Origin of the sequence: Mesorhizobium sp. M0571 (genome assembly GCF_040320985.1) — a bacterium.
Lineage (GTDB): Bacteria > Pseudomonadota > Alphaproteobacteria > Rhizobiales > Rhizobiaceae > Mesorhizobium.
Window position 1 is genome coordinate 1 of sequence record NZ_JAMYQT010000023.1, and the last position, 57,671, is coordinate 57,671.

At 60.3% G+C, this 57,671-nt stretch carries 47 protein-coding genes and 2 pseudogenes (1 of these 49 running past the window's edge); 24 read left to right on the forward strand and 25 right to left on the reverse strand.

Annotated features, from left to right (window positions below):
* A partial coding sequence (locus tag NKI85_RS24230) for a GAF domain-containing sensor histidine kinase (RefSeq protein ID WP_352778350.1) occupies nt 1-2,119 on the forward strand: 2,119 nt, incomplete at its 5' end.
* Here the strand turns inward: NKI85_RS24230 and NKI85_RS24235 are convergent.
* Nucleotides 2,077-2,592: a hypothetical protein gene (locus NKI85_RS24235; protein WP_352778353.1), complete on the reverse strand. Its 516-nt coding sequence runs from the start codon at nt 2,590-2,592 to the stop codon at nt 2,077-2,079. The genes NKI85_RS24230 and NKI85_RS24235 overlap by 43 nt on opposite strands.
* A gap of 304 nt (nt 2,593-2,896) precedes the next feature.
* On the opposite strand from NKI85_RS24235, the gene mprF reads away from it, so the two are divergent.
* From mprF to NKI85_RS24275, 8 genes are all read left to right on the forward strand, one after another.
* Entirely contained in the window at nt 2,897-5,512 is a 2,616-nt protein-coding gene (mprF, locus tag NKI85_RS24240; RefSeq protein ID WP_352778355.1) for a bifunctional lysylphosphatidylglycerol flippase/synthetase MprF, read from the forward strand.
* 23 nt (nt 5,513-5,535) lie between these two features.
* Nucleotides 5,536-6,864 (forward strand): virulence factor family protein, encoded by a 1,329-nt coding sequence (locus NKI85_RS24245; protein ID WP_352778357.1) that lies wholly within the window; start codon nt 5,536-5,538, stop codon nt 6,862-6,864.
* A gap of 337 nt (nt 6,865-7,201) precedes the next feature.
* A complete protein-coding gene (locus tag NKI85_RS24250) occupies nt 7,202-7,615 on the forward strand; it encodes an NAD(P)-binding domain-containing protein (protein ID WP_352778359.1) in 414 nt (137 codons plus the stop codon).
* Nucleotides 7,616-7,898: 283 nt separating this feature from the next.
* The gene (locus tag NKI85_RS24255) at nt 7,899-9,425 is read left to right on the forward strand and encodes a DegQ family serine endoprotease (RefSeq protein WP_352778361.1); all 1,527 of its coding nucleotides are present in this window, start codon (nt 7,899-7,901) and stop codon (nt 9,423-9,425) included.
* Nucleotides 9,426-9,576: 151 nt separating this feature from the next.
* Nucleotides 9,577-10,503, forward strand: coding sequence for a quinone oxidoreductase family protein (locus NKI85_RS24260; protein WP_352778363.1), 927 nt, complete (start codon nt 9,577-9,579; stop codon nt 10,501-10,503).
* A 5-nt stretch (nt 10,504-10,508) separates the two neighbouring features.
* Nucleotides 10,509-10,742, forward strand: a complete 234-nt coding sequence (locus tag NKI85_RS24265; protein ID WP_352778365.1) for a DUF1427 family protein — start codon at nt 10,509-10,511, stop codon at nt 10,740-10,742.
* Nucleotides 10,743-10,910: 168 nt separating this feature from the next.
* Entirely contained in the window at nt 10,911-11,438 is a 528-nt protein-coding gene (locus NKI85_RS24270) for a Dps family protein (RefSeq protein WP_352526935.1), read from the forward strand.
* 211 nt (nt 11,439-11,649) lie between these two features.
* Entirely contained in the window at nt 11,650-11,874 is a 225-nt protein-coding gene (locus NKI85_RS24275; RefSeq protein ID WP_352778366.1) for a hypothetical protein, read from the forward strand.
* Between the two features lie 551 nt (nt 11,875-12,425).
* On the opposite strand, the gene NKI85_RS24280 is transcribed toward NKI85_RS24275, so the two are convergent.
* Together NKI85_RS24280 and NKI85_RS24285 are read right to left on the reverse strand one after the other, a co-directional pair.
* A complete protein-coding gene (locus tag NKI85_RS24280; RefSeq protein WP_352526933.1) occupies nt 12,426-13,484 on the reverse strand; it encodes a helix-turn-helix transcriptional regulator in 1,059 nt (352 codons plus the stop codon).
* Between the two features lie 211 nt (nt 13,485-13,695).
* Complete coding sequence (locus tag NKI85_RS24285) at nt 13,696-14,574, reverse strand: NAD(P)-dependent oxidoreductase (protein WP_352526932.1); 879 nt, start codon at nt 14,572-14,574, stop codon at nt 13,696-13,698.
* Between the two features lie 264 nt (nt 14,575-14,838).
* On the opposite strand from NKI85_RS24285, the gene NKI85_RS24290 reads away from it, so the two are divergent.
* The gene (locus tag NKI85_RS24290) at nt 14,839-15,642 is read left to right on the forward strand and encodes a YoaK family protein (RefSeq protein ID WP_352778369.1); all 804 of its coding nucleotides are present in this window, start codon (nt 14,839-14,841) and stop codon (nt 15,640-15,642) included.
* Nucleotides 15,643-15,898: 256 nt separating this feature from the next.
* Here the strand turns inward: NKI85_RS24290 and NKI85_RS24295 are convergent.
* Both NKI85_RS24295 and NKI85_RS24300 read right to left on the reverse strand, forming a co-directional pair.
* Nucleotides 15,899-16,111, reverse strand: a pseudogene (locus NKI85_RS24295) (response regulator transcription factor); the annotation flags it as partial.
* A gap of 161 nt (nt 16,112-16,272) precedes the next feature.
* Nucleotides 16,273-16,935 carry a response regulator transcription factor gene (locus NKI85_RS24300; protein WP_502896206.1) on the reverse strand — a complete coding sequence of 221 codons (663 nt, stop codon included), beginning with the start codon at nt 16,933-16,935 and terminating at the stop codon, nt 16,273-16,275.
* Between the two features lie 1,772 nt (nt 16,936-18,707).
* Here NKI85_RS24300 and NKI85_RS24305 point away from each other — a divergent pair.
* From NKI85_RS24305 to NKI85_RS24325, 5 genes are all read left to right on the forward strand, one after another.
* On the forward strand, nt 18,708-19,529 hold the full coding sequence (locus NKI85_RS24305; RefSeq protein ID WP_352778371.1) for an alpha/beta fold hydrolase: 822 nt from the start codon (nt 18,708-18,710) through the stop codon (nt 19,527-19,529).
* A 253-nt stretch (nt 19,530-19,782) separates the two neighbouring features.
* Entirely contained in the window at nt 19,783-20,436 is a 654-nt protein-coding gene (locus NKI85_RS24310; protein WP_352778373.1) for a DUF1345 domain-containing protein, read from the forward strand.
* A gap of 340 nt (nt 20,437-20,776) precedes the next feature.
* Nucleotides 20,777-21,742, forward strand: coding sequence for a helix-turn-helix domain-containing protein (locus NKI85_RS24315; RefSeq protein ID WP_352778375.1), 966 nt, complete (start codon nt 20,777-20,779; stop codon nt 21,740-21,742).
* 80 nt (nt 21,743-21,822) lie between these two features.
* Complete coding sequence (locus NKI85_RS24320; protein WP_352778377.1) at nt 21,823-23,061, forward strand: cupin domain-containing protein; 1,239 nt, start codon at nt 21,823-21,825, stop codon at nt 23,059-23,061.
* Between the two features lie 108 nt (nt 23,062-23,169).
* Nucleotides 23,170-24,015 (forward strand): formate/nitrite transporter family protein, encoded by an 846-nt coding sequence (locus NKI85_RS24325; protein WP_352778379.1) that lies wholly within the window; start codon nt 23,170-23,172, stop codon nt 24,013-24,015.
* 413 nt (nt 24,016-24,428) lie between these two features.
* Here NKI85_RS24325 and NKI85_RS24330 read toward each other — a convergent pair whose 3' ends face one another.
* The 7 genes from NKI85_RS24330 to NKI85_RS24360 all read right to left on the reverse strand — a co-directional run bounded on the left by NKI85_RS24330 (nt 24,429) and on the right by NKI85_RS24360 (nt 33,389).
* Nucleotides 24,429-24,641: a hypothetical protein gene (locus tag NKI85_RS24330; protein ID WP_352778381.1), complete on the reverse strand. Its 213-nt coding sequence runs from the start codon at nt 24,639-24,641 to the stop codon at nt 24,429-24,431.
* Nucleotides 24,625-25,320 (reverse strand): hypothetical protein, encoded by a 696-nt coding sequence (locus NKI85_RS24335; protein ID WP_352778383.1) that lies wholly within the window; start codon nt 25,318-25,320, stop codon nt 24,625-24,627. The genes NKI85_RS24330 and NKI85_RS24335 overlap by 17 nt, the downstream gene beginning before the upstream one ends.
* 190 nt (nt 25,321-25,510) lie before the next feature.
* Complete coding sequence (locus NKI85_RS24340; protein WP_352778385.1) at nt 25,511-25,870, reverse strand: hypothetical protein; 360 nt, start codon at nt 25,868-25,870, stop codon at nt 25,511-25,513.
* Between the two features lie 439 nt (nt 25,871-26,309).
* Nucleotides 26,310-28,274 (reverse strand): FUSC family protein, encoded by a 1,965-nt coding sequence (locus NKI85_RS24345; RefSeq protein ID WP_352778387.1) that lies wholly within the window; start codon nt 28,272-28,274, stop codon nt 26,310-26,312.
* A gap of 339 nt (nt 28,275-28,613) precedes the next feature.
* On the reverse strand, nt 28,614-29,633 hold the full coding sequence (gene cydB, locus NKI85_RS24350) for a cytochrome d ubiquinol oxidase subunit II (protein ID WP_352778389.1): 1,020 nt from the start codon (nt 29,631-29,633) through the stop codon (nt 28,614-28,616).
* Between the two features lie 4 nt (nt 29,634-29,637).
* Nucleotides 29,638-31,059: a cytochrome ubiquinol oxidase subunit I gene (locus NKI85_RS24355; RefSeq protein ID WP_352778391.1), complete on the reverse strand. Its 1,422-nt coding sequence runs from the start codon at nt 31,057-31,059 to the stop codon at nt 29,638-29,640.
* Between the two features lie 5 nt (nt 31,060-31,064).
* Entirely contained in the window at nt 31,065-33,389 is a 2,325-nt protein-coding gene (locus NKI85_RS24360; protein ID WP_352778393.1) for an FdhF/YdeP family oxidoreductase, read from the reverse strand.
* 1,018 nt (nt 33,390-34,407) lie between these two features.
* Here NKI85_RS24360 and NKI85_RS24365 point away from each other — a divergent pair.
* Nucleotides 34,408-35,397, forward strand: a complete 990-nt coding sequence (locus NKI85_RS24365; RefSeq protein ID WP_352778395.1) for an aldo/keto reductase — start codon at nt 34,408-34,410, stop codon at nt 35,395-35,397.
* A gap of 8 nt (nt 35,398-35,405) precedes the next feature.
* Entirely contained in the window at nt 35,406-36,002 is a 597-nt protein-coding gene (locus NKI85_RS24370) for an NADPH-dependent FMN reductase (RefSeq protein ID WP_352526915.1), read from the forward strand.
* Between the two features lie 202 nt (nt 36,003-36,204).
* On the opposite strand, the gene NKI85_RS24375 is transcribed toward NKI85_RS24370, so the two are convergent.
* From NKI85_RS24375 to NKI85_RS24410, 8 genes are all read right to left on the reverse strand, one after another.
* Nucleotides 36,205-37,665 (reverse strand): MHYT domain-containing protein, encoded by a 1,461-nt coding sequence (locus NKI85_RS24375; protein ID WP_352778397.1) that lies wholly within the window; start codon nt 37,663-37,665, stop codon nt 36,205-36,207.
* Nucleotides 37,666-37,865: 200 nt separating this feature from the next.
* Nucleotides 37,866-39,035, reverse strand: a complete 1,170-nt coding sequence (pqqE, locus tag NKI85_RS24380) for a pyrroloquinoline quinone biosynthesis protein PqqE (RefSeq protein ID WP_352778399.1) — start codon at nt 39,033-39,035, stop codon at nt 37,866-37,868.
* Nucleotides 39,032-39,328 (reverse strand): pyrroloquinoline quinone biosynthesis peptide chaperone PqqD, encoded by a 297-nt coding sequence (gene pqqD / locus NKI85_RS24385; protein ID WP_352778402.1) that lies wholly within the window; start codon nt 39,326-39,328, stop codon nt 39,032-39,034. Before pqqD ends, pqqE begins: the two co-directional genes overlap by 4 nt.
* Nucleotides 39,328-39,816: a thiaminase II/PqqC family protein gene (locus NKI85_RS24390; RefSeq protein WP_352778404.1), complete on the reverse strand. Its 489-nt coding sequence runs from the start codon at nt 39,814-39,816 to the stop codon at nt 39,328-39,330. The genes pqqD and NKI85_RS24390 overlap by 1 nt, the downstream gene beginning before the upstream one ends.
* Nucleotides 39,813-40,751 carry a pyrroloquinoline quinone biosynthesis protein PqqB gene (gene pqqB / locus NKI85_RS24395; protein WP_352778449.1) on the reverse strand — a complete coding sequence of 313 codons (939 nt, stop codon included), beginning with the start codon at nt 40,749-40,751 and terminating at the stop codon, nt 39,813-39,815. The genes NKI85_RS24390 and pqqB overlap by 4 nt, the downstream gene beginning before the upstream one ends.
* A 97-nt stretch (nt 40,752-40,848) precedes the next feature.
* Nucleotides 40,849-41,253: a hypothetical protein gene (locus tag NKI85_RS24400; RefSeq protein WP_352778406.1), complete on the reverse strand. Its 405-nt coding sequence runs from the start codon at nt 41,251-41,253 to the stop codon at nt 40,849-40,851.
* On the reverse strand, nt 41,208-42,536 hold the full coding sequence (locus NKI85_RS24405; RefSeq protein WP_352778452.1) for a PQQ-dependent sugar dehydrogenase: 1,329 nt from the start codon (nt 42,534-42,536) through the stop codon (nt 41,208-41,210). Before NKI85_RS24405 ends, NKI85_RS24400 begins: the two co-directional genes overlap by 46 nt.
* 26 nt (nt 42,537-42,562) lie before the next feature.
* A complete protein-coding gene (locus tag NKI85_RS24410) occupies nt 42,563-43,015 on the reverse strand; it encodes a DUF2231 domain-containing protein (protein WP_352778408.1) in 453 nt (150 codons plus the stop codon).
* Between the two features lie 329 nt (nt 43,016-43,344).
* On the opposite strand from NKI85_RS24410, the gene soxC reads away from it, so the two are divergent.
* Nucleotides 43,345-44,634: a sulfite dehydrogenase gene (gene soxC, locus NKI85_RS24415; RefSeq protein ID WP_352778410.1), complete on the forward strand. Its 1,290-nt coding sequence runs from the start codon at nt 43,345-43,347 to the stop codon at nt 44,632-44,634.
* Nucleotides 44,621-45,160, forward strand: a complete 540-nt coding sequence (locus NKI85_RS24420; protein WP_352526907.1) for a c-type cytochrome — start codon at nt 44,621-44,623, stop codon at nt 45,158-45,160. Before soxC ends, NKI85_RS24420 begins: the two co-directional genes overlap by 14 nt.
* 24 nt (nt 45,161-45,184) lie before the next feature.
* Here the strand turns inward: NKI85_RS24420 and NKI85_RS24425 are convergent, their stop codons facing one another.
* On the reverse strand, nt 45,185-45,592 hold the full coding sequence (locus NKI85_RS24425) for a cupin domain-containing protein (protein ID WP_352526906.1): 408 nt from the start codon (nt 45,590-45,592) through the stop codon (nt 45,185-45,187).
* Nucleotides 45,593-46,123: 531 nt separating this feature from the next.
* Between NKI85_RS24425 and NKI85_RS24430 the strand changes: the two genes are divergently transcribed.
* Genes NKI85_RS24430 through NKI85_RS24440 form a run of 3 tightly spaced genes read left to right on the forward strand, consistent with a single transcriptional unit; the run spans nt 46,124 to nt 49,806 of the window.
* The gene (locus NKI85_RS24430) at nt 46,124-46,696 is read left to right on the forward strand and encodes a 2Fe-2S iron-sulfur cluster-binding protein (protein WP_352526905.1); all 573 of its coding nucleotides are present in this window, start codon (nt 46,124-46,126) and stop codon (nt 46,694-46,696) included.
* Nucleotides 46,693-47,676 (forward strand): FAD binding domain-containing protein, encoded by a 984-nt coding sequence (locus tag NKI85_RS24435; RefSeq protein WP_352778413.1) that lies wholly within the window; start codon nt 46,693-46,695, stop codon nt 47,674-47,676. Before NKI85_RS24430 ends, NKI85_RS24435 begins: the two co-directional genes overlap by 4 nt.
* A 12-nt stretch (nt 47,677-47,688) precedes the next feature.
* Nucleotides 47,689-49,806: a xanthine dehydrogenase family protein molybdopterin-binding subunit gene (locus tag NKI85_RS24440; RefSeq protein ID WP_352778415.1), complete on the forward strand. Its 2,118-nt coding sequence runs from the start codon at nt 47,689-47,691 to the stop codon at nt 49,804-49,806.
* Between the two features lie 267 nt (nt 49,807-50,073).
* On the opposite strand, the gene NKI85_RS24445 is transcribed toward NKI85_RS24440, so the two are convergent.
* From NKI85_RS24445 to NKI85_RS24460, 4 genes are all read right to left on the reverse strand, one after another.
* Nucleotides 50,074-50,601, reverse strand: a complete 528-nt coding sequence (locus NKI85_RS24445; RefSeq protein ID WP_352778417.1) for a BA14K family protein — start codon at nt 50,599-50,601, stop codon at nt 50,074-50,076.
* A 296-nt stretch (nt 50,602-50,897) separates the two neighbouring features.
* Nucleotides 50,898-51,431 carry a c-type cytochrome gene (locus NKI85_RS24450; protein WP_352778419.1) on the reverse strand — a complete coding sequence of 178 codons (534 nt, stop codon included), beginning with the start codon at nt 51,429-51,431 and terminating at the stop codon, nt 50,898-50,900.
* 75 nt (nt 51,432-51,506) lie between these two features.
* Nucleotides 51,507-54,614 (reverse strand): efflux RND transporter permease subunit, encoded by a 3,108-nt coding sequence (locus tag NKI85_RS24455; RefSeq protein WP_352526900.1) that lies wholly within the window; start codon nt 54,612-54,614, stop codon nt 51,507-51,509.
* Entirely contained in the window at nt 54,611-55,783 is a 1,173-nt protein-coding gene (locus NKI85_RS24460) for an efflux RND transporter periplasmic adaptor subunit (protein ID WP_352778421.1), read from the reverse strand. The genes NKI85_RS24455 and NKI85_RS24460 overlap by 4 nt, the downstream gene beginning before the upstream one ends.
* On the opposite strand from NKI85_RS24460, the gene NKI85_RS24465 reads away from it, so the two are divergent.
* Nucleotides 55,776-56,618 carry a hypothetical protein gene (locus tag NKI85_RS24465; RefSeq protein WP_352526898.1) on the forward strand — a complete coding sequence of 281 codons (843 nt, stop codon included), beginning with the start codon at nt 55,776-55,778 and terminating at the stop codon, nt 56,616-56,618. The genes NKI85_RS24460 and NKI85_RS24465 overlap by 8 nt on opposite strands.
* 588 nt (nt 56,619-57,206) lie before the next feature.
* A pseudogene (locus NKI85_RS24470) lies at nt 57,207-57,671 on the forward strand (HlyD family secretion protein); its annotated part runs 546 nt beyond the window's last position; the annotation flags it as partial.

Sequence of the window (57,671 nt, forward strand, 5' to 3'; positions counted from 1 at the left end):
CGAGGAGCGGCAACAGCATCTGGAGGCGTTGGTAGCTCACGACAAGCAGATTGCGCTTTGGGCGAAGAACTGTTCGGAAACCTTCGCAAACCGCGCGGCACTGGTAGGCGCAGAGATTGCGCGCCTGGAAGGGCGAGACGCCGATGCGATGCGCTTGTACGAGCAGGCGATTCAATCGGCTCGGGAGAACGGTTTCGTGCAGAACGAGGGGCTGGCCCACGAGCTCGCCGCGCGGTTTTGCGCGGCGCGCGGCTTGGAGACGATAGCCCACGCCTATCTGCGGAACGCAAGGTACTGCTATCTCCGCTGGGGTGCCGAGGGCAAGGTACAGCGGCTCGAGCGATTGCACCCGCACCTCCGCGAGGAATCGGCTCGGCAGCCTCCCACCGCCACCTTTGGCGCCCCCATCGAGCAGCTGGACGTCGGTACGGTCGTCAAGGCCTCGCAAGCGGTGTCCGGCGAGATCGTCCTGGGCAAGCTCATTGAAACCCTGATGACGATTGCGCTCGAGCATGCAGGCGCCGAGCGTGGCCTGCTCATTCTACTGAGGGGCGGCGAGCCGCAGATCGTGGCGGAGGCTATCACCAGCCACGGCAGAATCGAGGTCTCTGTTCGAGAGATGGCCGTAAATCCGTTGGCACTCCCCCGATCCGCGCTTCACTACGTGATCCGGACACGGGAGAGCGTGGTCCTTGATGACGCTTCGGTCAGCAACTTGTATTCGGACGACGAGTACGTCCGGCAAAAGCACCCCAGGTCCGTCCTCTGCCTGCCCGTCGTCAAACAAACGAAGCTTGTCGGCGTACTCTATCTTGAGAACAACCTGACGCCGTACGCCTTCACGTCGAGCCGGGTGGCGGTGCTGGAATTGCTGGCCTCGCAGGCCGCGATTTCGTTGGTAAATGCCCGCCTCTATTTTGAAGTGCAACGGGAAAACACCGAACGCGAGCGCGCCGAAGATGCCCTGCGGCGGAGCCAGGCCTATCTGACCGAAGCGCAGAGATTGAGCCGCACCGGCAGCTTCGGCTGGAGCATCGCCACCGGCAAGATCATCTGGTCGGATGAGACATTCAGGATCTTTGGATATGACAAGGCTCCTTCGGCCACCATCGACATGGTCGTTCAGCGTACCCATCCGAACGATCGTGCTTCCGTGCAACAGACCGTCGACCGGGCGGCCAGAGACGGGAAGGATTTCGATCATGAATATCGATTGCTGATGCCGGATGGCTCATTGAGGTATGTCCACGCCGTGGCTCACGCGGTAAAGGACGCATGGGGCAACATCGAGTTTGTTGGCGCGGTGACGGACGTCACTGCAACCAAACAGGCCGAGGAGGCGCTGCGGCAATCGCAGATGGAGTTGGCGCATGTCACGCGCGTGACAACCTTGGGCGAGCTGACCGCCTCGATCGCCCATGAAGTCAACCAGCCGCTCGCCGCCATCGTCACCAATGGCGAGGTGTGCCTGCAATGGCTCGACCGTGAGGTACCGGACCTGGCCGAGGTGCGCGAGGCTCTTGGTGACATGATCAACAATGGCAAGCGGGCAGGCGAAATCATCCAGCGACTTCGCGCGCTTTCCAGGAAGACCGAAACCCAGAAGGTAGCGCTGAACATCAACGATGCGATCAGCGAGGTGATCCCGCTGGTGCAGCAGGAGGTGATCAGCCATCGGGCGTCGCTGCACCTGGACCTGGCGCCGACGCTGCCGGCCGTGCTCGGTGACCGCGTGCAACTGCAGCAGGTGATCATCAATTTGATCGTCAACGGCATGGAGGCCATGGCGTCCGTCACCGACCGGCCACGCGAGCTGGTGGTCCGGTCGCAACTGGACAATAGCGGCCAGGTGCTTGTCGCGGTCGAAGACTCGGGCGTTGGCATCGAGCCCGAGAACGTGAACAAGCTCTTCAACGCCTTCTTCACGACCAAGCCCAGCGGAATGGGCATGGGGCTGTCGATCTGCCGCTCAATCATCGAGGACAACGGCGGCACGTTGTGGACGTCGCGCAATGAGGGGCCGGGCGCTACGTTTCAGTTTGCCTTGCAATCGCATCACGAGGGTCTGCCCGTGACTCAGCCGACGCAGATGGCGAGGGCGCCGGCGGCGAGGAACTGATTGTCGTCATCGTCCAATGAGACTTTATTCTGCGGGAAGCTTTCCCTTACGATCGACCTGCGCACGGAGACTTTCGACTCTGCAGCACTTTCTAGCTCTTTGGCGAAGGTCAAAGGTCCCATATCGTGGACCTTGTTGGTGCGACGAAGCTGAAGCTCCGCGGGCAAACAATCCGCACCAATTCCGGTTGCCCGGACATTTTCGTGATTGGCCATGGCGACCGCAAATCGGAGCGGGGTAGGGCATCGGCGCACAAACAGAATCCTGATCCATGCATCCCGCGCTCGGCCGACCGTCGGACATATTCGAACCCCTGCTGATAATCGCAAGAAGAAACCAGCCGCCGCAACCGAGACAAAGCCTTTCGACAAACCGGCATTTATAAGCGCCAAATGTCCCTTGATGGCGGGCCTGATCGGTCGACTTTTTGAGCGCACTCTTGGCTGGCGCGACGCTTGGGGCATCAGCGGCATGCGCGCTAGCCTGCCGTTCCTGATCCCTGCATGCCGAGAAGCGAGGTAAGGAAATGAGACTCGGATTCACCGAACTAAGACGCATTGGCCTCGGTAGGGCAGCGAACCTGTTGAAAGGCCCTCATGACGTGACGCCCCACAACCGGACGCGCTCGAAAGCGGGAATGCTCGTCGCGTTCAGCCGTGGCGCGCCCAACGGATGTATGCAAGACATCGCATGTTCCGCTCGATGAACGCTCAAGAAGCATTCTTGGCACCGAGCGAAGTAGACAAGTCCGCGTCGCTTCGAGCCGCGGATGCCGAGTTGAAAGAACTTCGGTCGATCGGCATCGACGTGGAAAGCGCCAACGAAGGCGTTAGCGAAGTCGAAGAAGGCGGTTTCTGGAGGCGCAACCGTCCGCGCTTCCTCGCCCTGGCTGTGGTTGCCGTGGTGGCACTTGCGGTGCTGGCACTCAATCGCATTCTGGTCGACGTCAACTACGACGACCTCATCGTTGCGATACAAGACACTTCATGGCTGAATATCGGCCTCTCGTTGCTCTTCACCACATTCAGCTTTGCTGCCCTCTCGATCTATGACCGGCAAGCGCTCGCCCTCGTGGCGCATAAGGTGCCGTTCAACTATGTGGCCCTGACCAGCTTCTGCGCATATGCAGTAGGTAACGTAGCCGGTTTCGGTCCCTTGACCGGCGGAACGATCCGTTACCGCTTCTATTCGCCTCTCGGTGTGTCGCCGGAGGACGTTTCGCGCATCGTCGGATATGTCACGGCGGCATTTGGCTTCGGTCTCCTGTTCGTAACCGGGCTTGGCCTCCTGATGGCAGACGCAAAGCTTGCTGCGCTGGTCGGCCTGCCGGCGATTGCGGTGCGCGTGGCCGCTATCGCGATCCTGCTTTTCGTCAGCGCGGTGTTCATCGCAGCGACGGTCGGTCCGAAGCAGGTGACAGTTTTCGGGCGCACTGTCGCTCTTCCAGGTCCGAAAGCGCTGGCTCTGCAACTCGCCGCGACAGTTTCGGATCTGATTGCTTCGGCGCTTGTCTTGTGGGTCTTGCTTCCTGCTGGTGCGATCGACTTCCCCTCGATGCTGTCCATTTACTCCGTGGCAATCGCGCTCGGCATACTGAGCCACGTACCTGGCGGTGCCGGTGTTTTCGAGGCAGTCATCCTCGGCGCGCTCGGCACTACGGTGTCGCTCGATGGAGTGGTGGGAGCGTTGGTTCTCTACCGCGTGATCTACTATGTGATGCCGTTGGCGGTGGCGGTGATCGTCCTCGCGGTCACGGAGGTCAGGCGCGCAGCAGTGGCGAATTCGGCTCTCGCGCGGGGGACGGTAGCACTGGTGCCGCTCGTTCTGTCGGCCTTTGCCGTGGTGCTCGGTGCGATGCTCGTCTTCTCGGGTGCCACGCCCGCTTCCGGCCAGAAGCTGGATTGGCTGCAATCCGCATTTCCGCTTCCGGTCGTCGAGGCAGGTCACTTCATTGCCAGCATTCTCGGCCTCCTCATGATCCTGGCCGGTCGTGGGCTCGTGCATCGGCTCGACGGCGCGTGGTGGCTGACGGTCGTGCTTGCGGCGAGCTCGATCGTGCTCGCCTTCGTCAAGGGCTTTGAGGTCGGCGAGGCAGTGCTGCTTGCCATCCTTTTCGTAACGCTCTTGTTGACCCGCAACATCTTCAGCCGGCCCGCCTCGCTCATCGAGGATAGGCTGTCTCCCGGATGGTGGCTTTGCGTCGGCACCATCCTCGCGCTCGCCCTGGCGATATTGTTCTTCGTGTACAAGGACGTCGGCTATTCGCATGAGCTATGGTGGCAGTTCGAATTCACCGCAACCGCACCACGAAGCCTCCGGGCTCTGCTCGGCGTCGGCCTGAGCGCCGGGTGCGCAGCTGTCTGGCTGCTGACCCGCGCGCCGGCGGGCCGAAGCGCTCGACCGACTGCGGACGAGCTACGTGCTGCCATCTCGATCATCGACAACCAGCCCCTGGCAGATGCCAATCTCGTGCGGACCAGCGACAAGAGCCTGCTTTTTTCCGGCAATGATGACGCCTTCCTGATGTACCGCAAACGAGGGCGTTCGTGGGTTGCCTTGTACGGTCCAATCGGCAATCCCGCCGCTCATTCGGAATTGGTCTGGCGTTTCGTCGAGCTGGCGAGGCGGCATGGGGGGCGCGCAGTGTTCTACGAAGTGCCGGGGGAGAGCCTTTCCATATACGCCGATGCCGGCCTTTCGGCGTTCAAGCTCGGAGAGGAGGCGCGGGTCGGGCTGGAGTCCTTCGATCTCAAGGGTTCCCGGCGCGCCTCGATCCGGACGGCGCTTAACAAGGCCGAACGTGACGGCATCGTGTTCGAGCTCTTGCCCGTCGACCGTATCGGCGAATCGATGGACGAGCTTGAGCGCGTCTCCGCAGCGTGGCTCGCCGAGCACGCGGTGCGCGAGAAGGCCTTTTCACTGGGCGCTTTCGAGCGCGGATACATCGCCACTCAGCCAGTCGCCGTATTGAAGCGGCAGGGCCGCATCCTCGCCTTCGCCAATGTCATGACGACGGCTGAGAAGCAGGAAGCGACGGTCGATCTCATGCGCTTCGATCCGGAAGCGCCGAACGGCAGCATGGAAGTCCTCTTCGCGCGCCTGCTCATGCATTTCAAGCAAGAGGGGTACAAATGGTTTTCGCTGGGCATGGCGCCCCTTGCCGGGCTCTCCGGGAATCCGGCCGCACCGATCTGGCACCGCGTCGGCAGAGCCGCCTATGACCACGGAGAAGCGTTCTATAACTTTCGGGGTCTGCGTGCCTTCAAGAACAAATTCGATCCGATCTGGACGGCCCGCTACATGGCGGTGGCCAGCGGCTTGAGTCCATTGCTCGCGATCGCCGACGTCACGGTCCTGATCGGCGGCGGAATTCGCGGAGTGATTTCCAAGTGAGGCCCCTGTGGTTTCGCCTCGGCTTGGCAGCGACCATCGGCGCGACCGCCTTCACCGTGTACTGGATGCGCCCCGAGCCGCTGCCCGATACCGATACCTTGGCGATCGCCGACCTTGTGAAGCCGCAACAGGCTGCCAAAGGCATAGTGTTCCTCTTCTCAGGCGTGGACGGGTACACCGTGGGTGATGCTCAGACCGCTCGCGAGTTCGCGGCGGCCGGCGCGCTGGTGGTCGGCATCGATCTGCGCAAGAGCTTTGCCAAAGTGCAATCGGAGTCCGATTGCGTCTATTTCGTTTCCGATATCGAAGAGCTAAGTCAGTTGATCCAACGCTCTGCTGGCGCGCAGACCTATCTCAATCCCATCATTGCGGGGACCGGCGCCGGCGGTTCGATGGTGATGGCAATCATGGGGCAGTCGCCGGACGCGACGATCGGACGTGCAGTCGCCGTCGATCCAAAGGCGGATTTGCCGCTTCCGCAGGAGCTCTGCAGCGATGCTCCTCACCTTCGGGCCGCGAACGGGCAGGGCTGGATCTACGGCCTGCAGGAAGGCACGCTGCCCGCACCGATCACCGTCGTCCAGACGCCGAAGGCAGATCCGGCAGGGCAGGCCCACGTCTCCGATTTGATCGCCCAAGGATTTCCGATCGATCATGTCACAGCAGCGGGGGAGACGATGGCGTTGACTGCTGCTGTAGAACACGCTCTCACGCAATCGGCTGCGCCGGCCGGCGATGCGTTGGCAGATCTACCGATGGCCGTGCTTCCTGCAGTGGCCAGTCACGACACCATGGCGATCGTGTTGTCGGGTGACGGAGGTTGGCGCGACATTGATAGCGAAGTGGGAGTAGCGCTCTCGCAAGCGGGCGTGCCAACCGTCGGGATCGATTCGCTGCGCTATTTCTGGACGCGCAAGCCGCCCGAGACGATCGCCGCGGACCTGACCAGAATCATTGAGCACTTCACCAAGACCTGGAAGGTCCAGCGTGTAGCATTGATCGGCTATTCGTTCGGGGCTGACGCGCTCCCTGCGGCTTACAACCAATTGCCTCCGGCAGAAAGGAATCGCGTCTCCCTGATTTCTTTGCTGGCGCTGAGTTCTTCGGCGGAGTTCGAGTTTGACGTCAGCGGCTGGCTCGGAATGGACGGAGACACTTCGCACCCGACACTTCCCGACATTGCGAAAATTCCCGCGTCGATCCTTCAATGCGTTTACGGTGCGGACGACGACGAAAGCGTCTGCGCCAAACTCGCCGGCAGCGGCGCCGACGTCGTCATGATGGACGGCGGACATCACTTTGATGATGACTATGCGGCGCTGGCCAACCGCATAATCGCACGGATACGCTGACCGAATCCCGGCTCGCCAGTCAGCGGCCGTCGCTGACGGGGCACCGCGACTGGGCGGGCAGCATCGGGTGACGCTGAAATGCGTGGATCCCCCAGCGCACCAGGCCGGCCGATTTCATCCCAGTCCGCTGAACATCAGTCGCGACCGCCAGTCTGGCACCACGTCCACCGATGGGTACGCTCTGCGAACCCAAGGGGTGATAACCGCAAGGACGGACCAGCCGCCGCAAAGGCGGCAAAGCCTTTGCACAAACCTGCGGGTATTTTGCTGCTGAGCATGATGGAAGGCGGCCTGGGGAGCAAGCAAATGAACGTCGGATTGGGCGGTTGGCGCGGCGATGGCTGCGAACCTGTTGAAAGCTGGCCACGATGTGACCGTCTACAACCGGACCCATTCCAAGGTCGAAGCCACGGTTTGTTGGCCGTCGCAGTTTGCGGCGGAAAATAACAAGGAGACTGCAATGGATTGCAATCTAGAATTGTTGTGGATTCCATCCACCAGCGCCGGCGTTATCATATCGATCTGTCTCGCCGGTACTGTCGCGACTGCCACTGCCCAGGGCACCGTGGCGACCATCGTGGCCGACCAGGTGCGAAGCCAAGGCTTCGCTTGCAAAAATCCAAGCTCAGCGGAGCGCATTGAAGCTGAGTCCACCCCCAATCAGACCGTCTACCTGCTCCAGTGTGAGGGCATAACCTACCACGTGCTTTTGATTCCAGATCAAGCAGCTGACGTGGCCAAAGTTGACTGAAGCCCTGTGCGGGACGAAAGGGAACGGCCTCCAGCGAGGATGCACTTCCACAATCGATGATCAAATTTTCTTGAAAAACGCTGCATCGGCCCGCAAGTTAACCTACGTAGTCTTGCAACGAAAAGTATAATTCAGAACTAACCAGCAATAGCTTAACTGAATCGGCTTGATCGAAAGCTCGCCAGCGAGGCTAGCGCGTCCGATCGGCCATACGCCGGATAGACGGTTCCGCACGAAGAACACGCCACGGCGCCTGGATCAAGGCCTCGCACGGATCGCGACCATGTCAATTTCTAACGTCCTTCGCAGGCACCGCGCCGTGCTGCTTTTCTCCGCTGTGGTAGTAGCGCCGTTCGCCGTTGGGGTCGCTCTGAACGCGAGCTTCGCCGATACGGAAACGGGCTCCTCCCAGGTCGCCTCCGCCACTCCTGCTTCAACCACCTCCTATGCTCCGATCGTTGCGGCCGATAAGCCGGCGGTAGTGACCATCACCTCGATCATGAAAGCTTCACCGGCGCCCGATGACCAAACCGAGTCTTCCGACGGCGGCTCGCCGTCCGACGAGCAGTTGCCTCAATTCTTCGACGATCGGGGTATCCCGGCGCCCAAGGCGCCGCCGCAAGGAGCGACGCAATTGGCAGAGGCCCTCGGCTCCGGCTTCATTATCAGTTCAGATGGCACCATCGTCACCAACAACCATGTCATCGACGGAGCTTCCGACATCAAGGTGACGCTTGACGATGGAACGGAGCTCCCGGCAACCCTTGTCGGCCGAGATGCAAAGTCGGACCTCGCGGTCCTGAAGGTAAAGGCTGGGAAGCCCCTTCCCACTATTGCCTGGGGTGATTCCGACAGGCTTAGGGCAGGCGACCCGATTCTGGCGATCGGCAATCCGTTCGGCATCGGAACGACAGTCACTGCGGGAATCGTTTCCGCCCGCGGGCGCGATCTTCACAGTGGTCCGTACGACGATTTCCTGCAGATCGACGCACCGATCAACCACGGTAATTCGGGTGGGCCCCTTGTCGACACCAACGGCACTGTCGTGGGTATCAACACCGCGATCTATTCGCCCAATGGCGGCAGCGTTGGCGTCGGATTTGCGATCCCTTCCCATGAGGCTGAACAGATCGTCGCCAAGCTGGTGAAAAGCGGTTCGATCGAACATGGGTTGCTCGGCATCGTGATGCAGCCGGTCACACCGGACCTCGCAAACGCCCTCGGCCTGCCAACGCCCGAAGGTGCATTGGTCGCTCATGTCGGCGATGGATCGCCTGCCGCCCATGCAGGCATCGAGACCGGCGACGTCATCACCGGATTTTCCGGCCAAACCATCAAGGAGCCCAAGACCCTGTCTCGAGCTGTGGCGGATCTCGTACCGGGAAAGAGGGAGGCGCTGTCCGTTTGGCGCAATGGGAAGACAGTTGCGCTGTCGGTGGTCATTGGCGGCAACGACGACAGTGTCAAGCCGATATCCGCAACCAACTCTTCGCAGCCGGTGCATTCCAGTTTTCCAACACTCGGTCTAGCGCTTGGTGACCTCAATCAAACCGTTCGCCAAGCCTTGAATGTGTCTTCGCGCGTGCGTGGTGCCGTGGTGGAGGGGATCGATCCCGACCAGCCGGCAGCCACCACCGGCATTGCATTGGGCGACGTCATCGTCGCGGTCAATCACATGCCGGTGAAGACTGCGAAGGAGACAAGTCAGGCCATTAGTGCCGCGGCAAAATCCAGCAAGAAGTCGGTGCTGCTGCTGATTGAGCGCGGCGAACAGCAGACATTCATCGCATTGCCGTTCGGCAAGGGCTAGTTCGCCGTGATGGTGGCATGCTCGTCGGGACGGGGGCAAAATCCTACAAGCTCACCTGATCCCGGCAACCGCCCCGGCGCGCAGGCATTCGAACAAGGTCACCGTCGTGAAAGCAATCACATTCTCCCGCTTCGGCGCACCCGATGCGCTGGTGGTCGCAGACATTCCTGACCCTAAGCCCGGCCATGGCGAGGCGCTGGTTCGGGTCGAAGCCGCTTCGGTCAATCCGAGCGACGTGAAGAACGTGGCGGGTGCGATGTCGCAAACCACCCTGCCGCGCGTTCCGGGACGGGATTTCGCGGGCGTCGTGGAGGTCGGACCGGATGAATGGATCGGCATGGACGTGTGGGGCAGCGGCAATGCCGGATTCGCCCGCGACGGAAGCCATGCGCAATACATCATCGTTCCTGTCGCCAGCCTGCGCCGCAAGCCGGAAAGATTGAGTTTCGACGAGGCTGCATCGGTCGGCGTGAACTACCTTGCAGCGCATCGCGGCTTGGTGGATGCGGGCGCGCTGCGCAGCGGCGAGACACTCGCGATCATTGGGGCGGGTGGTGGGGTCGGGAGTGCCGTGGCCCAAATCGCGCGGCGCATGGGGGCAAGCAAGATCGTTGGCGTGGATCGGTCCGCCCCCGACCTAGCCTCGGCAATCGCAAGGGCAACGGACGCATTCATTGCCGGGGCATCGGACACTGCAGCCGCCGTGCGTGATGCGCTCGGCGGCAGAGGCGCAGACTTGGTGTTCGATGCCGTGGGGGGCGTCATGTTTGGCACATCGTTGGCCTGCCTCGCGCCGCAGGGACGCCTTATCGAGATAAGCGCGACCGGTCAGCGGGAGGTGACATTCGACGTCGCGGGCTTCTATCACAATGAGAGCCGGATTTTCGGCGTGGATACCTTGAAGCTGGACCTGACCGCTGCCGGCGCCATCCTGGAGGGGCTGCGGCCTGGCTTCGAAGATGGTGACTACCGGCCGCCCTTCATTGCCGGAACATTCCCGCTGGTTAACGCGGCAGCGGCCTATCAATCCGTGGCGGATGGACAGGCCGGACGGATCGTGCTGCGACCGCAGGGATGAACCGCATGCTCTCGGCCGCACTTTCAATCATCGCCGGGTTGGCCGTCGGGGTAGGCTATGGCCTGTGCGGGATACGTTCCCCGGCGCCACCGGCGATTGCCCTTTCGGGCTGCTCGGGATGCTGGCAGGGGAACGCGGCGTCCTTCTGGCCCGACACCATTTCGGCAACCAGCTTTACGATGCCTCGCCTGCCCAGGCGCCCGCAAATCTGTCCGACCATCGAACGCCCGAAACACTGAGAGAGTGAACCATGCAGGCGCAGAGTCAAGACGAGACGCAAGCAACGCACAGTCTCTTTGGAACTTTTGTCGTGCCCGCGATCCCTGCGCCACAGGTTGAGGCCGCCTCGCAAACCGATCCGGCTTTTTGAACGTAAGAACCGTCCACGCTAACAGGAGTCTCAGCAAATGACAGAGAACAAAAAAATAGCTTTGCGCACCCGGCGACCGTCGGGCATAACCGACCTCTCTTCGGACGCAACCCGCGATATCAGCGCGGGACTTAACGGCCTGCTGGCCGACGTCTTTGCCCTTTACCTAAAGACGAAAAACTTTCACTGGCACATGAGCGGTTCGCATTTTCGCGACTATCATCTCCTGCTTGATGAGCATGGTGATCAGATCTACGCAATGACCGATCCGATCGCCGAGAGGGTCCGCAAAATTGGCGGCACCACACTGCGATCCATCGGGCAAATTGTGCGGACTCAGCGCATCGCCGACAATGATGCCGAATACGTCGAGCCGCAGGATATGCTTGACGAGTTGAGGGACGACAATCTACGCCTCACGTCGGCGATGCGCGAGGTACATAATACCTGCGACAATTACCATGACGTAGCAACGGCTAGCCTTCTTGAGGTCTGGATTGACGAGACCGAGCGGCGCACGTGGTTTCTCTACGAAATGTTGCACCGTGCCAGCGCGTGGGCTTGAAGTTCAGTTTTACGGACGAAATTCGACACCCATACTTATTTATACACAAAACTATACCTTGATATATTACAGATTTCTGCAGATCGACCCTAGATATTCGATGAAGGCCAGGAACTGAGACGAAAATCACGTTTGAGCGTTCCTGAGAGCCTGTAACCGGAATGCGCGGTCGATAAATAGCCGCCTTCCTCATCGAAAAGGACTTGTAATCATGCGTTCTATCACTTTGAAGGCAGCGCTTGCCGCGATGATCATCACCGTTCCGCTCTCCGGGGCCTTTGCCGCCTCGCATGACGGTGGCCACGGTGGCCGCCATGAGGGCAGCGGCGCTTACGGCGACTTCGCTCAGAAGCGCTGGTTTGACGGCATTGACTCGTTTCACCACTACAACACGCCTCTGGGCGTCAGGCACTACGACAGCCCCTACAATCGCTAAAAAGCAGGCGCCAGCGCCTGGTCTTGGCACCCGCCGCTGCGTTGTAGCGGCGGGTGTTGTCGCGCCAGGATTTATCCCGAGCGAGTTCGTCGAGTTGTGCTTGGTATTTGGTAGGTCGGAATTTAGCCTATCGGCTTGCAAGGTCGGCTCATTGGCGACTGTCCCGGACCAGCCGCGACCTGTCTCCTTGGATGTCCCGCACTTGCGACAGCCGTTTGCAGCCGGCTGTATTTCTGGTGAACCGTGATGGGCTTCTGGCCCGCGCTGCAGTCTTCAGTTTCGAAATCCGCCTTTCAATTCAACGGGCTCGCTTTGCCAGCGCCCCGCGACGTTCGCGTGGCCTTGGCGAAGACTGCCTTTCGCCTGGCCGATGCATTTTGAGACAGCCGGGTGATGAACGCCGGCGTTGGTATCCAAGACGCCGCCTTGCGGAGCCTTGAAACATCCAGCCGGACTTGGCGGGAACAAACCGCCAGTTCGACGGCGGTGAAACTATCTTGGGATACACTCTCGAACTACGCAAATCCCAGCCAAACCGGGCGGTCCAGGGCCTATCCGAGGCTCCGCTGGTAAGCACTCGGAGTAAGGCCGGCCACCTTTCGAAAAGCGGCCGTGAATGAGCTGGTTTCGCTGTATCCGACAGTCAATCCGATGTCCGTCACCGAATGAGCGCGCGTCGCGAGAAGACTTTTGGCATGCTCGATTCGACGGCTGGTGTGATACCGATGCGGAGGCACACCAAATGACAGCTTGAAGGCGCGGCAGAAATAGTACGGGCTCAACCGGGCAAGCTGCGCGAGAGTGGCCAGCGGTATCGGTTCGCCCAAATGCGCATCGATATGCGCCGTTACTATCCGCTTCTGCCAAGCCGCGAGTCCGCCTCGAAGCTGAGGTTCGGCTCTCGGCGTCCCTTTGTGAAAACGGACCAGTTCATGAGCCAGGACGATACCCAGCGCTTCCAGGTACCGCTGATTCTCCAGGTTTGGGCTTTCGAGCGACCTCATCAGTTTGAGGGCTGTGCCCAGAAGCGTTGCATCCTCAAAGAAAAGCTTCGCCACGAACGTCATATCTGCCGTGTCCGCGTTGAACGGAACTTGCAGCTTGGCAGGATCAAAATAAATGAACATGAGACGCGCAGACGTCCGCGGCTCATGCCATTCAAGGTATTCGCGGCCGGCGGGCACGAAGGTGAGCTTGCGACCAAAATCCAGAAGTTTCGATCGGGATAAACCTTCGACGAAGGTATCACCGTCTCGCCGCGCGCCTTGTTCATAGACCACCAGTAAGTGCATGGGCGCGCGAAACCGGAACTCGAATTTGTCATGACCTGCAGCTTGGACTACCTCAGCAACTATCCCATCCGAAATCGCCGTGCGACTACTCACAGCGTCGGCTGAAGATATCTCGACGCGGTAATCGGCCACGTCGACGGTCCGGCGCCCGAACTGCGCGTACGCCGCGGAGCTGGCACGTTGTGCCTTTCTGCCGTTGAATGGAGCGCGCCAATCTCCCACCAAAAGTGGGCCGGTTTGCTGCAATCGCGGCGCATTGCCCGCAAAGGTCGTAATCGCAAGTGCATCGATGTCGCTGGGGGCAGAATTCGTCAACATGGCTTGGCGCACATCCTTCGGGCTATCCCATCTGATGTCAGCGTAAAGCGCCGGTGATGATTTACTCCATTCTACATCCGTAGGCGGCCCTAGAGTGTTGGTTTGAACTGCTCATACTTTGGTTTGGGATTGGACGGCGCAGTCGATAGTAGTGCTGCCATCATTTGTACAGTTGCGACGATGCCATACTTTTGCCCCGCAACTCGACCGGTCATTTCAGACCGGCGTCCTTGGCTGCAAGACCGCCGATCGCCGACCAGTCGAGCTTGTCGCCGCCATTAGCCAGCAGGGTAAGAAACCGGTCGCGGAGAAGGCTGGCGATCGGCATCGGCACGCGCAAGTCCTCGGCAGCCGCAAGGGCAAGCCGAATATCCTTGGAGCCAAGGGGTGCTGCGAACGCGGCCGGTTCGAAAATTCCGTCGGCGATCAGTCCGCCATAGACTTTGTAGACCGGGAGGCCAAACAGGGTCGAGGTCAGAAAGTCGGCATATTGCCGCCGGTCGAGACCGGCTTTGCCGATCAGCGCCATTGCTTCGCCGAGCGATTCGATAACCGAAGCGAACAGGAAGTTGCCGCTGAGCTTTACCAAATTGGCAAATTTCGGAATCTCGGAGACGATGAAAGTGTGTCTCCCGATTGCATCGAGGAGCGGTGCAACTGCCTTGACATCATCCGGCGCACCGGCGGCGGCGACAACAAGTTGGCCCGCCGCCGCCACATCAGGGCGGCCGAACACTGGCGCCGCCACAAAACGCTGCCCCGCCTTGGCGTGGGCCGCGGCAAGCCGTTCGGACAATGCGACACTAATGGTGCTCGACGAAACATGGATCGCGCCGACCGACAGGCTATGGATTGCGCCACCGTCGCCGAACACCACGTCCTCGACGGCCTCGTCGTTTGCCAGCATGGTCAGGACGATATCGCCGTGACAGGCGTCTGACATATTGGCCGCCGCTTTCGCTCCCAGCGTGACCAGCGTTTCGACTTTCGCGCGTGTCCGATTGTAAACGGTCACATCATGCCCCGCTTTCAAGAGGTTGGTCGCCATGCCGGCGCCCATATGCCCTAACCCGATAAACCCGACTTCCATATCTCTGCCAGCTCCTCTTGGTGATGCGGCAGACGCTACGAGGCGGTCTGCGAAAAGGCTTTGCCCTTGTTGCGGCGCGTGGGCTTTTCTTGCTGCTATCAACTATTTGCGCCGGTATTTGCGCCGGTCACCCCTGCGGTGCCTCCTGACCGCTATCTGCGCAATGTCGATCCAAATGCCGCAAAGCGGCTGAAGCAGAGGGCAGAGCGGTGCGTTAGACAGCGTGGCGGCTCAAGTTTCTGAAATCAACGCAAGCCTGGCACAATGACCAACCAAGAACCTCGTTGCTGTGGGCCGACCGTCGACGTCGTTGCTCGGCCGGTCTTTCGCGCCGAGCCGACAGAAGTCCCAATTGCTGGCGCCGGCGTCGTTCCGATCGCTGTCCCGGCGCTTTTGGCCTTCGTTGCCGGATATGTGGACAGTTGTACCTTCCTGGCATTCGCCGGCCTCTTTGTTGCGCAGATGACGGGTAGTTTGGTGGTGGCTGGCTCCGAACTGGTCGCCAAAAACGATGGCTTTCTGATCAAGGTGCTGGCAATCCCCATCTTCTTTGCGGCCGGGGTGTTGACGACCATAATCGTGAGAGCGCTTGGCTCAGATAGCCGAAGAGCCTTGGTCGCGACCCTGGCACTCGAGGCAGCGCTACTCGGTGGACTGGCGTGCGTCGATGTCTCGTCAGGGGTGACGACGGTCACATCGGTTGCGGTACTGTTCGACCTCTCAGCCATGGGCGTTCAGAGCGCCTCCGTTCGGCTTCTGCTGGTTCAATACGGGTCAACCAATGTGATGACGACCAACACCACGCAACTGGCGATCGAGCTCACCGACATGCTGCTCGCATCGCATCGGAATCGGCGCAACCCTCGCGACGCTGCATGGCGCCTCAGCGACGAGCGCACTCGGGTCGCGCTGGCTCGAGTTGCTCCGATCATGCTCGGTTTCGTTGCCGGCACGGTTGCGGGAGGCTTGGCGTACACTTCGATAGGCCTCAATGGCTTGGTGTTCGCAGTCGGCATTGTAGCAACTCTCGCTATCTGGGCCGTCAAGGGCACTTGGCTGCGCCGATGACCAGCCCACATTCATGATCTCAACCGAGCCTCCGCGCGCTGGCGTGGTGAGGCGCGTTTTGGATTTGGCGAACCTAGGTTAGCCCGATATCTTCGCCCGCGCGATGGCCTCAGGAGGGAAGGGCTTCGCCTGCGGACTCGAGGTCGTCGCCGCATTGATCCGACTATTCGGATTCCCGCAAAGCGTTGGATAGGCAGTCGATCAGCACTTTGCCGTCGAACGGCTTGGTCAGGAAGCCGACCGCTCCGGCCTCCAATGCTCTTTTCCGACTGCTATCCTCAGGAAAAGCCGATATGAAAATGACAGGCACCCTTACGCCTTGGGCGATTAAATGAGCCTGCAGGTCAACGCCGCTCATGCCTGGCATTCGGATGTCCGTGATCACGCAGCTAGTGTCCTCGACGTGGGGAGACTCCAGGAATTCTTCAGCCGACGCAAACGCATGAACGAGGAACCCATGAAGGCGCACCAGTTTTGCGGTGGCGATCCGGAGCGATTCATCGTCATCGACGATTGAGATTATCGGAACGCTGGACAGCTGACATCCTCTCAAGAAAGTTGTGCGCGACTCCTCGTCGCGCGTCTACGACCTTAGTCCATTCAGCGCCGACTACGAATCATACAGAGGTTTTATTGTTTGGTACGGTGAAGGTGGAGAGACTCGGCCATTCTCACCAAATCAGCCAAAGTCTTGGCTCCCATTTTTTTCATGACGTTGCCGCGATGTATCTTCACGGTGATTTCGCTCAGCCCTACCTCGGCCGCAACCTGCTTGTTCATCAGCCCAGTCGTAACCAATGCCATGATCTCCCGCTCGCGTGCACTCAGCGACTCGAAGAGAGCTTGCAGAGCCGATAGCTCTCCCTCCTTTTCACGCCTGCGTCGATCGCGATCAATCGCCGCGACAACAGCGTCCAGGATGTCCTGGTCTCGAAACGGCTTGGTCAGGAAATCGACGGCGCCTGCTTTCATGGCTCTCACCGACATCGGAATGTCGCCATGACCGGTCATGAAAATGATTGGAATGTGGATGTTTGCCCTGGCAAGTTCGCTTTGAATATCAAGACCGCTCACCCCGGGCAGCCGAACGTCGAGTATGAGGCAACTCGGAACATCCGGGAGTTTGTGTTGCAGCAGTTCCGCTGCTGACCCGAAAACCTCGGTGTTCAGATCCACCGTGCGAAAAAGCCTCTTGAGGGCCTCGCGGAATGAAATGTCGTCCTCAACGATGAAGACGATTGGCCCGTTGCCGCGGGCGACTGGATCATCCGTGAGCAATCGGCCGGTCAAGATCGTGTCTCTTGATGCGGCCACGGACAGAACTCAGTGGTTACGACGGACCTCGCGTTGCATGAGCCCGCCGCCAACATCGCCTGGATTATCGAACAAGGGAAACACCGCCCCATGCACATTCTGCGGCGCCTGACCGTAACGAAGGAAAATCTCGTGTTTTGGCTACCTGGCATGTGCGGCAACGTCCCAGCTAAGCCCCGTCGTGGAGATAAAAGCACTTTCAGGAAAGATCGGCAATTTGATTGCGAAGCCAGCGAAAGCGACGCGTCCTCAGGCGCCGGGTTTTCCTCTTGACGTCCCTACGGAAAAACGCGCGAAATCCGCAACCACGATGCAAACTTGGCAATAGCGAAGAAGCATCCGTCGGCGAAGAGTACTAGTTTGTTGTCGGCGTTGCGATCTGTGGTGTTCGGTGCATTTCTATAACATCATAGCAGCGCTCCAACTCGTGCCAATTGATCCCATGGGCCTTCCCCTCCCGCCCGCCGATCGATTGTGAGGGTGCTCTTCCTCCCGGGAGCGTTTTTCACCGTGCGAGTTCTTGGGCCGATGACATGCCGTCATCGGCCCATTTTTCCCTCTGTCTCACAAGCAGGGTTAGCCGGCTCCCTATGGCGGTCGAATTCATCAAGCTGGTTGCCGTGAAGACCTGCTACTCGGGCGCCGCTTGTCCAGGAGGCTGGAAACTGCCGCCCAACGCCGTCGTGGCTCTAATATACGGATCCTATCCTCGGTCGCCGGAGGGTTGCCAACGTCGGCACTTTTCGCGATGAGACTTGTTGCGGCGCCCTGCATCGCGCCGATTTTCGGAGAGGACAAGAATCTGACGTCGCAATTGGCGCCCGACTGCAACCGTGGTCGAAATGATGGCTGGATCAGAAGGCGACTTTCGACCGCAATCACTGCGTCGCGAGAAGCCCAGCATATCTCGTCAAAACCCATACATGCCCGAAAAGAGGCCAGAATCGACTGAGGGATACTTGTCGTTGTCGCCCTTGAGCTGCGATAGGGGCGTCGCAGTCGAACGGGCAGTCGGTGCTTGGAGATGCCTCGGCAACGTTACGTGGTTTCTGTGCTCCTTTCGTACGACAAGATCGAGCTTCTGCTGTGTCTGTGACGGAAGCGAACTTGCCGCAGAGGCGCAAGCGGTTGACAGAAAAATTGCCGCGAGTGCGGCCTCGATGGAAAAAGAGCGCATGTCGATTTCACCCATTATGTCGTTCTGTTGCACAGCCCCGCAAGACTTCGATTGTTCATGCCGGCAGTATTCATTTAGGCTTCTCGGCGGCCTTAAAACACTATACGAAATGCACTCAAACTAGATTTAAGGAATTATTTTTGTAAACCGAAAGAATGCCAATCAGTTCATCTAACGCGAGGCGACGTGGCGCTTAAGGCCCAGAGAACTAGCCGATCGTCACTGCACTAGCATTCGCCGGTTCGCGGATTGTCAGAGGCCTCTAGGTATATTGGTATATTTATTTCAAACTAGGACATTACGCCTGCCAACCTGCGTACAATATGGGACTGCGGATACCCGCGTTTAGGATTGTCTTGGCAAGCACAGCGCTGTGCGCCCAAACCGCAATTGTGCAGAACGCAATTCGTCACAACACGGTTCACTATTGCCTCCCAGACGTACCGACCTCCGCCCAACGTCAGTTTTCGTAGCGCCGGCATTGCCGCTGTCGCAAGTCTGCATTCGACGCTGACGCGGCAATCTCCCGTCAGGCAAGCGCCTCCATCTGTTCCAGCCCAAAGGAAACACGCCCATGAGCACCTTCACAACCAAGGACGGTACAGAAATCTACTACAAGGACTGGGGCACCGGGCAGCCAGTGGTCTTCAGCCATGGATGGCCGCTCAGCGCAGATGCCTTTGAGGACCAGATGTTCTTTCTTGTTTCGCACGGGTATCGCTGCATTGCGCATGACCGCCGTGGCCACGGGCGGTCGAGCCAACCATGGACCGGCAACGACATGGACACGTATGCCGACGATCTCGCGGAAGTTGTCCACAAGCTTGATCTCAAGGACGCCATCCACGTCGGCCACTCCACGGGTGGCGGGGAAGTTGCTCGCTACATCGGGCGGCACGGCACGAAGCGTGTGGCGAAGGCCGTTTTGATCGCCTCCGTCCCGCCTCTGATGGTGAAGACGCCGACCAATCCTGGCGGCACGCCACTCGAGGTGTTCGACAAGATGCGCGCCAGCGTCCACGCCGACCGCTCGCAATTCTGGAAAGATCTCAGCCTGCCATTCTTCGGCTACAACCGGCCAGGCGCGAAGGTCTCGGAGGGAGCGCGCCACTCATTCTGGCGGCAAGGAATGATGACGGGTTTCCCTGCCGCATACTTCTGCATCAAGGCGTTCTCCGAGACCGATCAGACCGAAGACCTGAAGAAGTTCGACGTGCCGACGCTGATCATGCAAGGTGACGACGACCAGATGGTGCCGTTCGCTGACGCCGGCCTGCTTCAGTCAAAGCTCATCAAAGGTGCGACGCTGAAGGTCTACAAGGGCGCCCCGCACGGTCTCTGTATGACGCTCAAGGATCAGGTCAACGAGGACTTGCTGGCGTTTTTCAAAGTCTGAGCAACAGGGATGAAGCTGCCTTTTGCATGATGCCGGAGGCCATCCGATCGCCGGCTCTCACCGATTAGTCCGCGGTCAACACGAGCCGCCCGCAGGGCGGCTTCGACCGTTTTTGTACCTAGTATCAAGTTGTTCAAACCAAGCCGCTCAACGGCAAGGTTTGAAAGCAGCGCTATCGAACGTTCAAATCAGATCATGAACTACGGGCGGTATCCATATAATGTTAAATTGCTACAGGCGGCGCAGGGTCAGCGTGTTTATTTACAAAGCACTGCGCCCTCACGTCTTTCGGCCACGCCTGTCGGTGATGGCAGCTCTCGGCCTATGTTTTTATCTTGTACTTCAACATATTTTCGAGTTGCTTCGCGCGGCCCTCATCGCTTTCGACATAACGACGCTCATGATGATTGTGGCATGCCTGGTCATCGCCTGGAAGACAGCGCGTCGCATGATGCCGAGGCGTGCGGGCGAGGAGAATGAGCGGAAGTTCTCTGTGCTCATGACCGGCATCGCTGTTTGTGTCGTTATCCTGGGAGCACTCGGTCTGGAACTTTCGGGCGTCCACCAAAAATCGGTGAATGAGATCGTGTTGGCGTCAGCGACGATCATGCTTGCATGGGGATTTCTTAACATGCTTTTCGCTTTCTACTATGCCTACGAGTTCTATCGTCGACAGCAGCGAAATCATCGGCCCCTGGCATTTCCAGGCACCACACAACCTGACTATTTTGACTTTATCTACTTTGCGTTCACCATAGGCATGACCTTTCAGGTCACCGATGTAGGGGTCCGATCGGGACCGATCAGACATATCGTTTTCTTGCACGCGCTGATCTCCTTCGTCCTTAGCGTGATTGTGCTGGCTCTGATGGTCAATGTCTTCGTCGGAGTTCTCTATTTTGGGTGAGCTTTCAACGTGGCGTGACGGCAGAACGCCCATGGAACTGCGCAACAGACAGATCGTGCTGTGGCGTTGTAGATGCCACGCCGGACGTCGATCGGATTGCCGTGCCAATTCCGGGCGAGGGCGACGGTCTCATACCTAAGTATATCCAGGCCAAATCATTCGCGTAGGTCGATTGCCATCGGTAGAATAGCCGTTTAGAGCCGAACTTGATTATCTAAATTCCATAGCAGTCCGAAACTCGCCAGCATGACCGGCAGGCGTGGCACAGAATGCTCTCATTATACTTGTGCGTTCTATGTTTTTCGGAGACTGCATCGGCGAAAAGTTATGGAGGCAAACGATGTCGTTCGAATTGCGCAGAATCGAAGGGATCAGCATTCCCAAGTTCTGGAACGACTACACCAATTTTGAAGACAGCGGCCTCCCAAAGCATTCGACCTCGTCAGCTGCTTCACGCTTAGGCTTTGTCGTCGGAATAGCGACGAGACAGGTAAATCTGATCCTATTCGTGCCGGATCCAAAAGAACCAGGGGGTTTGGTCGACGACCCAACAAGAGCCAACTTGCTGGATGCGGTTATGCGCCTGCTCCCGAAGGGAATGGCAGTGCGCTTTCTCAGGATCGGTAACGACGACTTGCGGCGTCGTTTGGGAATTTTTCGCGAGAAGGCAGGACCCGATCGATGTTTGTTTCTGGACCTCCGATCGCAGGCCGACTCCGCGATAGAGGAATTGGCCCGCGCCCTGCTTAGAATCGACGGGATGGACGAGCATTTCGGCGAAATCTACGCAAGCGCCGTCGGACTAGCGATCGCCGCGCGGCTTCTGGGCCATGACCATCGCCCCGATCCCTTTCGGCCAAAACGCAATTGTGGAGCTTTGCCGAGATGGCGGCTCAAGCGCGCCCTTGAGTACATCGATGCGAACCTGGCAGAGCCGATCACGCTTGGCGACCTCGCCGCAGTAACGGGGCTCTCACCAATGCACTTCGCTGCCCAATTTCGCATATCGACCGGCATTCGTCCTCATGAATATTTGTTGCGGCGTCGTATCGAACGAGCACGGGAGCTCCTCTTGCAGCATGATTCGTCGATCGTCGACGTCGCGCTCAGCGTCGGATTCCAGACGCAGTCTCACTTCACCACGGTGTTCAAACGTTTCATGGGTGACACGCCGCATCAGTGGCGGCGGTCAAACTATAGCGAAATAGATCATTTGCCGGCCAAACTACCTCGGAGTCCAGGAATAAAGATTGCTGGGTCTTGTGTGGAGTTGCGGCGGCACCAGGCGCCCCGAGTCGCACTATAGGCAAAAGAATATTCGGCCACGCGGATCCATCGGGCAGTGTTCGATGCGTTGTGGTTCGACTTGTAGACAGGAGAATACGCATGCAAGCACTATCGCGCCGGAATGTCCTTGCGCTCGGAGGTGTCGCCGTCGCGGCGACGGCTGCCCATGCAACGACGTTTGGCAATCCGGATGAGCCGCCGCAGGGCGCAATAAATGCAAATCCCGGTAGCCTATCGGACCCCGGCCCAAAGAATCCGGCGGTCGCGGATCAGCTGCCGTCTTTCGAAAACCCACCCGCAACCGATGTCGGCGGCATGCCGAGGTTCTGGTCCTCGTTCAACATTGCATCCAAGCGCATTCAGGGCGGCGGCTGGGCCAGACAGGTCACGGTCGCGGATTTCCCGATTTCGACGTCCGTCTCCGGCGTCAATATGCGACTTGGACCTGGCGGCATCAGGGAGCTTCATTGGCATCTTGCTGCCGAATGGGGATACGTCACGAATGGTAGCATGCGGGTGACAACGCTCGATCAACTGGGCCAAGCCTATGTGCAAGACATCAAGGAAGGTGACATCTGGTATTTTCCAGCAGGCTCTCCGCATTCGCTCCAGGGTCTCGGGCCAGACGGTTGCGAGTTCCTGATCATCTTTGACAATGGTGAGGCCTCCGAATTCAATACGCTTCTTGTGACGGACTGGTTCGCCCATACGCCGCCGGAAATTCTGGCCCAGAATTTCGGCGTGCCCGCCGACAGTTTCAAATCGATACCGCTTCATGATCTCTGGATATTCCAGGGACAAGAGCCAGGTCCGCTCGCCGCCGATCAGGCCGCCGTGCGGTCCGGCGGCGCGCCTGCGAATCCGTTCACGTTTTCGCTGCGCGATAGCGTGCCGGTGAAGGAGAATTCCTCAGGCGTAGTCCATCTCGCCGATAGCCGGACATTCAAGGTATCGACGACGATCGCCGCGGCCGTGGAGACGATCAAGCCCGGTGCCCTCCGACGAATGCACTGGCATCAAAATGCCGACGAATGGCAGTACTGGATAAAGGGGCAAGGGCGCATGACCGTGTTCGATGCCGGTCCTCGGGCCGAAACGGCCGACTTCCAGTCCGGTGACATCGGCTATGTTCCGAAGAACCAAGGTCACTACATCCTGAATACAGGCACCACCGACCTGCAGTTTCTGTCGATTTTCAAGGCGTCGGAATACCATGAGGTCGACCTATCGGACTGGCTCACCCACGCTCCGTCCGAATTGGTCGCGCAGCACCTGAATGTCGATCCGGCTGTGCTTGCGAAATTTCCTAAAGAGCAGCTCGGCATCATGCCCGGCTGACGGCAGCCGACGCCAGGGCCAAAATCGCTTTGGGCGTGCCGATGATCGAGCCGCTGCACTGATTGGCTATTCCTCGCAACAACTGTCCAACCCAAAAGGATGGTCATCATGAACGACAGTCTCTCGCCCGTCGAAATCGTGGAGGCAATGGTCGACCTCGGCGCCGCCAAAGCTGCTCACCGTCCCACCGATCTGTTGATTCGTGGCATGTTCGCTGGAGCACTGCTCGCCTTCGCGACCAGCCTGGCCCTGCAGGGCGCGCTTCAGACCAATATTCCGCTTGTCGGCGCCCTCATCTTTCCGGCGGGGTTCGCCATGATCGTCGTGCTTGGCCTGGAGCTTCTGACCGGGAATTTTGGTCTGGTTCCATTGGCAGTACTTTCTGGACGCACCACGGCCTTGCGGATGTTGGCGAACTGGATCTGGGTCTTTGCCGGCAACATGCTAGGAGCCTTGATCTTTGCCATGCTGTTCTACTTCGTTCTGACCGACGCCGGCAACGCCGGAGCCGGCGCGCTGGGGGACCATATCCGAGCGCTCGCCGAGTCTAAGACGATCGCCTACGAGCCATATGGGTACGGCGGTCTGGCGACAGGATTCGTCAAGGCGATGCTATGCAACTGGATGGTCTGCCTTGGCGTCGTGATGGGAATGAGTTCGAGGTCCTTGCCCGGCAAGATTATCGGATGCTGGTTGCCCATCTTTGCGTTTTTCGCGTTGGGATTTGAACATTGTGTCGTCAACATGTTTGTCATACCCATGGGAATGATACTGGGAGCCAAGATCAGCTTCGCTGACTGGTGGTACTGGAATCAAATACCAGTGACCTTGGGTAATATTGCTGGCGGGTTTCTGTTCGCCGGCCTTCCTCTTTATTGGACATATCGGCGGCGGGGCAATACAAGCGTGTCAACTCCGGCAGTGAGAACAGCGGCGTTCGGACCGACCGCCTGATCGGATTCGAAGGTTGTCGCGCGCCAGGCGCAAGGCGGTCGCCGAGGGCAGGCCAATAAAGCCGAGACGGTCGACCAACATCATCGTCGCGGTCGCCCGAGCCTTTCGAGCATCTGACCAGCAGCGAAGACAAGCTACAACCGGGACGTCGTCCGAAATGATCCGACGAGCGTTCGAACCGTACCTCACGAGCAGGGCAGACGAAAAGGGGACAGGTCTCGGTCTTCCCCTGACTCAACGTTAGGTCGAACGTCGCGGCGGCGTCCCTACGTCGAGAATGAAGTCGGTCGTGGCACGTCGACTCGGAGGTGCTTTCTGTCGATTCCGGAGGGCGCCTGATCGTAGGATAGGTTGGAGGCCTCGAACCTGGCCGCGGAGAGCCGGTGCGTGCTCATACACAACGCGGCGCGCGGTCAGTCGAAGATCGGCTTTCCGATCGCGTTCGAAAAGATGTTGCCGAGATAAAAGTGGAGCTGTGCACGCACGCCAATGTCGCGGCCCGAGCGCTCATTGATCGGAAGGATCGCTTCCACCCCGAGTTGGGCGTACTCGCCCACCCAGATAACGCCCGGATTGATCGTGCCCGTGGTCTCTCCAGCCAACGGCCCGTCAAGCGGCGTCTGCATTGCGAATTCCACCAGCGGTACCAAACCCCTTGGCGATGCGGTGAGCACCTCCCTTGCCAGCGGAATACGAATTGGTGAGCAGGCTGTATTCCAGGGCGAAGCCCCATTGCAGGACGTTTGGGTTGTCGATTGTGGTGGCGCCGGTCACGGTGGTGGATTGGGTTGGCAGCGCGATTCCAAGGGTCGCGGTGACATTGATCGGACGCAGCCACCCCATCGAATCAGACAGATCATCGAAGCCCTTGCCCATGTAAACGGTCGGCGTCAGGGTCGAGAACGACTTGGCACCAATGTCAGACGATCCGGTGCCGCCCAGCGCCACTGTGCCGCCTACCGAGAAGACGAACTCGTGCTCGGGATTGGAATAGAGTTCATACTGGGTGCCGAGCACTAAATTGTCGAAGCCCGCGCGCGTGCCCGCCTGATCGACGATGCGGTAGTTCTCGGTGAACGACACCGACCAATCCGGGGTGAGGAGCTTGCTGTAGGAGAAAGGAAAGTCGACCTCGCGCGAGGTGGTGTCAGGCAACCGCACCAATTGAGGAAAATTGACGAAGTCGGCCGGAGTGGGAACGACGGTCGCCAGAGTCGCGGGGAAGAAGCGGTCCCTAACGTAGGACGCCGACGCTTCCGAAGATGAACGAAAGACAATAAGAAGCTCGGCACCGCCATGTACCACGCCCGATCAGCCATCCTACTCTCCTACCGACAAGTTCATCCTTGCGTCAGGCGTTCATCATAGAGGGCGACGACGATCCTAAGGATTCGGCGTTGATCAACTCGAATTGCCTGGGGCCGGCGACGTCGTCGACTTGGGTTTCGTACATCCACTGGCGGTGGGAATTGGGGGCGATCATCCTCCTGGACATTCACGCGCAGAGCCTGCCGCTTGGGGCGTGGATGGGTCGGATCAGTGGGGCATCGTCTTTCTCTGTGAACCAAAGCAAGGCGATCAACAAATCGGAATAAATGGCGAAGCAAATCAAGAACGATCTGGTGACCGCGTCCGTGCTCGAGACCGCGAGCACGGCGAAAAGGCAGAGCGGCGCTACCATCGTGACGAAGAGTTCGAACCAGTGCGTCTCACCGAGACGGCCGCACCGGCGTGACATTGCATCGATGTTCGGCGAGTCGAGCGGACCAATGCCGGCAGAGACTGCGGAGGCAAACACCGAACCTTGCCCACCGCGGCGCAGAGCGAAGGAGCCCCCGAGTTCGACCGCACTCATGGGCCTCAGCCTCCAGGCCGAACAACGCGATCGGCCGTCGACATCGGCGCGCCCCAGCCTCCGGTCGCGGATTTGCAAGGCCGGATTGATTTACTGGCTGCCATAGGTCGAAATCCTTGCGTTTGAGCGTGGAGCATCGCGCTCAGACGATGAAATGTCTTTCGAAAACGCCGCCCTAGTTCAAGCTTCGCCCGCTGCGCATATTGGTTTGCCACTGGCGCGTCGCCGGTGACCCGCGTGCCGTGACCTGGCCGGGCGAAGGAGGAGGGCGCTGGCGGCGATGAGCCATTGTCTTCGTCGAGGATGATACCTCGTTTCGCGCGGCGCTGAGGAGGTTTTTCGCACGGTCGACTGACGCACCGAGGGGCGTGGCTGGCGGCGTTCTCAGAGTTGTGAGTGCGTCTACAACCTGCTAACGGGGGCACGGCGCCGAACAGTCTCATCGCACGCTCGCGCGCTCATCGCGTATTGCTGCGACGCGATCCAGCGCAGCATCCAGGCGCAAGAGCAAGTGAACGGCGTGAGAGATGGGATCGTCGGCCCCTGCCGGAACCACATTGTTGGCGGTATCGGCGCCTGCTATCGCTCCCGCCGTTTTGGACCCTGCGCCTGTCAGGTAACCCAGCGTGGCGTCTGTGCGCGCGAGCGCATCTGCGGCTATTTTCGTAAGCCCGGCGTCCTCGATGCGACCGCTTCTTAGGCAGATTGTTCCGAGTTCTCGCCCCCAATTCTCGCATGCGCCTAGCACCATGACGCGCCTGCGCAGCCTTTCGCGGCGTACCATCCCGAAGCTCGACTGCTCAGATGCAGCGACTGCTTCGAGTTCGCGGAAACGTTGCCCGGTCCCGAGGATGTGGCTGGCGAGGTTGCGCGTCGGCTTGCCTTCCAGCAGCACGGCGGCGGCGCCCCTCACCAAATTGCGCAAGGCATTCAAGAACGCGGCGGCCGCCTCTTCCGTCACATCCCGTTCGCGCCGCACCAGCACGAGGCACGCGACCAGCACGCCCGACGCGACGCCGATAGCCGACTCCTCCAGACGCGTCAGCAGGACATCGAAGGTGAAATACCCCATCATCCCGAACATCAGGCCGAGGATCACCGTAATCCAGAAGACCATGACGCTGTAGGCGATGACATTGGCCTGAAAGGCGAGAAACACGGCGATGACGATGGCAACGATGCTCTGCAGCTCGTGACCGGACAGCAGTGTCGCCAGCAACTGGCCCGCCACCAGTCCGGCCGTGGTGCCGATGACGAACGCGGTGCCTTTTGCCACGGACTCGCCACGCGAACGCGTTTCCCGGAACATGACGAAGGCTGCAAACGCCGCCCAGTACCAGCGATTGGGAAGGATCAATTCGCTGCACGCGATAGCGAGGGTCGAGGCGGTCGCCGTCTGCAGCGCCGGACGCCATGCAGGTGGAGATGCCGCCGGCGGAACGAAGGCCGGATAATCGGGCTCGCCCACCGGCATCTCGGATAGGACGTGGCCGAGCATATCGAGCGCTCCGCCGAGACGGCCTGGCGCAGGGGGCAGCGGCGCTTGCTGGCCTGCAGCCCCGATCACCTCAATCCGCGACAGCAGGGCTACGCGCTCCTCCGGACCGCCGAGATCCTGCAGGGCAATCTGCTCGACACGTCGCGTCGCCAGCTGTATTTCGAACAGCTGCAGCCAGCCCCAGCCCGGGTAGGCCGGCTGCTTAGCCGACGACACGAGCCGTGCCTGGGCAAGCATGATGATTTCATCAAGGCGAGAGGCCTGGCGTCGGAGGCGGCGGCGGCTCGCAGCCGTCCACGAGCCCTTGCCTACCGCGGCTGCGACGAGCGCAAGCACCTTGCTGATGCAACTACGGACTTCGTGGCGCAGGCGCTCGATCTCGGACTCCGGCCGCTCCGGAATCAGGACGCAACGCACCAGCGCGGCAACGGTCGCGGCGACGACTATGACCAGTAGTCGCAGCGGCAGAGTTTCGGCCGGCTGCTTCGAGACGAGCGCGATCAGGTAGGCGATCAGCGAAACCAGCCCGATCGATCCATGACGTGGACTGCGAACCGAGAAGAATGCGATCACGAACATCATGGCAGGCAGCAACACTGCGTCCGCCATCGGCTGATCGATCAGCAGCGCGGCGACGATCGTGGATGCGCATGCCCCAACCCCGCCAATCGCAATGGTCGTGAGTTTCTGGTGGATGGTGCTGTCGCGAACCGTGGCGGCGATGAAGAGGGCGATGGCAAATCCAAGGACGCGGTCGATGACCGGCACACCGGCGATGGTACCCATCAGCGCGACGATGACGAAGGTTGTCAGTCCAGCGAGGGTTGCGCTGACGGCGGCGATCAGGCGCAGCCAGCCTGGGTCGGGCGGGAACAGCCGGTCGAGTGCCGCTCGCACCAGACTCATGCCGGGCGACCGGCGGCAGCAAACTCGTTGAGTTTCTCGTGACATATATTGTTTTTCGTCGGGCAATACCCCGAAGCATTGGAACGCACGGGTCATAGGGGACGAAAATCGAGGTTTTCATTTTCGTATGGCACAATCGGTAGTGCGGCGGCCCTCTAGCCCTCAAAGCCACCAATCTCATCGGTAACGTTCTTCATTCCCACGTGCTGCAAATTTGCCGCGCCGAGTTCGACCGGTTGCCCTGATTACGCAGAACGATGACGCGCTGGTCACAATCGCCAGGGACGATGCGTACGTTGTGCAGTGCGCACTCGGGTCGCACGCCAGCAGAAGCGCGGACTAGTGCTCGCCATAAGCCGAATGCTCGACCTTGCCGCGGAACACCCAGTAGGCATGGGCTTGGTAGGCCAGCACGATCGGAATGATAATGACGATCCCGACGCCCGCGAAGGCAAGCGCTTGAGGATCGGCGGCGCCGTCCCAGATCGAAATGTGCCTCGGTACGATATAAGGCCAGAGGCTGACCGCCAAACCTGCAAAGCCAAGAAGGAACAGCACAACGGAGAGGATGAAAGGTAATGTCTCGCGCTTGCCCCAGAGGCTGCGCCAGATGAAGCAGGCGATGATGGCGGCCGACAACGGCAACGGCGCGAGATAGGCTATGTTGGGCCAGACAAACCATCGGCTTGCGACATTGGGGTCGGCCAACGCGGTCCAGCCACTGACGATAGCCATCATCGCGGCGGCCACAATAAGTGCTGCATGCGCAACCTCGCGGGCAAATATCTGGGTCGAGCCCTCCGTCTTCCAGATGAGCCAACCCGCGCCCAGAAGCGCGTAGCCGCCCAGGAGGCCGAGCCCGCAGAGCAGTCCCAGAATCGTGAAGCAATCGAAGGGCCCGCCGGAAAACATGCCGGCCTCCATCGGTATGCCGCCGATGAAACCGCCGAGGACGAACCCCTGACAGAGGCCAGCCAATATCGATCCACCCGCAAATGCGATATCCCATACCCAGCGATATGACGCAGCCCGCAGCCGGAAGCCGAACGCGATGCCTCGGAATATCAGTGCGAACAGCATGAACATGATGGGCAAATAGAAGGCCGGCAGCAGTACGTAGTAGCCGGCCGGAAACGCGGCAAAGAGCAGCGTGCCGCCCATGACGAGCCAGGTCTCGTTGCCGTCCCAGACGGGTTCTATACTGGCCATCATGACATCACGGTCCGCATCGCGGGGCGCGGCAAGGAAGAGGATCCCGACGCCGAGATCGAAGCCGTCCGCCAGCACATAGACGGCGACGGAAAAGACGGCCACCGCAGCGAACAGCAGCGGAAGATCGAAAGGGAGCAAACTGTCCATCGCGTCATTCTCCCGGCGCGTGGGCGAGGCCGGCCACGGGCGGCGTGGCGGCATTTGCCCCGGCCAGGGTGGGGCCGGATCGGTCCAGTCCCGGCCTCGTCGATCCCGGGTCGGTGATCGAGGCGGAGGGTCCCTTGAGGGCGATACGCGCGGCAAACCAGAAGAAAGCAATCAGCAGCATGTTGTAGACGGCGAAAAAGATCAGCAGTGTTGTTGTGACAGCGCCCGCGCTCACCGGCGCGACGGCGTCTGCCGTGCGCAGATGCCCGTAGATGACGAACGGCTGACGGCCGGCTTCTGTCGTGGTCCAGCCGGCAAGCACGGCGAGAAAGCCGAGCGGTGTTACCGCCATCGCCAGGAGTTGGAACCAGCGTGTCTCAAAGAGGCGTCCGCGCCAGCGCAGCACCGCGCCGATGATCGCGGTTGTGACCAGGACGATGCCGATGCCGACCATGATGCGGAAGGCGAAGAATACAATGGGGACATAGGGGCGGTCGTCACGCGGCACGGCCTTCAGCCCCGGGACCTCGCCGTTCCAGGAGTGCGTTAGATAAAGGCTGGCTATGTGCGGGATGTCGATCGCGAAGCGGTTCTCCTCGGCCTGCATGTCCGGCCATGCGAGCACCGTCATCGGCGCACCGCGCGTGGTGTCCCACAGGCCTTCCATCGCGGCGACCTTGGTCGGCTGATAGACGAGGGTGTTGCGGCCGTGGATGTCGCCCAACACGATCTGGAGCGGCGCCAGAACCAGAGCCATCCACATGGCCATGGAGAAGGCGATGGTCGAGGTTGTGCGATGCTGGCGGCGCCAAAGGTGGAAGGCTGAGACGCCGGCGACCACGAAAGAGCCGGTTAGGATGCTCGCGCAGACCATGTGCGCCAAGCGGTAGGGGAACGACGGGTTGAAGATCACCGTCCACCAGTCCACCACGTGATAGATACCATGTGCATCCGCGACCGCACCTGCCGGCGTCTGCATCCAGCTATTGGCGGCAATAATCCAAGTGGCGCTGAGCAGCGTGCCGACCGCGACCATGCAGCAGGAAAAAAAATGCATGCCCTTGCTGACACGGCCCTCGCCAAACAGAACGATGCCGATGAAGCCGGACTCGAGGAAGAAGGCCGTCAACGCCTCGTACATGAACAACGGTCCGAGCACATTGGCGACCGAGCGCGAGAAACCGGCCCAGTTGGTGCCGATCTCGTAGCTGAGCACTATGCCAGTGACCACACCCATGCCGAAGCCGAGGGCGAAGATGCGGCTCCAGAACCGCATCAGGTCGCGGTAGACGAGCTTGCCTGTCCACCACCACAGGCCGCTGAGCCAGGCAACGAAGCATGCGATGCCAATAGTGAAGGTTGGCCAGAGAATGTGGAATCCGATGGTGAAGGCGAATTGCAGGCGCGCGAGTTCGACGGGGTCCATCGGCATCATACTCCTAGCCGAACCACGTGCTCGGCCGTCATCTCATGACCGTGCGATCGGACCAAGCGGATCTGGATGGCCTTTGAAGATGGCGTGAAGCTGCTCGGATCACGCAAATACAGTGGCACCAGTGGATTCGTCTCAGGATAATAGGCCGCGCAGCAGCCGTCCGGGAATGCGTAGGGGACGATCCTGAACTCTCGCACGGCACGCTTGATGCCGTCGGTCGACTGTGTCACGAGATCGACGCGATCATCAGCTTTCAGTCCCCGTTTATCCATCTCCCTTTGGTTGATAAACAGCACGTCGCGCTGTCCAAAAACGCCGCGATACCGATCGGACAGCGAGTATATCGTGGTGTTGTACTGGTCATGGCTGCGGACCGTAGTCAGCCACAGCCCATCCGCGTCGCCCGGGTCCGGATCTTCCCCAAGACCTTCAAACACCAGAAAATTGGCCCGGCCCGACGGCGTCATCCAGATGCGCTCGCGCGCTGTCGAGGCAAGATGAAATCCTCCGGGAACTCTCACACGAGCGTTGTAGGCCTGGAAAATCGGCAACACGTCCTCGATCGCGCCACGAATAAGATCATAGTCAGCGACTAACCCGTCCCAGTCCACGACCGACCGTGCCCCAAGTGTCGCTTTTGCCATTGCGGCGACAATGGCCGGTTCGCTCAACAGACGTTCGGATGCTGGCCGATTCTGGCCCGCCGACGCGTGCACCATCGACATGGAATCCTCGACGGTGATGGACTGGGGGCCTGTCGCCTGGTTGTCGACCTCGGTACGTCCCAGACAGGGAAGGATCAGCGCCTCTCGGCCGATAATCAAATGGCTGCGGTTGAGTTTGGTCGATATCTGGACCGTCAGATCAAGGCTGCGAATCGCGTTTTGTGTTTGCTGCCAATCCGGAACCGCGGCCGCGAAATTGCCTCCCATGGCGATGAAGACCTTCACTTCGCCGCGGACCATGGCTTCAAGGGCGGTGACGACATTGTGGCCGTGGGCACGGGGTGGTTTGAAGCCGAACCTGCGCTCCAATCGGTCAAGGAATTCATCCGAGGGAGTTTCCGTGATGCCAACCGTGCGGTCGCCCTGCACATTGGAGTGACCCCGCACGGGGCAGACGCCAGCGCCAGGCTTGCCGACATTGCCGCGCATGAGCGCCAGGTTGGCGATCTGCTGCACGTTCTGCGTGCCTCTGGAATGCTGGACAATGCCCATTCCATAGACGAGGATCGCCCTGTCGGCACGCATATAGACCTCGGCCGCCGCCGTAATATCGGCTTGGCTCAGTCCGGACATGCGTTCGATCGCGTCCCATGGCGTGGCACGAAGATCGGCAACAACTGCGTCAAGACCCTGGGTGTGGCCGTGGATGAAATCCCAGTCGAGCACGTGGGGCTTATCGGCGGCAACCGCGGATTCGTCCGCCTCGACAAGCACCTTCATCATTCCCTTCAGAACAGCGACATCTCCACCAACGCGGACCTGATAGAGCCTGGAGCTGATCGGTGTCGACGTCATCGTCACCATTTCGATCGGGTTTTGCGGTGCCTGAAAGCGCTCGAGAGCACGCTCGCGGAACGGGTTGAACGAGATGATCGCCGCACCGCGCCGTGATGCGTTATGAAGGCTGGTCATCATACGTGGACTATTGGTGCCTGGGTTCTGGCCAAATATGAAGATTGCATCCGCAAGGTCGAAATCCTCCAACAGGCACGTGCCTTTCCCAACGCCCAGAGATTTCGGCAAGCCTACGCTTGTCGATTCATGGCACATGTTGGAGCAGTCCGGAAAATTGTTGGTGCCAAACTCGCGCACAAAGAGCTGGTACAGGAATGCCGCCTCATTCGATGTCCTGCCCGATGTATAGAACTCGGCGGCGTTCGGGTCGGCAAGGCCGTTCAGATGGCGCCCAATCAAGGCAAAGGCATCATCCCAGTCGATCGGCAGGTAGCGATCGGAAGCGCGGTCATAAACCATCGGGTCGGTGATGCGGCCCTGCATTTCCAGGTCATAGTCGCTCCAGCCTTCGAGTTCGCTCACGGTGTGCGCTGCAAAGAATTCCGGCATGCAACGCCTCGCCGTAGCCTCCCAGGCGACCGCCTTCGCACCGTTTTCACAGAATTCAAAAGATGATGTGTGTTTGGGGTCGGGCCATGCGCAGCCTGGACAATCAAAGCCGGTCGGCTGGTTCATGCGCAGGAGCGTCGTCGAGCCACTGAGGGCGATGCCTTGCTCTGTCAGGGCTGTTCCGGTCGCTCGCAACGCGCCCCAGCCTCCGGCCGCGGATTTGTAGGGCCGAATCGACTTCCTGGGTGCCATGCGTTGAAATCCTCGAGATTGGGTGCGGAGTGTTGCGCTCGAGCGAAGAAATGTCTTTCGAAAACGCCGCCCCAATTCGAGTTTCGCCCGTTTCGCCGATGGCTTTGCTATTGGCTTCTCGGCGAAGTCAGTCACCAGCGTGTTAATCCTGGTCTCGCGAGCGGCGCCAGTTCGGTTAGCTGTTCTCGCCAAATCAAATAATGCGCCCAGCGGATAGCCTCCGGCAAAAATCCTCAACTATGGCTCTGCCCAAATAGGTTACCCAGCCATACCTACGGATGATTCATGCCAATAGAAAAATCTATGTATGCTTTTGTGAATTTCGGTGCGGCGGGTTTTGCTGGGGCGCTGATTTGTACAGCACTTAAGCTCAATACATGCCGAAACCTCTGGTCGCGAAATTCGCAAGGCCTATCGAGAAAATCATGACGAAATCGTCAAATTACTGTTACTGTTGCGGAGGCCTAAACCCTCCGAAAACACATTACTATCTCGACAACTTCAAAAAACGCTTTTCTGCGATGCGTTGCAGGGATGGAGCAAGAGAATGGAATGCCTGAACTGCGCTTGTGAGGTGAAGATACCTCGCCAGTACTACTTCTGCTCCCTGGAATGTTTCGGCGAGACGACCCGCAATACCGACTGGAGGATGTTGAGCGATGGACTTCCGCCTAGTGGCCGTCCTGTTGGCAGCCAGTCCCGCACTGGCCGAGGTCCAAACGTCCCACGTCCCAGTTCGCCCTTCCGAGGGAACTACGGACAGGGGCACGAGAAGTGGCACAACATCTAGCTGGGCTTGCATAAAGAGTGCCGGAACACCCCTGCTCGCCGAACGAAGCCGCCCCACATTTGCGCGGCTGGGAACAACGTCCACGGTTCATACTTCCTGACAACGGAACTGATCTCGCTGCCGGAAGGATGGAAAGGGATGACGCAATGTTGCGTTGTAAACAGGAGCTACGACATGGATACACTTCAACGGTCGACATCAGTCGCAAAGGCCCTCGCAACCCGCCGCTTGGGCCGCACCGACATGCAGATCACGCGTGTCGGGTTCGGCGCCTGGGCGATCGGCGGAGCCGATTGGGCCGTTGGTTGGGGTGCACAGGACGATGGCGACTCGATCACTGCAATACGGCATGCGGTGGAACGCGGTATCAATTGGATCGACACGGCGGCTATTTACGGCCTCGGCCACTCGGAAGAGGTCGTGCGTCAAGCGCTCGCTGAGATTCCGGCCAATGAGCGGCCTTACGTTTTCAGCAAGTGCGGCCTCATCTGGGACGAAAACGATCGCCAAGCGCTCCCCAGCAAAGTCGGCGCGCCCGCAAGCATCCGCCGCGAGGTGGAAGCCTCGCTGAAGCGCCTCGGCGTTGAGCGCATCGATCTCTACCAAATGCACTGGCCGGCCGAGGATGGCACGCCGCTCGAAGTGTACTGGCAAACGCTCCTCGACCTGAAGAAGGAGGGCAAGGTATGTGCCGTCGGCCTTTCCAATCATAGTACCGCGCAGTTGGAAACGGCCGAAAGCCTGGGCCATGTCGACACGCTGCAGCCGCCGTTCTCCGCGATCCGCCGCGATGTCGCCAAGGCCGAACTGCCCTGGTGCCACGCTCATGAGACCGGCGTCATTGTCTATAGCCCCATGCAATCCGGCCTCCTCACCGGCCGCTTCACGACCGCACGCGCCCGGGCCCTGCCGAAAGACGACTGGCGATCCCGCAATGCGGAATTCTCCGGCGAAAAGCTCACCCGCAACCTGGCGTTCGCCGATGCCTTAAAACCGATCGCGGAGCGTCACAGCGCCAGCGTTGCCGCGGTTGCGATCGCCTGGACGCTGGCCTGGCCGGGGGTGACGGGTGCGATCGTCGGCGCCCGCAGCCCGGCTCAGGTGGACGGCTGGCTCGACGCGGCAAGCCTCGAATTGACCGGGCGGGATTTGGCTGAGATCGCTGCCGCCATCGAAGCGACCGGCGCCGGTTCGGGCCCGTTGCAGCCCGGAAAGTGATCGCACCGATGACGATCATCGAGGCACGTAGTCAGGCGCGGCTCCTCGGCTTGCCGGGGAGCCTGCGCCGAGGCTCTTACTCCCTTGCCGTCCTGCGAGGCCTCCAGCTCGCGTTGGGTCCGGCGGTTGATCTCCAGATCGGCGACCTGCGGCTGCCTCTTTACGACCAGGACGAAGATGGAGCATCGACACCGCAGACGGTGCAGGCGTTCAGGCAAGCTGTCGCGGAAAGCGACGGGGTCGTGATCGCGACGCCGGAGTACAATCACGGCATTCCCGGCGTCCTCAAGAACGCGCTTGACTGGGCGTCGAGGCCTCTCGGTCGATCGGCGTTGACCGGCAAAGCGGTGCTCGTCATCTCCGTGTCGCCGGCCTTTACCGGCGGCGTTCGTGCTCAGGCACAGGCCAACGAGACGCTGCTCGCCATCCAGTCACGTCCCGTTCTCGGTCCGCAGGTCGTCATCGGTAACGTTGCCGACAAGATCAGAGATGGACGATTGGTCGATGAGCCCAGCCTGCGCTTCGCCTTGTCGGCGATTGATCGCCTGATCGCCCTTTGTCCAGCTGTTCGTCAGGCCGAGTATGCGCACCCGTCGTCGAGCTGAGGTCGGGATATTATCCAAAGACACTGCGGTGAAAGGAGCCGTAGACTAACGCGCCGGATGGCGGCGACCTTATCAGGGCTCGTTTCGGCCATTGTCCGGATGCCGTAGGCAAGCACGTGATCTGCGTCCTCATAGAGGCGCGCATCGCAGCGGCGAAGGGGCTCCTTGTCCTCACCTGGCGACTCGTTCTGCACGTAGAACGTCATGCGGCCTGCTCCAGACGCGAGGGCAAGGCAAACTGAAACGTGGCGCCCGGCCCCTCATTGGGCGACGCCCAGATCGTTCCGCCGTGGCTCTCGACTATAGAGCGGCAGATCGACAGCCCCATGCCCATGCCGCTAGGCTTGGTGCTGTAGAACGCCTCGAAGATCCCCCTGACGCTTTGCGGATCAATGCCGACGCCCGTGTCCCGGATGGCTATCAGCACCTGCCCGGGGCCATGCCTTTGCGACCGTATGGCCAGCTCGCGCGGCCGGCTGTCGACCGAGGCCATGGCGTCCACTCCATTGACCAGCAGGTTGATGATCACCTGCTGCAGCTGGACCCTGTCACCGAGCACGGCTGGCAGCGTCGGAGCCAGTTCCAGGCGCAGCGACACCTGGTGTTTGAGCACCTCGTGCTGCACCAGCGGGATCACCTCGCTGATCGCGTCGTTGATGTTCAGCGCCGCCTTCTGTGTCTCGGTCTTCCTCGAAAGCGCGCGAAGTCGCTGGATGATCTCGCTTGCCCGCCTGCCATTGTTGATCATGGCATCAAGAGCCTCACGCACCTCGGTGAGGTCCGGCACCTCGCGGTCGAGCCACTGCAGGCAAACCTCACCGTTGGTGACGATGGCGGCGAGCGGCTGGTTGACTTCATGGGCGATCGAGGCGGTCAGCTCGCCCAGCGTTGTCACGCGCGCGACATGCACGAGATTTGCCTGCGTCTGACGCAGCGCTTCTTCGGCGCGCTTCTGCTCTGACAGAGAGGCGATCAACGCGCAGGCCAGAACAACGAACGTAACGCTGGCAACCGCCAGCGCTAGATTGGTTTGATCGAGATTTGCGTTTCCTTGGGCGTCGTGAACGGAGCCGTGAGCGGTAAAAATGGCCGCTTCCATAGCCGTGTAGTGCATGCCGGAAATGGCCAGCCCCATGACGATGGCGGCAACGAGTTTTTGTTCAGGAGCCGTGGTTCGGAATGCCAGCCATAGTGACACCGTCGCCGCGCCAATCGCTATGGCCAGGGAGAGCGCAACGAATAAGCGGTCGTAGCTGAGCTGGGCGGGCCCCCGCATCGCCGCCATGCCGACGTAATGCATAGCCGCAATGCCAAGTCCCATGCAGATGCCGCTGAGCATGAGGCGAAACGGTGATGCCCTTCGGCGACTGATGACGTAAAAACCGCCGCCGGTTACGCAGATCGCAACCGCGAGCGAAAGGGTGGTCAATCCGATGTCGTAGGACATCGGAGACGGCATGATGAAGGCGAGCATGGCGACGAAGTGCATCGACCATATTCCGCCCCCCATTGTGATCGCGGCCGCCACCAGCCACAGGTGACGCGCAAGTCCTCGCGTGGCCACCACGTGCCCACCGAGATCGAGGGCAGTGTAAGACGCGAAGACGGCGACCAGAATCGAAAAAGCGACGAGATACGGATTGTGTGTTCCGGTAACGATCATCGGGATCAGCCCAATTTTCAGATCCGAGTCCGGTGGGCGACCTATCCGCCAATGTGCCGGTTGGGCCTACCACAATCCGATCCCAGAAGCCATCGGCTCGACCCAGGATACGAGCTGCGGTTCGCACCGAGGTCAGCTGCGATTCCACGAAGGCTCGTATGCAGTGATGCCGATCCTGTGGAAGTATTTCCAGTATCTGTTTACGGAAATCTATCTCGACCACTAGGCGCGTTTGGCAGGCCGGGTTGTGACGGGGCTATGCGGCGATACACGAAGCTTTCAGCGGCTTTGTCGCTTTGGCTTCCCACCGAAACCGCAGTTGTGAGGGCATCGTCGATAAACTTTCCCATGCGAGCGTGGATCGGCGACTTGATGCAGGCCGGGTCTGTCGCGGCGGGATCGCCGGCAATCGCCATCGCCTGACATCGGCAACCACCCCAGTCGATCTCGCGCCGTTCGCAGCCACGACACGGCTCCTGCATCCAATCCGTTCCACGGAAAGCGTTGAACGACGGTGAATCGGCCCAGATCTCGGCCAGCGTGCGTGGCCCGAAACGCTCGAAGCGTAATGAGGGGATCGTCTGCGCGGCGTGGCAAGGCAACACAGTGCCGTCGGGTGCGACCATGAAAGCGTCATGCGCCCAACCGCCCATGCAGGGCTTGGGATAGATCGCGAAATAATCCGGCGTGACGAAATCGATGTTCATGATCCCACGCAGCCGCTCCTGGGCGGCTTCGACAATTTCCACTTGCCGCTCGACGGAAGCGCGTCTCGGCATCAACGCATCGCGATTGACGAGCGCCCAGCCTGCATACTGTACGTTGGCTATCTCCAGCCGCTCGGCGCCAAGCGAGAGCGCAAGCTCGATGAATTCCGGCACTTCCTCGATATTGTGGCGGTGGATCGGCGCGTTAATGGTGAGCGGCAAGCCAGCCGCCCGCACGCGCCTCGCCGTCTCCCGCTTCTTCTCAAAGCCGCCGCGATAGTGTCCGATCAGCTCGGCCGTCGCCGATCGTGCGCCCTGGAAACTCACCTGGATATGATCGAGACCGGCCTCGGCCAAGGCTTCGATGCGGCCTTCGGCGATGCCGACGCCGGCGGTGATGAGATTGGTATAGACGCCGCGTTCGGAAAGGCCGGCAACCAATTGCTCGAGGTCGCGGCGGAGCGTCGGCTCGCCGCCCGAAAGATGGACCTGGAGAACGCCGAGGTCCGCGGCTTGCCGGAACAGATCGAGCCAGGTTTGCATATCGAGTTCGCGATTGGCCTTTAGGAGTTCGGTTGGATTGGAACAATAAGGACATTGCAGCGGGCAGCGGTGGGTCAGTTCCGCCAGCATGGCGATAGGTGGGATATGGGACCCGTTCATAGCGACACCAACAATTTGTCGCTCCACTCCTGGAGGAAAGCGGTGACGTCGCCGGCCACTTCTCCCTCCGGTGCGTCATATGCCACTGCGAGATCGGCGATGATCTGGCCAACGGGGGAGCGTCCGTCGCAACGGCGCAGGATGTCGAGGCTGATGTCGTTCGGCCAGAAAATTTGCTCCGGTGAAAGTACGGCAATAGCCTGTCGCACGGGATCGAGCCGGATGCGCACATGTTTTGGCAGCGACGGCACCGACCGCAGCGAGACCATTGTTCTTTCGCGCGGCGCCGTCATTATGCTTCCTGCGGCCGGAAAGCGCCGGGCGGGATGTTCTTCTCCTCGCCATAGGCATGCTGAAGCGCCGGTACGCGCTCGCCTATAATCGCTGGTGAGATCAGTTCCGTCAGGGACGAGGCGACCGCCAGCCTCCCGCTTTCCACGGCATCCGCATCAAGACCGAGCGAGGCTGCGAGATGCAGCCAGCGTGCCACGCCGCCGCTCCGGCCATCCTCGCCGTCATGGTCCTCTATGCGCTTGCGCCACGCCGCCCGAAAGGTCGGATCCTTGGCGCGCGCGAGGATCGTGGCGTCCTTGCGGGGAATGACCGCCTGGTAGCAGTAACGGTTCAACGCCCAGGCCTGCATCTTCGATAGGGAGCCCGCGGTCATCCTGTGGTGGAAGAGGTGGCGATTGTGACAGCGCTCGGCGCCTACCTGCCGGAGCACCGCTTCCAGTCCCGTTGCGGACAATCCGCTTCTGGCCGCGTCATGGAAACCGCTCACAATTCTATCTCCATGCCGTCATCTGCGACTTCCCAGCCCGACGCCCTGACTACCGCATGTTCGGACGAGTTTTCGTCGAGAACCGGATTGGTGTTGTTGATGTGGACAAAGATGCGGCGTCCGATCTCCGCGCCGGCCAGCCTGGCGATCGACCCTGTCTCTCCCGACATTGCGAGATGTCCCATGCGCGCGCCGGTCTTCTCTCCGACGCCGGCTGCGATCATCTCGTCGTCGGTGTAGACCGTGCCATCGAACAACAGGCAGGCCGCGCCGTCCAGACGCGAGCGCAAAACCGCATCGATGCGCGCGCAGCCGGGAATATAGAAGACCGAGCCGCCGCCTTTGTCGCTGGTGATGCGCACCCCGATCGTATCGCCCTTGTCGGAACTGAAATCGGCTTCGGGCAGGGCGGAATCCTCCAGATAGAGCGCCACCTTTCCAGGAACTGCGAAGCTCTCGATCGTCACGCCAGTTTTCCGGCCGTTCGCATCGCAAATCTTCAGTTCACCTTCCGGCGGGAGCACGCGCCGCGGCACGATTGCCGGATCGAGCACGTTGAAAATTGAATTCGCCTCGAGTACTGCCAGAACCTGCGTCGCTGCATAGATGGCGAAAGGCTGGCGCTCGCGCAGGGTGAGCAGGCCGGCGACGTGATCGACATCGCCATTGGTAAGCACCACCGCTCGGATCGGCGTCGAGCGCGGCGGCGCGGCGGCGCTGGGCTCCAATTCGGACGTTTGCGCGATCTGTTGGCGGATGTCGGGGGAGGCGTTGAAGAGAACCCAGTCGCGACCGTCGGCGGATGCAGCGAGGCTCGATTGCGTCCGCTGGGAGATGCCCGCTGCCCCGGCACGGGCCGCACGGCTCAGCCGGTAATTGCAGTTCCACTGCGGAAAACCGCCGCCTGCGGCCGATCCGACGATCTTCAGGCGCACGGTGGTTTCCACTTCGCGGCGTTCTCCATCGCCCCCAGAAATCGCAACCGTGGAAGCGTCACGGCCGACATCGTACGCGTCCAGGCTTGTCATGGGTTTACCCGATGGGAAGGTGCGTGCCCCTGACCCGGGGACACGCACCTCTGCTGCCTATTTCTTGGGAGTCATTCTTGCAGGCAGATACCGCGATATTTCCAGGCTTGCGGGGACCTGGCACATGCTCGGTTTGGTCCAGCTCTTCTTCATTTGTTTTCTCCTGTTGCGCCGGTCCGAAAGGACCGATCCGGTAGCTGATCAGCCATTGCGAGGCATCGGTGTGCAATGGCTCGTCCATCACTTTGAAAATGGACAAATGAAACAAAACGTCCTGAAAAACTCGAAACCGAATCCGGCGGCTCGTCCGATGCTGTTCTTGCGGATCGCTGCAGCCGGATTCTTGTTCGATCGCCTGTTGCGTCAATTGTTGGACGCGGTCGGGGAACCGTTCGACGACACCCGCCATACGGTGTCTCCCAGGTCGTCCGCTACCAACAGTCCGCCGGATCGATCGACCGCCAAACCAACAGGCCGCCCGCGCGCCTGGTTGCTCGCATCGAGAAAGCCGGTGACGACGTCCTGCGCCGGGCCGCTGGGGCGTCCCCCGCTAAACGGCACGAAAACCACCTTGTAACCATTGAGGGGGGTTCGATCCCAGCTTCCATGTTCGCTTACGAAGGCACCGCCGTGGTAGCTTGGGGGAAGGTTGGTGCCTGCATACATCGCCACACCCAATGGCGCCACGTGAGAGCTCAAGGCGTAGTCCGGCGGGATCGCCGTGGCCACCAGGTCCGGTCGCTGCGGTTGGACCCGAGGGTCGAGGTGCTGGCCGTAATAGCTATAGGGCCAGCCGTAGAAAGCTCCGTCCCGAACCGAGGTCAGATAATCCGGAACCAGGTCGGGACCGATCTCGTCGCGCTCGTTGACGACGGCCCAGAGCTTGCCGGTCACAGGCTCCCAGGCAAGCCCTGTCGGATTGCGCAGGCCGCTGGCGAAGATACGATGGGCGCCCGATGCCCGGTCGACCTCCCAGATCGCAGCTCGTTCATATTCGGCCCCAATTCCGTTCTCGGTGATGTTGCTGTTTGATCCGACCCCCACATAGAGCTTGGAGCCATCCGGGCTGGCCACCATACTTTTTGTCCAATGATGATCGATGGGTCCACCTGGCAGGTCGGTTAGCTTGGTGCCGGGGGCACTGATGCTGGTTTGCCCGTCCTGATAGGGATAGCGGACGATTCCATCGGTGTTGGCAACGTAGAGATCATGGCCAACCAATGCGACGCCAAAGGGTGAATTGAGGCGGTCTAGGAAAACGGTTCGCAGCTCGGGAACGCCGTCGCCATTGGTATCGCGGAGCAGCGTGATGCGATTTCCGCCCTCGGCGGTTGCGCCAGCGTACCAGGTGACCCAGCTTTGAACTATGTCCTTGGGGCGGTAGATCGGCGCTTTCGGACCATTGCTTTCAACCACCAACACGTCCCCGTTGGGAAGGGTGTAGAGGGATCTTGGATGCTCAAAGCCGGTGGCGAAAGCATGGACCTGCAATCCCGCCGGCACCGTCGGAGTTTCCTGTCCCCATGCGACGACTTTCGCGACCTTTATCGGCGGTACCAAAAACTGCTGCAGCGCGGGCAGCGGGGGATTGGCACCGACCTGTTTGCTGGGGTCGCCGCCACCATTGTCACAGCCGGCGAGACCCAGCCCGGCAACAGCGACAACGAGAGAGGCCAGACGAGGCCGCTTCATCGAATGTGCAATTTTGACAGCGTGCATTATATGCTTGCTCCAATGCGATAGCGATATACCGAGCCGACCCAGGCACCGATCAACAGGATGATTATGGTGAGGGCGGAAAGCGTCAGGCCCGTTGGCACAACTGCCGTGTAGCCGTCGCGGCTGTGGACGAAGGCATTTATCAGCGAGAGCAGAACGGCGAGCGCGTAGCCAACCGCGTAAGGCAAGGCAAGCGTACGGCCTCGCTTGCCGCGGACAAAGTCGATTACGAAAGCTATGACCGCAAAGCCTGCCAGGATGAGGCCGGCCGTTATCAGCCAGATGGAGAACGTCTCCCACGTCACGGCTACGGTCTGCCAATAGATGATATCGGTGACCAAAGCGCCCGCGAAGCAAGCGATGGAAAACGCCACCAATAGCGGAAGAATTGCTTGTCTTCCGACGGTCAAGTCCATCCGGTCGGGTGAAGTGCTGGTGCTATCGGTTGTCATTGTAGTGCCATCCGGTTACCCAAGTTACACCCCGAACGTAACCGCAGGTCGATGAGCCGGACTATTAAACGAAGGCTTATCTATCTGTTACGTCCGGTTGAGAAGGGAATACTTAGGTTTAGGGTCGGTCGCCTAACGGCAAGAATGACGCAAGAGCAGCAATCCTCGGCAAGCGGTGCCTTGCCTTGATGAATTACAATTCATCGACGCGCGGTCGCCATAGCTCCACACAATAACGGCTGGTCAACGTCTTGCTGACCGATGATGTCCCGTTCCGATGTCCCGTTTGCGGTGCTTTATCGTCGCTGTGTTCGAATGGAGGAGACGCGATGACCGTGCCAACCGACGTCGACAATGATCTTGGCCTGACATCACGCCGGCGGTTTCTGCGCGAAGGTGGTGCGTTGCTGGGCGGAGCCGTCGTCGCGGGCAGCCTCGCGGGCAACGAAGCGCTGGCCGCAAGCGATAGTGCTGACAATCTGCCGCCCAACATTCCGGAATGGATGAAGACGCCCGGCGACCCGATGGGAAGCCAGCCCTATGGAACGCCTTCGCCGTTCGAGAAGGGCGTTATCAAGAATATCCCGAAGAATCTGCCGCAATATCTGTCCGCATCGGGACGGACGCCGCTGCAGGATCTCGATGGCATCATCACGCCAAACGGACTGTTCTACGAACGCCATCATAGCGGGGTGCCCACGATTGATCCGGCGCAGCATCGACTGATGCTGCATGGCCTGGTGGACAAGCCTCTGATCTTCACCATGGATGACATCCGGCGCTTCCCTTCGGAATCGCATATCTATTTTCTCGAATGCTCCGGCAATCCCTCCTACAAGAAACCCTTCGGCAAGACGGCATCCGACCTTGTCGGTCTCGTGAGTTGCGCCGAATGGACCGGAGTCAGCCTGAAGGTCGTTCTGCAGGAAGCAGGACTGCAGCCAGGCGCGAAATGGGTCGTCGCTGAAGGCGCGGATGCAGCAGCGATGACACGCAGCATTCCGATCGAAAAATGTCTCGGCGACGCGATGCTGATCTACAGCCAGAACGGCGAGCGCCTACGCCCGCAGCAAGGCTATCCGCTGCGGCTTCTGCTGCCGGGTTTTGAGGGCAACATGAGCATAAAGTGGCTGCGCCGTCTGCACGTCACTGCGGAACCGACTTACTCACGCGAAGAAACATCCAAATACACCGACCTGATGCCAGACGGATCGGCACGTGACTTCACGTTCTACATGGAAGCCAAGTCCATCATCACGCGGCCCTCGGGTGGCCAACGGCTGAGCGCACCGGGTTTTCACGAGATCAGCGGTATCGCCTGGAGCGGACATGGCAAGGTCAAGCGGGTAGAGGTTTCGGTCGATGACGGCAAGAGCTGGCAAGACGCCCAGCTGCAGGAGCCGGTGCTGACGCGGGCGCTGACGCGCTTCAGGCTTCCCTGGCAATGGGGCGGTGGACCGGCCGTGATTCAAAGCCGAGCAACAGACGAGACGGGTTACGTCCAGCCGACATTGGCCGAGCTTCTCGCCGTGCGTGGCGACAATTATTATTACCACAACAACGCCATTTGGCCGTGGCGCATCGCAGCGGATGGCGAGGTGTCCAATGGCAACGCGTGAGTTTTGTATCGCGGTGCTCGCCGTGCTTGGGCTGGCATTCGTTGTGCGCGCTCAGGCGCAAGGCCCCTACGGCATCGGTCGATCAGCAACGTCGGCTGAGATTGCGGGCTGGAACATCGATATCGATCGCGACGGCAAAAACCTTCCGCCGGGAAGTGGCAGTGTCAGTCAAGGCCGTATGGTGTTCGATCAGCAATGCGCGTCCTGTCATGGCGCGAAGGGCGAGGGCGGGCTTGGCGACAAATTGGTCGGCGGGAAAGGCACGCTGGCGACGCCAAATCCGGTCAAAACCGTTGGCAGCTATTGGCCGTACGCCCCGACATTGTTCGACTACATCCGCCGCGCGATGCCGCTGACGGCGCCGCAATCGCTGAGCGACGAGGATGTCTACGCGGTCTCCGCCTACATCCTCAATCTGAACGGACTGCTTCCGGCGGATGCAACGCTCGACGCCAAGACACTGAGCGCGATCGAGATGCCGAACCGGAGCATGTTCGTCGGCGATCCCCGTCCCGACGTGCCGTGACGTGTCTCGCACGAAGCGTAACCGTCATGGCCACGTATGATTAGGGAGGTTCACCACGATTGGCGTTGGGGTGCTCCTGACGACCACCCAGTGAAAAGGCTCCGAATCCGATGGATTGATCTCCATGTGTGGCAGGAATGCAGGCACATGAATGAAATCGCCGGCTTTCGCGCTCGCGGCGTATTCTCCCCTCACGCCCCAGCGGACTTTGCAGGTGCCCGATAAGACATAGGCAATCGTCTGCTGCTCTCCATGATGGTGGATGCCTGTACTGGCTCCAGGCATGACCTCGAACAGCCCGCCCCATATCGCCGATTCGATGCCGAGCTGCGGCGCGACCGCGGCCAGGCGAACGGAGCCAGGCGTCTGTGCCGTGCCCGCGTCGAAAGTGGTCGGGCTGATAATACGAATTGAGGGATATTCCGTCACCATGTCTATGGATGGCTCCTTGTCGGTGGTGAAAGGCGGCCTCAGTTCGAGGCATGGTTGCCGCTGGATTCAGCAGCGGGCCTCGCGGCGCGCTGCCATCCATCAATCGCGTTGAGCGCAGGCATACAGCTTTGCTCGCAGCCATCTTCCTGTGATCCTATCAAAGCTGTTTTGCTTGTCCGAAATTGCTGGCTCTGCTTTTCGCTTGCGCCTTTTGCGATAGCAGCGTGCAGCGGCGCGTTCGAAGCGATATCGCAGCGCGGCTGCGGTACCTTCCTCGGCGCTTGTGAAGAGCGCGCTCTCATCGTTCCTCAAAGGCCTCACCGACGGATACGCAAAGCTCCAGTCCGACGAAAGTTTCCTGAAATCAACGCAAGACCGGGCCATATCGCGCAAAAATGCGCGATTTCATTTTCGGTCAAACGGGTACGTCCTCATCCGCATCCAGTCGGAGACACTGCCATGGAAAGAGAACTCACTCCTCGCTCATCCATATCCCGGCGGCGGTTTCTTGGGACAGCCGGGGTTACGACCATGGTGCTGGCTTCGCCGCCAGCATTTGCCGAGGCGACCGCAGAACCCTCATCGTTGCCGAAAGAGAATGTCAGATTGAGCGTCAACGGGCGGCAGCACGCCCTCGATCTCGACCCCCGCACGACGTTGCTCGATACGCTGCGCGAGCACCTCGCCTTGACCGGCACGAAGAAAGGCTGCGACCAAGGACAGTGCGGCGCCTGCACGATAATCGTCAACGGACAGCGCATCAACAGCTGCCTGACGCTTGCGGTTATGCACGACGGCGATGAGATCACCACCATCGAGGGTCTGGTAGAGGACGGCGATCTCCATCCGATGCAGGCCGCCTTTGTGCGCCATGATGGATTGCAATGCGGATACTGTACGCCCGGTCAGATTTGCTCGGCCGTCGCGTTGCTGGCCGAACACAGGGCGGGCTGGCCAAGCCATGTGACAGCGGATGTCGCGACCCGGCCAGCGCTGTCGGATGCCGAGATCGCCGAGCGGATGAGCGGCAATATCTGCCGGTGCTCAGCCTATCCCAACATTGTTGCAGCAATCCGCGACGTGAACGAGGGAGGCCGCGGATGAAGCCGTTCCGCTACGAACGGGCAAGCGGGGTCGCTTCCGCCTGTGCCACTGCAGCCGCACCGGGAGCCAAGTTTATCGCCGGTGGCACCAACCTCATCGATCTCATGAAGCTGCAGATTGAGACGCCTGAACTGCTGGTCGACATCGGTCTGCTGCCGCTCGCCGACATCATCGAAAGCACGGGGGAGGGTGGCCTGCGCATCGGCGCGGGGGTCACGAACAGCGCGCTTGCCGCCGACATGCGCGTCCGCCGCCTCTATCCGCTGCTGTCGCAGGCGATCCTGGCGGGCGCCTCGACGCAGCTTCGCAACAAGGCCACGACCGGTGGGAATCTGCTCCAGCGTACGCGATGCCCCTACTTCTATGACACCACTAAACCGTGCAACAAACGTGTGCCGGGGTCCGGATGTGCGGCGCTGCACGGCATCAACCGGATGAACGCCGTGATGGGCGTGAGCGACGACTGCATCGCCGCGCATCCGTCAGATATGGCGGTCGCCATGACGGCACTCGATGCGCGGGTGGAGACCGTCGCTGCTGATGGCGCAATTCGGACCATCCCGATCGACGCGCTCTATCGAGCGCCCGGCAGCACGCCCCATATTGAAACGGTTCTGGCACCGGGTGAGATGATCCGGTCGGTGCTCCTGCCGCCGCCGCCGAAGGGTCGTCAAGTCTATCGCAAGGTCCGCGATCGCGCCTCCTTCGCGTTCGCGCTCGTTTCGGTCGCTGTCGTCGTAGAGCGCGAGGGTGACAGGGTGCGCGCCGCGCGCGTCGCGTTCGGCGGCCTGTCCTACAAGCCATGGCGATCGGCGGAAGCCGAAGCCTCGCTGGACGGCGCCTCGGCGACTCGAGCGTCTTTTGATGCCGCCGGCATAGCCGCGCTCAAAAATGCGCGTGGCTATGGCCACAACGACTTCAAGATCCCGCTCGCACGCCGAACGCTGCGGGCCACACTGGCCGACGCTGTCGGCGCCTGAGGAGAAGCGAGCATGGCCGAAAGCAAGCACGCCGACGTAATCGGGCTTCCTCTCGATCGCATCGATGGGCGACTGAAGGTAACTGGCCGGGCCACCTATGCCTTTGAGTACGCGGCGCAAGGAAGCGCCGCCTACGGCGTGATCGTGAGCGCATCGATCGGCAAGGGCCGCATCGCGGGAATCGATGCGCGCGATGCACAACGCTTGCCGGGCGTGCTGCTCGTGCTCACCAAGGACAATGCGCCGGCCCAGGCGCCCTGGGGTCCGGTCGATCTGCCGGACCGCTTTGCGCGGGCAGAGCCCGCGCTCAACACCGACGAGGTGCTCTATTTCGGCTTTCCTGTCGCCTTCGTGGTCGCCGAAACGTTCGAGCAGGCCAGCGCGGCCGCCGCGATGGTCCGCATCCGGTACAATCCAATACCGGGTGACTATGACCTGCATGCCGCGGGTCCTGCCGCCGAAAACCCCGGCCGGATCGACGGCAATGCTCCCGCCGACAGTGCCACGGGTGATTTCGAATCCGCCTTTGCCAACGCACAGGTGCGGATCGACGCAAAGTACACAACGCCCTATCAGCATCAGGCTCCGATGGAGCCACATGCGACAATGGCGGCATGGGAGGGCGAGATGTTGACGGTGCACACCTCCGCGCAGTTGACGGCGAGTCCGCAGGAAGGTCTCGCCCGAACGTTCAACATCCCCAAGGAGGATGTCCGTATCATCACCCGTTATGTCGGCGGCGGTTTCGGCAGCAAGTTACCGTACTATGTGGACGCGACCCTCGCCGCGATCGGCGCCCGCACGCTTGGTCGACCGGTGAAGGTGGCAATGACACGCCCGCAGCTCTTCCATACCACGACACACCGCACGGCATCCGAGCAGCACATACGACTGGGCGCGGACCGCGATGGCCGGCTGACCGCGTACGGCCAGGAAGCACTGGTACATTGCGCGCGCTTCGACCAGTTCACCGAGCCGGTCGTCGACGCGGCCCGCAGGCTTTATGCCGCGCCCAACCGGCTGACCCGGCATCGCCGCGCAAAGCTCGATCTGCCGCGTTCGGATTCGATGCGCGCCCCGGGCGAGGCGATCGGCCTGCTGGGGCTCGAATGCGCGATGGACGAGCTGGCGGACGCCCTCGGCCTCGATCCGGTCGAGTTGCGCTTGCGCAATGACACACAGAGCGATCCTGAGCAGGATCGGCCGTTCGCCTCGCGCCATCTCGCAGAGGCGTTGCGTGAGGGCGCTGCCCGCTTCGGCTGGGACAAGCGCGTCGCAAAGCCGGCCAGCGTTCGCGACGGGCCCTGGTTTGTCGGCCTCGGCGTCGCCTCGGCGATCCGCGGCGACGTGCTGCAGAGCGCGACGGCGCGGGCGCGGCTGGAGAGCGACGGCCGGCTGACCATCGAGCTGGCGATGACTGACATCGGCACCGGCTCCTACACGATCCTGACGCAGATTGCCGCCGACACGATGGATATGCCGGTCGACCGTGTTGCGGTTCGCCTTGGTGACACTCGCTTTCCGCCCACCGCCGGCTCGGGCGGCTCTTTTGGGGCGGCGACGTCCGGTTCCGCGGTTCTTGCGGCCTGCCGCAAACTCAAGGCCGGGCGCGCCTCCGGAACGACGGAAGCCTTGGGGTCGGTCACGCCCGCCGATCTCGACGAGGCGTATTCGCACGCCGGCTTCGGCGCGCATTTCGCGGAAGTCGGCGTCGATCGGGACACCGGTGAGGTGCGCGTCCGACGCATGCTCGGCGTGTTCGCGGCCGGCCGCATCCTCAATGCAAAGACCGCCCGCTCGCAGATGATCGGCGGCATGACCTGGGGCATCGGCTCGGCGCTGCTCGAGGAAAACCATGTCGACTTGCGCTTCGGCTCCTTCATCAACCAAGACCTGGCCAACTACCATGTCGCGGTAAACGCCGATGTCGGCGCGATGGACGTGGTGTTTCTGGATGAGGCCGATCCGCACGGCAGTCCCCTCGGCAGCAAGGGCGTCGGCGAACTGGGCATTTGCGGCGCCGGAGCCGCGATCATGAACGCCATTCATAACGCTACCGGCGCACGTATCCGCGACTTTCCCGCCACCTCGGACAAGTTGCTGGCCACACTCGAAAAGCTTGACCCCTAGCTTTACAAGGCAAAGTCCTCTTCAAACGTCTGGTCTCGGCTGCTTGCGCAGTTGCCGGGTGGCGGCACGGCAGTGAGCGCCGGCCTGGATGTGGCGCTGGAACCGTTACCTTTTCTGTGTTGATCGCTGGTGCCGGCCGCTTTCGGGTGGTGTCGCGATGCGACACGTCTCACCCCGCTCTCATTCCAACATGTCGATCGAGTCACACCCGGTCGATACCACAGGGATCCGGTCCCCACTGGTCTGTGGAGCCCGGATCCGAAAGGCTCAGTGTCGCGAGCAGTAGTGACGATGTCCGTCATATCCAAGATATGTCCCGGTGGCGGGATTGTACGAATGGTACCGCGCCTCGCAGGAAGTGACATTAGCGTCGTCATTTGCGGCATAGTTCCCATAGTAAGGATAGTAGTCAGGACCCCAATCGTCCCACCACCCCCCAACGCCGCCATAACCGCGACCGAAGCCACGATCGCCGAAGCCATGATCGCCACCGCCGAAGCCGACGCCGTGGCCACCACCACCGCCGCGGGCCATCGATTCTGACACCGAACCAATCGCCAGCACTGCGCCCAAAGCGATCGTCGTTAAGATTAATGTTGATTTTCGCATAATAAACTCCATCAAGGTTGGCTTTTTCAAAGTGTATGAAAAGCCCGCCTTTGATATATTTCGAGCAAATCTATTCAGCGATGGAACGAAAGTATTTAATCGGCATAAATTTTGATACTTTAAGTTATACCTCCGTCTTAATGGGCGCGTAATCTTACGGAGATGGAAAGGATGGGCAAGAATCATTCTTGGGGTAGCCGCGGCAACGACATTTGGCAGATACCGATATTCCGCCGCGGCGGGCGCCGATGTAGAGGACCGAAGCCGAAGTTGCCACGAATAGGTTGGCTTTCGCGACGCCGAGGACGACGAACGCTCCTCAATCGCCGCGAATTTCCTGAAGTGCCATGCCGAGCGCGGGCCGGCCTGTTACATTTGCCACGCTGCTGTTCCTCAATCCAAAACTGGCGTCGTCAGGCTGAGGGGCAGAATGCGCCGATGGCCTTGGCTGGTGTTTCGCTTCCGTCGCGGACGGACGCCGGTTAGTGTGCCCCTTCTCCGGGCTTTACCTCTGCCGTGCTCAGTGCGTCGAATGCGTCCGCCGAGATGCCCCGAGAATGGTGAAGGAACGCCGCGAGCGCCCAGATGCTTTGATCCGGAATCTGATCGCCCCAGGCAGGCATTGCTGTTCCGGGAATGCCATTCTTGATCTTCGGGAAGACCTCGGCGGGATCGTTCCGCCGGCCGGCGAGCAACAAGTTCGGAGGCGCCGGGGTCATCCCCTGGACGGTCGCGGCAAGGCCTGGAGCCCCATGGCATTGGACGCAGTTCTCCCGAAACAGGTGCGCTCCAGCCTGCTCCGCCGCCGGCGTCTCGATATTTGCAGGGACCTCCACCCGTGCGGCGGCTGTAGCAGCGACGGTGCATGGCATTGCCGTTTGCGGGGCGCAGGCGGCGCTCATGGCGATCGGCACCAGCGGGGAAGCGTCAGACCCGCTCATGTAAAGGAAAAGCAGGCTTCCAGCAGGAATCGCAACGACAGCGATGCCGAGCGCCTGGGTCAAACGAGCCAACATCTGGAACTCCTCAACTTGATGTCTTGTGGCGGCATCTGTCGGCCTCGGCACCGGCAGTCATGAGCGAGACGGCATTCATTCGCCGGGGGTTTCAATGGGCATCACCCGCCTACCGCGCATGCCGCCCAGGAACCTGCCCAGCCGATCAAGATAGAGGTAGACCACCGGCGTCGTATAAAGCGTCAGCACTTGCGAGAGCACCAACCCGCCGACGATGGTGTAGCCGAGCGGCTGGCGGATTTCCGATCCGGCGCCGGTGCCCAGCATCATCGGCACGCCGCCTAGAATCGCCGCCATGGTGGTCATCAGGATCGGCCTGAAACGTATGGTGCAAGCCCGGTAGATCGACTCCTGTGGACTCAGATCTTCGTTCCTCTCGACCTCGAGCGCAAAGTCGACGAGCATGATGCCGTTCTTCTTGACGATGCCGATCAGCAGGATAACGCCGATCATCGCTATCACGCTGAAGTCCATATGGACCGCCATCAGCAACAACAAGGCGCCGATGGCGGCCGAAGGCAGCGTCGAAAGAATGGTAATCGGATGGATTATACTCTCGTACAACACTCCGAGGATGATGTAGATCACCACCAGCGCCACCCCGATCAGGATTGGTGTGCCTGACAGCGCCGACTGAAAGGCCTGCGCGTTGCCCTGGAAGCTGGTTGCAAGCGAAGCGGGCTTTCCGGCATCGCGTTCGAACTGCTGGATAGCGGCGACCGCATTTCCGAGCGCCACGCCCGGTTTCAGATTGAAGGAGATCGTGACCGCCGGGAACATGCCTTGATGATTGATCACGATCGGCGCAGCCTTGGTCACGCTGGTCACCAGGGCGCTTAACGGCACCTGCTGCCCTGACGAGGAATTCAGATAGATATCCTTCAGCGCTTCGGGACCGTACTGGAATTCCGGGCTGACCTCGAGAACGACGTGATACTGGTTGAGCTGAGTGAACATTGTGGAGACGATGCGCTGGCCGAAGGCATCGTCGAGCGTGTTGTCGATCGTCGACGGGAGGATTCCGAAACTCGACGCGACTTCGCGATTGACGGTCACATCGAGCAGTGGTCCTGCATTCTCCTGGTCGGTGGCCACGTCGATGATTCCCGGCAGACCTTTAAGCTTATCGAGGAAGATCGGCGCCCAATGGTTGAGCTCGTTGGAATCGGCATCGGCCAGAGTGTATTGATACTGCGTCTTCGAAACTCGACCGCCGACGGTGATGTCCTGCGCCGCCTGCATGTAAAGCGCTATGCCTTGGGTCTTGGAGAGTTGGGAAGATAGCCGGTTGATCACCTGATCGGCGCTGACGTCACGTTGGTTGTTGGGCTTCAAGGCAATGTACATCGTCCCTTGATTGAGCGTACTTCCGCCGACTGCTCCTATCGAGGCTCCGACCGAGGCTACCGCCGGATCCTTCAGCACGGTGTCGATTATCGCCTGCTGGCGCTGGGCCATAGCCGGGAACGAGATATCCTGATCGGCCTCGGTGACGCCGATAATCAGACCGGTGTCTTGTTGCGGGAAAAAGCCCTTCGGGATGACAACGTAGAGATAGCCGGTGACGGCAATCGTTCCGAGCATGACGAGCAGCGTAACGAAAGTGTGCCGCAGGACGATCTTCAAGCCCCGTTCATACAATCCAAGCAGCGCGTCGAAGCCGCTTTCGCAAATATAATACAGCCGCCCGTGCCTGACGTTGGCCTCATTCTTGAGCAGACGCGCGCACATCATTGGCGTCAGCGTGAGCGAGATCACCAGCGATAGGATCAGTGAAACGCTCACCGTCACGGCGAATTCCTGGAAGAGTTCGCCGACATAGCCACCCATCAGGAACAGTGGAATGAATACAGCGATCAGCGAAAGCGTAATCGAAACGATGGTGAAGCCGATTTCGCTCGAGCCCTTTAGTGCAGCCTCCATCGGGGTGAGGCCCTCTTCGACGTGGCGGACGATGTTCTCGATCACGACGACTGCATCGTCGACGACGAAGCCGACCGCGATCGACAAGGCCATGAGCGACAGATTGTCGAGGCTGTAACCAAACACATAGAGCACGGCAAAGGTGCCGACGAGCGAAAGGGGCACGGTTATTGCGGGAATGACTGTTGCCCAGAAATTACGCAGAAACAGGAATATCACCATCACCACCAGGGCAACGGTCAGCATCAAGGTGAACTGCACGTCCGAGACCGAGGCACGGATGGTTTGTGTGCGGTCTGAAACGACCGAGACCTTGATGCCGGGCGGGATCGACGCCTGGAGTTGGGGCAACAGAGCCTGAATGCGGCCGACCGTCTCGATCACATTGGCACCGGGCAGGCGCCGGATAGCCATCAAGATGGCGGGTTTCTTGCCGAACCAACCTGCCACAAAGTGGTTCTCCGGCCCGTCGATCGCGGTGCCGATGTCACGGATGCGCACAGGGGAGCCATTGCGATAGGCAATTATGATATCATTGTAAGGGCCAGGTTTGAGCAACTGGTCGTTGGTGTTGAGCGTGAAGGTTTGACGCGGGCTGTTGAGCGTTCCCTTTGCAATATCGACATTGGCCTCGCCGAGCACGTTGCGGACATCTTCAAGCCCGATGCCGCGGGCGGCGGCCGCTTGCGGATTGATCTGCACGCGGATCGCCGGCTTCTGCTGGCCGCCAAGGCCGACAAGACCCACGCCGGAGATTTGCGAGATCTTCGGCAGCAGGATGTTTTCCGCATAGGCATCGACCGTCGTCAGGGGCAGGGTATCGGAGGTCAATGCGAGCACCAGGATCGGTGTGTCCGCCGGATTAACCTTTCGGATGGTCGGCGGATAGGGGATGCCCAGCGGCAAATAGGGGCTGGCGGCATTGATCGCCGACAGCACGTCGACTTCTGCACTGTCGACGCTACGGCTGAGGTCGAACTGAACGGTGAGCTGCGTGCTGCCAAGCGCGCTGGCCGAAGTCAGCTGGGTCACGCCGGGGAGTTGGCTGATCTGTTGCTCGAGCGGGGTGGCTACCGACGACGCCATGGTTTCGGGATCGGCGCCGGGCAGCTGCGCTGATACCTGAATGGTGGGAAAGTTGACGTTCGGCAAGGATGCGACTGGCAGAAGCTGGTAGGTAGCGAGCCCGCACAGCAGCAGGCCCACCATCAGCAGGCCTGTCGCAATCGGCCGGTGAATAAAAGGGGCGGAGATGTTCACGGGATCGCCTGCTGCACTGCGCTTTGCAGGTCGGCTTGTTGAGCGGCTTTGCCGTGCAGCACTTGGACGGGGGTGCCCTGCGCGAGCCTGTACTGTCCGTCGACCACGACGGTTTCGTTCGCCTTGAGACCCGAATCGATGAGAGCTTCTCCCCCGGTCATCTGTGCGACGGTGACGGGCCGCATCTGTGCGGTTCCATCAGGCGCAATGACATAGACGTAGGAGCCGTTCGGACCCTGCTGCACTGCCGACTCGGCGATGGTCAGCCCGCCATTGCGGGTATTGAGAAGCAACCGTGCATTGACGAGCGCACCCGGCCAGAGTTGGTTCCGTGCGTTCGGAAACGTGGCCCGGAGACGGATCGTGCCCGTCGTCTGGACGATCTGGTTGTCGACAAGCAGGAGCTTGCCTTCGTCGAGCTGGGTCTTGTCGTCCTGGCTGTACGCAAGGACCGTAAGCTCCCCCTTGGCCATCTGCTGCTGGATTTGCAGAAGAGTGTCCTCGGGCAGCGTGAAGATCAACGAGATCGGTTGGATCTGCGCAACGTCGACCAGGCCAAAAGTATCGGTCGGGTGGATGATGTTGCCTTCGTCAATCTGCCGGATACCCGTTACGCCGTCGATCGGCGAGGTCAGGCGGGTGTAGCTGAGATTGATCTGTGCGGCCTGTAGCAGAGCCTCGTCTGCCTTGATTGTCGCCTGGAGCTGGATCACTTGTGCCTTCTGCGTGGCTACCAGTTGGGAAGTGGCAAAACCCTTCGCCAGCAGTGGCGTGTAGCGGTCCAGGTTTGCCTGTGCATTGACGAGCTGCGCCTGGTCGCGATCGCGGGTAGCAGTAATCTGATCGATTTGTGCCTGATAGGGATTTGGATCGATCTGTGCCAGCAGATCGCCCTTTTTTACTGTCTGGCCTTGTTTGAATGTGATTTTCGTAATCGGTCCTGAGATCAGGCTGTGCACCACCACGTTGTTGTAGGCGATTACCGTTCCTACCCCACGAAGGTAAATAGGCACATCCTGACTGGCTACTTTTCCGGCAACGACAGGGACCGCCGGGGGAGGAGCGGAGGCCGCCGCGGGCTCGGAAGGATCGTAGATGTGCTTTGCTGCAAGACCAACGCCACCGACTATGATCAGCAGCGCGGCAATAATAAAGGGTCGCTTGCGCATCGAGGGCTCCTACGAGAGACGGCTCTTAAGGGATCGCTTTTTTCAGCAGCCAGATGTCGACAACGTGCTGCTTGTGCCTGTCACACCCGTGCTGACGCAGGACGTGCCTAGTGTACCGACTGTTGGAACGGTCACGCTCGGGCTTGTTACCGGATCGGATATATTGGGTGTTGGAATGCCCGTTATCGAGCTCACTCCCAAATTGCCGAGTTCTGAAGACCCGAGCGGAATCCCAACCGGAGTCCCAACACTCGTGGACGATGTCCCGGACGATGTCCCGGTGGTAGTTGATAGTGTCGCTGTGGTGCTGGAAGCCGACGTGCTCGAGCTTGTCGAGTTGCAGGTGCCCGATGCTGTGGAACCCGTCAAGCTCGCAGACGACATCCCGCTCGTGGACGTGGTTCCGCTCATGCCGCCGCCGTCGAAAGTGGAAGGGGTGGAAGTGCTTCCGGCAACCCCGGAACTTGACGCCAGAACACCTGGTGCCACGACATTGGTACACCCGGAGTTGCTCATGGAACTATTCGCGATTCCCATGGAGCTACCCGCGCTGCCCATGGAGCCAGACGTCGTTGCCGAGCTGAACGTCGTCAAGCCACCAGGATCGAGCTCGACAGCGCCCAAGGGAATACCAACCGGATTAGTACCAACCGGATTGAGGGGCGAACCAACTGCAGAGAGGGGCGAAGTCATTCCTATTGCGGGCGTGGTCGTGCTGACTTGCGCGAAGCTCGGCCCGCTGGACAATAGTGCGATCGCCACGGTGATCAGCAAGCTTGGCATCGCAACATTATGCTCATTTCGCATTGGAACTACCGTCGTTTCGTGTGTCTAGATGTTGGCATCGGTGAAACAACGTCGTAGTATTGCCGCCGCTCCGATCTTATACGCCGCGCGGCCAAGGGTTTTGGGCGCGGACGCAGCACCTAACGGATTTCATCCCTGGATTGGTATCGGGTTCGTCCGAGCAGATAGGGGGATGATGCCAGATGGAGGGGAAGCGCTCTTCCCTAAAGGCGGCTGGATTTCCCTATTCGCACGCCAATCCGAGCATGTGACGGTGGTGTAGCAGCAGTGTCTAATGGAGAACTTCGTTGTTCGCTATGGATTATTCTGGCGCGTCCGAGCAAACGCATCGGCAAGATGAAGTCTCCGCTACAAACCAACGTATGAGCCTTTCAGACTTCTACTTCATTCTCCTATACCTTTGTGGGATGGATCGCATGGTCTCCGGCTCTTTAACGTAAGTAGAAAGAGAGACAGCCAAATTGCCCGAATAACGGATTGATCCTCAGCCCTAGCTCGTGACCGCTGATTCAAGAATGGCAATCCGGCTTCTGCCGAGAGCCTGTCTGCGGTCGCCAGGCGAAAGCGACGACATCGGGAAAACGTCTCAAGGCAGTTCGCATGAAAGAGGCGCCCGATGTCCCAAACGGCCAGGATCAGTCCACTCCCCCAGGCCAATGACGAGTCCAAGGTGCTGACGGCAAGCGCGCCTATCCGCGAGAGCGCGGCAGGCACAAAATCGCTTGTCACCGATGCTCGCGTTCCGAATCGCACTATCTCCATAACCGCCGATAGCCGCCCTGGTGAAGGCGAATCCGACCAGCAAGTGCCTGGTGGCCTGCTGCCCACTGAGGAGAAGCCTGAGGCGGCTGTCGAAAGTGAGCAGGACACGCGCGGACCAGGCGGTTCAGACACAGGACACCGAGGGCGCAAGCCTGCCGTCTTCATCATCGGTTTCGTTGTCCTGGCTGTTCTTGTCCTCGGCGGGTTCTACTACTGGTATACGAACCTCAACTTGGTGAGCACGGATAACGCCTATACCGATGGGCGGGCTGTCTCCATCGCGCCGCAGGTTTCGGGCCTCGTCGTGTCGCTGGACGTG

Bases quoted from the DNA above. Each gene is read 5' to 3' on its own strand.
- NKI85_RS24360 (WP_352778393.1), bottom strand. From the start codon at position 33,389: ATGGCACCCAGGAAGTCGATTCGGCCCTACAAATCCGCGGCCGGAGGC.
- NKI85_RS24435 (WP_352778413.1), top strand. From the start codon at position 46,693: ATGAAGCCGTTCCGCTACGAACGGGCAAGCGGGGTCGCTTCCGCCTGT.
- NKI85_RS24270 (WP_352526935.1), top strand. From the start codon at position 10,911: ATGACAGAGAACAAAAAAATAGCTTTGCGCACCCGGCGACCGTCGGGC.
- NKI85_RS24290 (WP_352778369.1), top strand. From the start codon at position 14,839: ATGACCAACCAAGAACCTCGTTGCTGTGGGCCGACCGTCGACGTCGTT.
- NKI85_RS24440 (WP_352778415.1), top strand. From the start codon at position 47,689: ATGGCCGAAAGCAAGCACGCCGACGTAATCGGGCTTCCTCTCGATCGC.
- NKI85_RS24305 (WP_352778371.1), top strand. From the start codon at position 18,708: ATGAGCACCTTCACAACCAAGGACGGTACAGAAATCTACTACAAGGAC.
- NKI85_RS24370 (WP_352526915.1), top strand. From the start codon at position 35,406: ATGACGATCATCGAGGCACGTAGTCAGGCGCGGCTCCTCGGCTTGCCG.
- NKI85_RS24235 (WP_352778353.1), bottom strand. From the start codon at position 2,592: ATGCCGCTGATGCCCCAAGCGTCGCGCCAGCCAAGAGTGCGCTCAAAA.
- NKI85_RS24320 (WP_352778377.1), top strand. From the start codon at position 21,823: ATGCAAGCACTATCGCGCCGGAATGTCCTTGCGCTCGGAGGTGTCGCC.
- NKI85_RS24280 (WP_352526933.1), bottom strand. From the start codon at position 13,484: ATGTTGACGAATTCTGCCCCCAGCGACATCGATGCACTTGCGATTACG.
- NKI85_RS24275 (WP_352778366.1), top strand. From the start codon at position 11,650: ATGCGTTCTATCACTTTGAAGGCAGCGCTTGCCGCGATGATCATCACC.
- NKI85_RS24425 (WP_352526906.1), bottom strand. From the start codon at position 45,592: ATGGTGACGGAATATCCCTCAATTCGTATTATCAGCCCGACCACTTTC.
- NKI85_RS24285 (WP_352526932.1), bottom strand. From the start codon at position 14,574: ATGGAAGTCGGGTTTATCGGGTTAGGGCATATGGGCGCCGGCATGGCG.
- NKI85_RS24450 (WP_352778419.1), bottom strand. From the start codon at position 51,431: ATGTTGGCTCGTTTGACCCAGGCGCTCGGCATCGCTGTCGTTGCGATT.
- pqqE (WP_352778399.1), bottom strand. From the start codon at position 39,035: ATGAACGGGTCCCATATCCCACCTATCGCCATGCTGGCGGAACTGACC.
- NKI85_RS24345 (WP_352778387.1), bottom strand. From the start codon at position 28,274: ATGAGTCTGGTGCGAGCGGCACTCGACCGGCTGTTCCCGCCCGACCCA.
- NKI85_RS24340 (WP_352778385.1), bottom strand. From the start codon at position 25,870: ATGAGTGCGGTCGAACTCGGGGGCTCCTTCGCTCTGCGCCGCGGTGGG.
- NKI85_RS24405 (WP_352778452.1), bottom strand. From the start codon at position 42,536: ATGAAGCGGCCTCGTCTGGCCTCTCTCGTTGTCGCTGTTGCCGGGCTG.
- NKI85_RS24250 (WP_352778359.1), top strand. From the start codon at position 7,202: ATGGCTGCGAACCTGTTGAAAGCTGGCCACGATGTGACCGTCTACAAC.
- NKI85_RS24255 (WP_352778361.1), top strand. From the start codon at position 7,899: ATGTCAATTTCTAACGTCCTTCGCAGGCACCGCGCCGTGCTGCTTTTC.
- NKI85_RS24355 (WP_352778391.1), bottom strand. From the start codon at position 31,059: ATGGACCCCGTCGAACTCGCGCGCCTGCAATTCGCCTTCACCATCGGA.
- NKI85_RS24420 (WP_352526907.1), top strand. From the start codon at position 44,621: ATGGCAACGCGTGAGTTTTGTATCGCGGTGCTCGCCGTGCTTGGGCTG.
- NKI85_RS24265 (WP_352778365.1), top strand. From the start codon at position 10,509: ATGCTCTCGGCCGCACTTTCAATCATCGCCGGGTTGGCCGTCGGGGTA.
- cydB (WP_352778389.1), bottom strand. From the start codon at position 29,633: ATGGACAGTTTGCTCCCTTTCGATCTTCCGCTGCTGTTCGCTGCGGTG.
- NKI85_RS24400 (WP_352778406.1), bottom strand. From the start codon at position 41,253: ATGGCGGGTGTCGTCGAACGGTTCCCCGACCGCGTCCAACAATTGACG.
- NKI85_RS24375 (WP_352778397.1), bottom strand. From the start codon at position 37,665: ATGATCGTTACCGGAACACACAATCCGTATCTCGTCGCTTTTTCGATT.
- NKI85_RS24460 (WP_352778421.1), bottom strand. From the start codon at position 55,783: ATGCGCAAGCGACCCTTTATTATTGCCGCGCTGCTGATCATAGTCGGT.
- pqqD (WP_352778402.1), bottom strand. From the start codon at position 39,328: ATGACGGCGCCGCGCGAAAGAACAATGGTCTCGCTGCGGTCGGTGCCG.
- NKI85_RS24315 (WP_352778375.1), top strand. From the start codon at position 20,777: ATGTCGTTCGAATTGCGCAGAATCGAAGGGATCAGCATTCCCAAGTTC.
- soxC (WP_352778410.1), top strand. From the start codon at position 43,345: ATGACCGTGCCAACCGACGTCGACAATGATCTTGGCCTGACATCACGC.
- NKI85_RS24430 (WP_352526905.1), top strand. From the start codon at position 46,124: ATGGTGCTGGCTTCGCCGCCAGCATTTGCCGAGGCGACCGCAGAACCC.
- NKI85_RS24325 (WP_352778379.1), top strand. From the start codon at position 23,170: ATGAACGACAGTCTCTCGCCCGTCGAAATCGTGGAGGCAATGGTCGAC.
- NKI85_RS24445 (WP_352778417.1), bottom strand. From the start codon at position 50,601: ATGATTCTTGCCCATCCTTTCCATCTCCGTAAGATTACGCGCCCATTA.
- NKI85_RS24330 (WP_352778381.1), bottom strand. From the start codon at position 24,641: ATGCAGACGCCGCTTGACGGGCCGTTGGCTGGAGAGACCACGGGCACG.
- NKI85_RS24410 (WP_352778408.1), bottom strand. From the start codon at position 43,015: ATGACAACCGATAGCACCAGCACTTCACCCGACCGGATGGACTTGACC.